48 protein-coding genes and 1 tRNA gene (2 of these 49 running past the window's edge) are annotated in these 57,671 nt (G+C 65.5%); 22 read left to right on the top strand and 27 right to left on the bottom strand.

Annotation, left to right across the window (positions count from 1 at the left end):
- Together mtrB and mtrA are read right to left on the bottom strand one after the other, a co-directional pair.
- On the bottom strand, window positions 1–376 hold the start of the coding sequence (gene mtrB / locus AC3A4M_RS02480; RefSeq protein WP_498733739.1) for an MtrAB system histidine kinase MtrB. 1,328 nt of this gene lie to the left of the window's left edge; 376 of the gene's 1,704 nt are visible here — the first part of the coding sequence; its start codon is at window positions 374–376; its stop codon lies off the left edge, out of view.
- Entirely contained in the window at window positions 377–1,054 is a 678-nt protein-coding gene (gene mtrA, locus AC3A4M_RS02475; protein WP_169994053.1) for an MtrAB system response regulator MtrA, read from the bottom strand.
- A 242-nt stretch (window positions 1,055–1,296) separates the two neighbouring features.
- On the opposite strand from mtrA, the gene AC3A4M_RS02470 reads away from it, so the two are divergent.
- Genes AC3A4M_RS02470 through AC3A4M_RS02445 form a run of 6 tightly spaced genes read left to right on the top strand, consistent with a single transcriptional unit; the run spans window position 1,297 to window position 7,650 of the window.
- The gene (locus AC3A4M_RS02470) at window positions 1,297–2,682 is read left to right on the top strand and encodes a DUF7847 domain-containing protein (protein WP_498733737.1); all 1,386 of its coding nucleotides are present in this window, start codon (window positions 1,297–1,299) and stop codon (window positions 2,680–2,682) included.
- A complete protein-coding gene (locus AC3A4M_RS02465) occupies window positions 2,679–3,383 on the top strand; it encodes a DUF4129 domain-containing protein (protein WP_498733735.1) in 705 nt (234 codons plus the stop codon). The genes AC3A4M_RS02470 and AC3A4M_RS02465 overlap by 4 nt, the downstream gene beginning before the upstream one ends.
- Window positions 3,380–4,618, top strand: a complete 1,239-nt coding sequence (locus tag AC3A4M_RS02460) for a DUF4350 domain-containing protein (RefSeq protein ID WP_498733733.1) — start codon at window positions 3,380–3,382, stop codon at window positions 4,616–4,618. The genes AC3A4M_RS02465 and AC3A4M_RS02460 overlap by 4 nt, the downstream gene beginning before the upstream one ends.
- Window positions 4,615–5,682 (top strand): AAA family ATPase, encoded by a 1,068-nt coding sequence (locus tag AC3A4M_RS02455; protein ID WP_498733731.1) that lies wholly within the window; start codon window positions 4,615–4,617, stop codon window positions 5,680–5,682. Before AC3A4M_RS02460 ends, AC3A4M_RS02455 begins: the two co-directional genes overlap by 4 nt.
- Before the next feature lie 15 nt (window positions 5,683–5,697).
- Entirely contained in the window at window positions 5,698–6,990 is a 1,293-nt protein-coding gene (locus AC3A4M_RS02450; RefSeq protein WP_498733729.1) for a DUF58 domain-containing protein, read from the top strand.
- 9 nt (window positions 6,991–6,999) lie between these two features.
- Window positions 7,000–7,650 carry a DUF4166 domain-containing protein gene (locus tag AC3A4M_RS02445; RefSeq protein ID WP_498733727.1) on the top strand — a complete coding sequence of 217 codons (651 nt, stop codon included), beginning with the start codon at window positions 7,000–7,002 and terminating at the stop codon, window positions 7,648–7,650.
- A gap of 51 nt (window positions 7,651–7,701) precedes the next feature.
- On the opposite strand, the gene AC3A4M_RS02440 is transcribed toward AC3A4M_RS02445, so the two are convergent.
- The 5 genes from AC3A4M_RS02440 to AC3A4M_RS02420 all read right to left on the bottom strand — a co-directional run bounded on the left by AC3A4M_RS02440 (window position 7,702) and on the right by AC3A4M_RS02420 (window position 12,574).
- Window positions 7,702–8,769, bottom strand: coding sequence for a uroporphyrinogen decarboxylase/cobalamine-independent methonine synthase family protein (locus AC3A4M_RS02440; RefSeq protein ID WP_498733725.1), 1,068 nt, complete (start codon window positions 8,767–8,769; stop codon window positions 7,702–7,704).
- Window positions 8,766–9,167, bottom strand: coding sequence for a chorismate mutase (locus AC3A4M_RS02435; RefSeq protein WP_498731303.1), 402 nt, complete (start codon window positions 9,165–9,167; stop codon window positions 8,766–8,768). The genes AC3A4M_RS02440 and AC3A4M_RS02435 overlap by 4 nt, the downstream gene beginning before the upstream one ends.
- A 9-nt stretch (window positions 9,168–9,176) precedes the next feature.
- Window positions 9,177–10,118, bottom strand: a complete 942-nt coding sequence (locus AC3A4M_RS02430; protein WP_498733723.1) for a CPBP family intramembrane glutamic endopeptidase — start codon at window positions 10,116–10,118, stop codon at window positions 9,177–9,179.
- A 17-nt stretch (window positions 10,119–10,135) separates the two neighbouring features.
- On the bottom strand, window positions 10,136–11,272 hold the full coding sequence (gene mnmA / locus AC3A4M_RS02425) for a tRNA 2-thiouridine(34) synthase MnmA (RefSeq protein ID WP_498731301.1): 1,137 nt from the start codon (window positions 11,270–11,272) through the stop codon (window positions 10,136–10,138).
- Window positions 11,273–11,347: 75 nt separating this feature from the next.
- Window positions 11,348–12,574: a cysteine desulfurase family protein gene (locus AC3A4M_RS02420; protein ID WP_498733720.1), complete on the bottom strand. Its 1,227-nt coding sequence runs from the start codon at window positions 12,572–12,574 to the stop codon at window positions 11,348–11,350.
- Window positions 12,575–12,722: 148 nt separating this feature from the next.
- Here AC3A4M_RS02420 and AC3A4M_RS02415 point away from each other — a divergent pair, with 148 nt between their 5' ends.
- From AC3A4M_RS02415 to AC3A4M_RS02390, 6 genes are all read left to right on the top strand, one after another.
- Window positions 12,723–13,946 (top strand): NAD(P)/FAD-dependent oxidoreductase, encoded by a 1,224-nt coding sequence (locus AC3A4M_RS02415; protein ID WP_498733718.1) that lies wholly within the window; start codon window positions 12,723–12,725, stop codon window positions 13,944–13,946.
- Window positions 13,943–14,875: a dihydropteroate synthase gene (gene folP, locus AC3A4M_RS02410; RefSeq protein WP_498733717.1), complete on the top strand. Its 933-nt coding sequence runs from the start codon at window positions 13,943–13,945 to the stop codon at window positions 14,873–14,875. Before AC3A4M_RS02415 ends, folP begins: the two co-directional genes overlap by 4 nt.
- A 16-nt stretch (window positions 14,876–14,891) precedes the next feature.
- The gene (locus AC3A4M_RS02405; protein WP_498733715.1) at window positions 14,892–15,692 is read left to right on the top strand and encodes a pyrimidine reductase family protein; all 801 of its coding nucleotides are present in this window, start codon (window positions 14,892–14,894) and stop codon (window positions 15,690–15,692) included.
- A gap of 137 nt (window positions 15,693–15,829) precedes the next feature.
- Window positions 15,830–16,768 (top strand): J domain-containing protein, encoded by a 939-nt coding sequence (locus AC3A4M_RS02400; protein ID WP_498733713.1) that lies wholly within the window; start codon window positions 15,830–15,832, stop codon window positions 16,766–16,768.
- A gap of 34 nt (window positions 16,769–16,802) precedes the next feature.
- Entirely contained in the window at window positions 16,803–17,270 is a 468-nt protein-coding gene (locus AC3A4M_RS02395; protein WP_498733712.1) for a tRNA (cytidine(34)-2'-O)-methyltransferase, read from the top strand.
- A 60-nt stretch (window positions 17,271–17,330) separates the two neighbouring features.
- The gene (locus AC3A4M_RS02390) at window positions 17,331–17,942 is read left to right on the top strand and encodes an anti-sigma factor (RefSeq protein WP_498733710.1); all 612 of its coding nucleotides are present in this window, start codon (window positions 17,331–17,333) and stop codon (window positions 17,940–17,942) included.
- Between the two features lie 50 nt (window positions 17,943–17,992).
- Here AC3A4M_RS02390 and AC3A4M_RS02385 read toward each other — a convergent pair whose 3' ends face one another.
- Together AC3A4M_RS02385 and AC3A4M_RS02380 are read right to left on the bottom strand one after the other, a co-directional pair.
- Entirely contained in the window at window positions 17,993–18,760 is a 768-nt protein-coding gene (locus tag AC3A4M_RS02385) for a PIG-L deacetylase family protein (protein WP_498733708.1), read from the bottom strand.
- A 204-nt stretch (window positions 18,761–18,964) separates the two neighbouring features.
- A complete protein-coding gene (locus AC3A4M_RS02380) occupies window positions 18,965–20,689 on the bottom strand; it encodes a S1C family serine protease (RefSeq protein ID WP_498733705.1) in 1,725 nt (574 codons plus the stop codon).
- Between the two features lie 304 nt (window positions 20,690–20,993).
- On the opposite strand from AC3A4M_RS02380, the gene AC3A4M_RS02375 reads away from it, so the two are divergent.
- Window positions 20,994–23,042: a TPM domain-containing protein gene (locus AC3A4M_RS02375; RefSeq protein WP_498733703.1), complete on the top strand. Its 2,049-nt coding sequence runs from the start codon at window positions 20,994–20,996 to the stop codon at window positions 23,040–23,042.
- A 69-nt stretch (window positions 23,043–23,111) separates the two neighbouring features.
- On the top strand, window positions 23,112–23,852 hold the full coding sequence (locus tag AC3A4M_RS02370) for a PspA/IM30 family protein (protein WP_074701538.1): 741 nt from the start codon (window positions 23,112–23,114) through the stop codon (window positions 23,850–23,852).
- 160 nt (window positions 23,853–24,012) lie between these two features.
- Here the strand turns inward: AC3A4M_RS02370 and AC3A4M_RS02365 are convergent.
- From AC3A4M_RS02365 to AC3A4M_RS02355, 3 genes are all read right to left on the bottom strand, one after another.
- Window positions 24,013–24,089: transfer RNA gene (locus tag AC3A4M_RS02365), tRNA-Met, on the bottom strand.
- A 55-nt stretch (window positions 24,090–24,144) separates the two neighbouring features.
- Window positions 24,145–27,150 (bottom strand): UPF0182 family membrane protein, encoded by a 3,006-nt coding sequence (locus AC3A4M_RS02360; protein ID WP_498733700.1) that lies wholly within the window; start codon window positions 27,148–27,150, stop codon window positions 24,145–24,147.
- 186 nt (window positions 27,151–27,336) lie between these two features.
- The gene (locus AC3A4M_RS02355) at window positions 27,337–28,434 is read right to left on the bottom strand and encodes a YlbL family protein (RefSeq protein WP_498733698.1); all 1,098 of its coding nucleotides are present in this window, start codon (window positions 28,432–28,434) and stop codon (window positions 27,337–27,339) included.
- A 318-nt stretch (window positions 28,435–28,752) separates the two neighbouring features.
- On the opposite strand from AC3A4M_RS02355, the gene AC3A4M_RS02350 reads away from it, so the two are divergent.
- Window positions 28,753–30,159 carry a zinc-dependent metalloprotease gene (locus AC3A4M_RS02350; RefSeq protein ID WP_498733696.1) on the top strand — a complete coding sequence of 469 codons (1,407 nt, stop codon included), beginning with the start codon at window positions 28,753–28,755 and terminating at the stop codon, window positions 30,157–30,159.
- Here the strand turns inward: AC3A4M_RS02350 and AC3A4M_RS02345 are convergent.
- Window positions 30,156–30,782, bottom strand: coding sequence for a M48 metallopeptidase family protein (locus AC3A4M_RS02345; RefSeq protein ID WP_498733695.1), 627 nt, complete (start codon window positions 30,780–30,782; stop codon window positions 30,156–30,158). The two genes, AC3A4M_RS02350 and AC3A4M_RS02345, sit on opposite strands and share 4 nt — an antisense overlap.
- Before the next feature lie 136 nt (window positions 30,783–30,918).
- On the opposite strand from AC3A4M_RS02345, the gene AC3A4M_RS02340 reads away from it, so the two are divergent.
- Window positions 30,919–31,989, top strand: coding sequence for a TOMM precursor leader peptide-binding protein (locus AC3A4M_RS02340; RefSeq protein ID WP_498733693.1), 1,071 nt, complete (start codon window positions 30,919–30,921; stop codon window positions 31,987–31,989).
- Between the two features lie 20 nt (window positions 31,990–32,009).
- Here the strand turns inward: AC3A4M_RS02340 and AC3A4M_RS02335 are convergent, their stop codons facing one another.
- On the bottom strand, window positions 32,010–34,124 hold the full coding sequence (locus AC3A4M_RS02335) for an ATP-dependent DNA helicase UvrD2 (protein ID WP_498733691.1): 2,115 nt from the start codon (window positions 34,122–34,124) through the stop codon (window positions 32,010–32,012).
- Window positions 34,125–34,138: 14 nt separating this feature from the next.
- Window positions 34,139–35,092 carry an NAD(+) diphosphatase gene (gene nudC, locus AC3A4M_RS02330; RefSeq protein WP_498733689.1) on the bottom strand — a complete coding sequence of 318 codons (954 nt, stop codon included), beginning with the start codon at window positions 35,090–35,092 and terminating at the stop codon, window positions 34,139–34,141.
- A 151-nt stretch (window positions 35,093–35,243) separates the two neighbouring features.
- On the opposite strand from nudC, the gene AC3A4M_RS02325 reads away from it, so the two are divergent.
- Window positions 35,244–36,605 (top strand): macrolide 2'-phosphotransferase, encoded by a 1,362-nt coding sequence (locus AC3A4M_RS02325; protein ID WP_498733687.1) that lies wholly within the window; start codon window positions 35,244–35,246, stop codon window positions 36,603–36,605.
- Here AC3A4M_RS02325 and AC3A4M_RS02320 read toward each other — a convergent pair.
- Genes AC3A4M_RS02320 through AC3A4M_RS02310 form a run of 3 tightly spaced genes read right to left on the bottom strand, consistent with a single transcriptional unit; the run spans window position 36,602 to window position 43,604 of the window.
- The gene (locus AC3A4M_RS02320; RefSeq protein WP_498734085.1) at window positions 36,602–39,919 is read right to left on the bottom strand and encodes an ATP-dependent helicase; all 3,318 of its coding nucleotides are present in this window, start codon (window positions 39,917–39,919) and stop codon (window positions 36,602–36,604) included. The two genes, AC3A4M_RS02325 and AC3A4M_RS02320, sit on opposite strands and share 4 nt — an antisense overlap.
- Window positions 39,920–39,966: 47 nt before the next feature.
- On the bottom strand, window positions 39,967–43,218 hold the full coding sequence (locus AC3A4M_RS02315; RefSeq protein WP_498734084.1) for an ATP-dependent helicase: 3,252 nt from the start codon (window positions 43,216–43,218) through the stop codon (window positions 39,967–39,969).
- An 8-nt stretch (window positions 43,219–43,226) separates the two neighbouring features.
- Entirely contained in the window at window positions 43,227–43,604 is a 378-nt protein-coding gene (locus AC3A4M_RS02310; RefSeq protein ID WP_498733686.1) for an MGMT family protein, read from the bottom strand.
- A 92-nt stretch (window positions 43,605–43,696) separates the two neighbouring features.
- Here AC3A4M_RS02310 and AC3A4M_RS02305 point away from each other — a divergent pair, with 92 nt between their 5' ends.
- The 4 genes from AC3A4M_RS02305 (at window position 43,697) to AC3A4M_RS02290 (ending at window position 47,250) form a co-directional block, all read left to right on the top strand.
- A complete protein-coding gene (locus AC3A4M_RS02305; RefSeq protein ID WP_498733684.1) occupies window positions 43,697–44,425 on the top strand; it encodes a 3'-5' exonuclease in 729 nt (242 codons plus the stop codon).
- A gap of 129 nt (window positions 44,426–44,554) precedes the next feature.
- The gene (locus AC3A4M_RS02300; protein WP_498733682.1) at window positions 44,555–45,547 is read left to right on the top strand and encodes a methionine ABC transporter ATP-binding protein; all 993 of its coding nucleotides are present in this window, start codon (window positions 44,555–44,557) and stop codon (window positions 45,545–45,547) included.
- A complete protein-coding gene (locus AC3A4M_RS02295; protein ID WP_498733680.1) occupies window positions 45,544–46,287 on the top strand; it encodes a methionine ABC transporter permease in 744 nt (247 codons plus the stop codon). Before AC3A4M_RS02300 ends, AC3A4M_RS02295 begins: the two co-directional genes overlap by 4 nt.
- 129 nt (window positions 46,288–46,416) lie before the next feature.
- Complete coding sequence (locus AC3A4M_RS02290) at window positions 46,417–47,250, top strand: MetQ/NlpA family ABC transporter substrate-binding protein (protein ID WP_498733678.1); 834 nt, start codon at window positions 46,417–46,419, stop codon at window positions 47,248–47,250.
- Window positions 47,251–47,358: 108 nt separating this feature from the next.
- Here AC3A4M_RS02290 and AC3A4M_RS02285 read toward each other — a convergent pair whose 3' ends face one another.
- The 9 genes from AC3A4M_RS02285 to hemE form a co-directional block, all read right to left on the bottom strand.
- Complete coding sequence (locus AC3A4M_RS02285) at window positions 47,359–48,486, bottom strand: AI-2E family transporter (RefSeq protein ID WP_498731275.1); 1,128 nt, start codon at window positions 48,484–48,486, stop codon at window positions 47,359–47,361.
- 27 nt (window positions 48,487–48,513) lie between these two features.
- Window positions 48,514–49,839 (bottom strand): glutamate-1-semialdehyde 2,1-aminomutase, encoded by a 1,326-nt coding sequence (hemL, locus tag AC3A4M_RS02280; protein WP_498733675.1) that lies wholly within the window; start codon window positions 49,837–49,839, stop codon window positions 48,514–48,516.
- A gap of 3 nt (window positions 49,840–49,842) precedes the next feature.
- Window positions 49,843–50,826 (bottom strand): porphobilinogen synthase, encoded by a 984-nt coding sequence (gene hemB, locus AC3A4M_RS02275; protein WP_498733673.1) that lies wholly within the window; start codon window positions 50,824–50,826, stop codon window positions 49,843–49,845.
- The gene (locus AC3A4M_RS02270) at window positions 50,813–51,748 is read right to left on the bottom strand and encodes a uroporphyrinogen-III synthase (RefSeq protein ID WP_498733671.1); all 936 of its coding nucleotides are present in this window, start codon (window positions 51,746–51,748) and stop codon (window positions 50,813–50,815) included. Before AC3A4M_RS02270 ends, hemB begins: the two co-directional genes overlap by 14 nt.
- A 2-nt stretch (window positions 51,749–51,750) precedes the next feature.
- Complete coding sequence (gene hemC / locus AC3A4M_RS02265) at window positions 51,751–52,722, bottom strand: hydroxymethylbilane synthase (RefSeq protein WP_498733669.1); 972 nt, start codon at window positions 52,720–52,722, stop codon at window positions 51,751–51,753.
- A complete protein-coding gene (locus tag AC3A4M_RS02260; protein ID WP_498734083.1) occupies window positions 52,719–53,861 on the bottom strand; it encodes a ferrochelatase in 1,143 nt (380 codons plus the stop codon). Before AC3A4M_RS02260 ends, hemC begins: the two co-directional genes overlap by 4 nt.
- Before the next feature lie 53 nt (window positions 53,862–53,914).
- A complete protein-coding gene (gene hemQ, locus AC3A4M_RS02255; protein WP_498733667.1) occupies window positions 53,915–54,622 on the bottom strand; it encodes a hydrogen peroxide-dependent heme synthase in 708 nt (235 codons plus the stop codon).
- A 67-nt stretch (window positions 54,623–54,689) separates the two neighbouring features.
- Complete coding sequence (hemG, locus tag AC3A4M_RS02250; protein ID WP_498733664.1) at window positions 54,690–56,207, bottom strand: protoporphyrinogen oxidase; 1,518 nt, start codon at window positions 56,205–56,207, stop codon at window positions 54,690–54,692.
- 2 nt (window positions 56,208–56,209) lie between these two features.
- Complete coding sequence (hemE, locus tag AC3A4M_RS02245; RefSeq protein ID WP_498733663.1) at window positions 56,210–57,271, bottom strand: uroporphyrinogen decarboxylase; 1,062 nt, start codon at window positions 57,269–57,271, stop codon at window positions 56,210–56,212.
- A gap of 158 nt (window positions 57,272–57,429) precedes the next feature.
- Between hemE and AC3A4M_RS02240 the strand changes: the two genes are divergently transcribed.
- A protein-coding gene (locus AC3A4M_RS02240) for a glutamyl-tRNA reductase (RefSeq protein ID WP_498733661.1) crosses the window boundary here: on the top strand, window positions 57,430–57,671 show its 5' end (the start). The gene runs 1,102 nt beyond the window's last position; only the first 242 of its 1,344 coding nucleotides appear in the window; its start codon is at window positions 57,430–57,432; the stop codon falls past the right edge of the window.

Genomic DNA, 57,671 nt, shown 5'->3' with positions numbered 1-57,671 from the left:
GATAATAGCGCGGCGTGCCCCCGCCGGTGCCCTCGAGCAGCTTCAGGGTGTCCGCCACCATGCTGGTGACTGTGGCCCGGTCGCTGGCCGCGGAGCCTTCGAAAATCCTCTTGACCCGGTTCAGTTCCTGCCGGGACTCCGCCTCCGCCTGCTGCAGCCGGTCCTGGTACAGCCCCGAGGCAATCTGGCTGGAGAGGAATGCGCCCACGCCAAGAAAGGCAAATGCGGTCAGCAGGACGGTTGCCGTTACCGTACGGAACTGCAGCGAGCGCCGCCACCTGGCCGCTATCTTGTCGCGGCCGGCCAGAACGGCGCGCCAGAACGGGGCGGCTGCCGCCTTCAGCCTCGAAAACCACAGCGTGAGCGCGGGATTCAACTAACCTTGGCCAGCCTTGTATCCCACGCCGCGGACGGTCAGGACCACCTCGGGCGCTTCCGGATCCCGTTCGATCTTGGAACGCAGCCGCTGGACATGGACGTTGACCAACCGGGTGTCTGCGGCATGGCGGTAGCCCCAGACCTGTTCCAGGAGAAGTTCGCGGGTAAATACCTGCCACGGTTTACGGGCCAGCGCAACCAGCAGGTCGAATTCCAGCGGCGTCAGCGAGATCTTCTCGTCGCCGCGGTGCACCACATGACCTGCCACATCAATAACGACGTCGGCAATCCGCAGGGTTTCCGGCGCACGTTGGTCTCCGGGCCGCAGGCGGGCACGCACCCGGGCCACGAGTTCGGCAGGCTTGAAGGGCTTGGGCACATAGTCGTCGGCACCGGATTCCAGGCCCCGGACCACATCCGACGTATCGGACTTTGCCGTCAGCATGACAATAGGCACGTCGGACTCGCCGCGGATCAGCCGGCAGACTTCAATGCCGTCCATACCGGGCAGCATGAGGTCCAGGAGCACAAGGTCCGGCTTGGAGCTGCGGAAAACCTCCACCGCCTGGCTGCCGTCCGCGCAGAACACCGGATCGAATCCGTCATTGCGCAGGACAATGCCGATCATTTCGGACAAAGCCTCATCATCGTCTACGACAAGTATGCGTGCCTTCATATCTCCATATTCCCCTATTGGCCCTTGCAATGTCGCGTTGGCCACAGTGCAGTACAGCGCTATGTTCCCTCCCGGTGACCCTTCGGCCGAGTGCTGAGTGAAGTTGGGAGACGGAAACTATAGGCTGTTGTGAGGCTAGCACTTCATACGGCCGGTAAGCCTGCCGGCCGACACGCCACGACGGCGGCACCTCGGCTCTCGCCGGGCGTTCCGGGTGCTCAACGATCAACAAGGGGAACTCCATGGCTCAGGGATCAGACGGCGCCGCGCAGCAGCCGGAGCAGCCGGCTCCCGGTCAGCCCCAGCAGCCCGGCTCCTGGGGACAGGGCCAGCCCGGCCGGCCGGAGTGGGGCCAGCAACCGCAGTGGGGCCAGCAGCCACAGTGGGGCCAGCAGAGTCCTTACGGTGCGGGCAGTCCGCCTTACGGGCAGCCGGCCGGCTGGCAGACTCCGCCGAATCCGTATGGCGGCTACAACGGCTACGTTGCTCCGCCGAAGCCAGGCGTCATTCCGCTGCGCCCCCTCGGCGTGGGCGAGATCCTGGACGGCGCCTTCCAGGCGGCCCGCAAGAACGCGGCCGCTGTCTTCGGCACGGCCGTCCTGTTCCAGATCGGCATCAGCGTCCTGGCCTGGATGGCCGGCAGCCTGATCATTTCCCTGCTGGGCGGGCTCCAGGTCATGACCAATGAAGAGCTATCGGACGAATCAGCCATCGCGCTGGTGCTGTCCCTGGCGACCTCCTCGTTGGTGCTGGGGCTGCTCTCCAGCGTCGGAATCCTGCTGCTGCAAGGCCTGCTGGCCATTCCGACGGCCCGCGCTACCGTCAACCAGAAAACGAGCTTCGGCCTGATGTGGTCACTGGCGCGAGGACGGATCTGGGCTCTCATCGGCATGGGCCTGTTGTACCTGGTCCTGACCGTGGCGGCGCTGGTAGCCGTCATTGCCGGCTCGTTCTTCCTCGCCGACCAGCTCGGAGCCACCTCGGTATGGATCATCGTCGGGATCATTCTGGCGCTGACGTTCCTGAGTATCTGGATCGGCGTCAAGCTGATGCTGGCTCCCGCCGTCGTCGTTATGGAGCGCAAGGGCATCATCGGCGCTTTCGTCCGGTCCTGGCAGCTGACTAACCGCAGCTGGTGGCGGACCTTCGGCATCGTGCTGCTGTGCACCATCATTGTCGGCGTCATCACCTCGGTCATCAGCATGCCGATCTCCTTTCTGATCGGCCTTGCCGGCCCGGCCATGGGAGACCCGTCCGATCCGGAAGCCATGCTCACCGCGATGGGCCCCCTGACGCTGGTGTCCATGCTGGTTTCCTCCCTGTTCTCCGCGATCGGCTACGCCTTCCAGGCCGCGGTCATCGCCCTGGTCTACACCGACCTGCGGATCCGTCGCGAGGGGTTCGACGTTGTCCTGCTCCGCGAACATGAGCAGGCCGCGGGACGCGAAACCCGGACCATCCCGGGCCTCGGTTCCGTCGCCGGAAATGCCGCAAGCTTCGATGCCTCCGGACCGTTCGGCCCCTCGGGCCCGGCTGGTCATTCGGGTCATTCGGGTCATTCGGGTCCGGCAAACCAACCGGGCCAACCCGGCCCGTCCGGGTATCCGGGCAGTCCCGGAGCGCCGTGATCGCCGGCTATTCGGCCGTTCCGCCGGTTTTCGCGCTGCCTCCGGTTCCTGCCGCCGTTCCTCCGGTGTCGCCCGGAGAAGACGAAGCGCGCGAACTGCTCATCCGTGAGCTGGCCAAGGAACCGTACCAGGAGGCTAAGCCGGGACTGCTCGACCGGATACTAACGGCGATCTCCGATTGGTTTACCGATCTCATCGAATCCCTGGAGGGAGTGAGCCCGAACTTGGGGACGGCACTGATCGTCCTGGCGGCAGTCCTGGTCATCGGCGCAGCCATCTGGTTGGTCCGCCCGCGGCTGAACGCCCGCAAGCGCGCCGCGGCCGAGGTCTTCGACGACGCCGTCCAGCTCACTGCCGCCGAACACCGCCGGCGGGCAGCCGCTGCCGCGGCCAGCCAGGAGTGGAACACGGCCGTCGCTGAGGAATTCCGCGGGCTGGTCCGGGCAATGGAGGAACGCGTCATCCTGCAGCCCCAGCCCGGCCAGACGGCCGACGAAGCCGCTGCCAGCATCGCGCCGGCTTTCCCCCGGCACGCTGCCGAAGTCCGGCGCAGCGCCGCCCTGTTCGACGGCGTGCGCTATGGCAACGTCCCGGCATCGGAGCAGGACTACAACACGGTGCTCGGCCTGGGCAACGCCCTCACAGGAACCAGCCCGGTGTTCGGCCCGGGCGCACCGTCGGATCTGGCGGTGCCGCGATGAGCCAAGCAACGGCCGCGCGCGTATCGGCAGACACCGTTGACGGCAGCGGCGAGGAGCAGACAGCGTGGTCGGTGGCGAAGCAGCGGCTGCGCCGGTGGGGTTTCTGGCTGCTGCTGGGCGTGCTGCTGATCGCTGCCGTCCTCGTCCAGCTGTTGCGCTCACCTGCGGCCGACCGCGAGGACCTTTCCCCCGCCAACCCTGCCCCCAATGGCGCCATGGCGGTGGCCGAAGTACTGCGGCAGCAAGGCGTTGAGGTGATTGCCATGGATTCGCTCGACGAGACGCTGGGCGCGTTGGAGGATGGCGGGACATTGCTGTTCCACGACGCCAACAACTACTTGGAACCGGAGCAGCTGACCCGGCTGGCCGACCATGGAGGCCGCACGGTCCTGGTCCGGCCCGGCTTCCAGCACCTGCAGGAACTGGCGCCGGAGATCAGTGCCGCCGGACGTGTTCCGGAGGATGGCGGCCCGTTGGCCGCGGAGTGCCTGACCAACGACGACGGCGCGGGCACGGCGCCGGACGGACAGGATTCCGGGACGCAGCCTGCCGGGAGCATCAGCCGCGGCGGCCTGGGCTACCGCGGCCCGGTCATGTGCTTCACGTTCGAGACCGGGGCCGAGCCGGCAGCTTCCTATGTCACTTCGGCGGACGGCGGAACAATAGTGCTTGGCGCCGGCCATGTCCTGAGCAATGAGGAGATTGTCGAGCGGGGCAATGCCGCCCTGGCCCTGAACACCCTGGGCAGCGCCGACCGGCTCGTCTGGTACCGGCCATCGCTGTCGGACCTCGCCGTACCGGAGGAGCCGCAAAGCCCGCTGGCGCTGTTGCCGGCCTGGGTCGCCCCCGTCACATTGTGGCTGCTGGCCGTGGGGGTGCTGGCCATGCTGTGGAAAGGACGGCGCCTGGGCAAGCTGGTCCAGGAGCCGCTTCCCGTCGTCGTACCCGCCGCGGAAACCGCCGCCGGCCGCGCCCGGCTGTACCAGGACTCCAAGTCCATCCGGCGCGCAGCCGCCAACCTGCGCGCGGCAACCCTGACCCGGCTGGCTGTGAAGCTGCGCCTAGGGGCGGGCATCAGTGCGTCCGCCGTCGTCGATGCCGTAGCCCGGCACAGCAACCGGCCCGTCGTCGAGCTGGACCGGTTGCTGCGGACGTACATTCCCGAAAGCGAATCCCAGCTGGTGGACTGGGCACAGAACCTGCAATCCCTAGAGAAAGAGATCCTGGACCAATGAGCGATTATCCGCAGCACGCCCCCGGTTCCATGGCGGGCACCGCGGCGCAGCGATCCGCCTCGGCAGATGGACCGGCCGCGTCCCATCCCGATCCGGCTGGCCCGGGGACCTCCGACGACCGCCTCCGCCAGGCGCTGCTGGATGTGCGCAGCGAGGTAGCCAAGGCGGTGGTCGGCCAGGACGCCACGGTCACCGGGCTCCTCATCGCCCTGCTCTCCCATGGCCACGTGCTGCTGGAGGGCGTTCCAGGCGTGGCCAAGACACTGTTGATCCGCACCTTGTCCGCCGCGCTGAGCCTGGATACCAAGCGCGTGCAGTTCACCCCGGACCTCATGCCCGGCGACGTAACCGGCTCGCTCATCTACGACGCGCACACTGCGGAATTCACCTTCCGCCACGGTCCGGTCTTCACCAACATCCTGCTGGCCGACGAGATCAACCGGACGCCGCCGAAGACCCAGGCTTCCCTCCTCGAGGCGATGGAAGAGCGCCAGGTGTCAGTGGACGGCGTGGCCCGGAAGCTGCCCGAACCGTTCATTGTCGCCGCAACGCAGAACCCCATCGAGTATGAAGGCACCTATCCGCTGCCTGAGGCCCAGCTTGACCGTTTCCTGCTGAAAATGACGATGAACCTACCGGACCGCGATGCCGAGATCGAGATCATCCGCCGCCACAGCATGGGCTTCGACCCCCGCGATCTGCAGGCCGCCGGCGTACGGCCCGTCGCCTCCGTCGAGGACCTGGCGCAGGCCAGGGCCGCCGTCGCGCGCGTCAGCATCTCCGCGGAGGTGCTCGGCTACATCGTCGACATCACCCGCGCCACCCGTTCCGCCCCGAGCTTCCAGCTGGGAGTTTCGCCGCGCGGCGCTACCGCCTTGCTCAACACGGCCAAAGCCTGGGCCTGGCTCTCCGGCCGCAGCTACGTCACACCCGACGATGTGAAGGCCCTGACCCTGCCGGCCCTGCGGCACCGCGTCGGGCTGCGCCCGGAAGCCCAGATGGACGGGGTCCAGGTCGATGATGTGCTGCACAGCATCCTGGCCACCGTTCCGGTTCCCCGCTGACGTGATGGGGCTCCAATGGCGCTGACCGGACGCTTCATTCTGCTGGCACTGGCCGGCGTTTTCCCGCTGATCCTGTTCCCCGCGGGACAGACGGCCCTGTGGTGGTGCCTGTTTCTGGCCGTGGTGCTGGCAGCCGACCTAGGTTTGGCCGGCTCGCCGCGGAAGATCGGCCTGGAACGCCGGATACCCCCGAGCGTCCGCCTGACGGAAGAATGCACGGCGGAACTGCTGGTGACGAACCATGGGACGCGCCAGCTGAAAGCGGTCCTCCGGGACGGCTGGCAGCCTTCCGCCGGTGCCATAAACCCGGTGCAGCGGATCAGCATCCCTGCGGGCGAGCGGCGGTTGCTTGCGGTCCGGCTCCGTCCCGAGCGCCGCGGCGATCTGCTGGCGCACCATGTGGCCGTCCGGTCGCTGGGGCCGCTGGGCCTGGCCGCCCGGCAGCTCTCCGTTCCGGCCCCTGCCCGGCTGCGTGTACTCCCGCCCTTCCACGCCAAACGGCATCTGCCCTCGAAACTGCGCAAGCTGCGTGAGCTCGACGGTAAGGCCGCAGTCCAGATCCGGGGCGCCGGGACCGAGTTCGATTCCCTGCGCGACTACGTCCGAGGCGACGACGTACGCTCGATCGACTGGCGTGCCACCGCAAGGCGGCAGGCCGTCGTCGTACGCACGTGGCGTCCGGAACGGGACCGCCGAGTGGTGATCGTGCTGGACACTTCGCGCACCGCGGCGGCCAGGATCGACAACGAGCCCAGGCTGGACACGGGCATCGAAGCGTCCCTGCTGCTGGCGGCTCTGGCCGAGCGGGGCGGGGACCGCGTGGATTTCCTCGCCTTCGACCGCCGGGCCCGCGCAACGGTCAGATCGGCTTCCAAAGGGAACCTGCTCAACCAGTTGGTCAATGCGATGGCCACGGTGGAGCCGGAGCTCATCGAAGCGGACTGGTCCCAGATCCCCGCGCAGGTCCACAACATCTCTTCCCACCGTTCCCTGGTGGTGCTGCTGACCTCGCTGGATTCGGGCTCGGCCGAGGAATCGCTGCTGCCGATGCTGGCGCAGCTGACCGCCAAGCATGTGGTGGTGGTTGCCTCCGTCCGGGATCCGCTGCTGGATGAGCTGCGGGCTGAGCGCGGCACCGCCACCGATGTCTTCCGGGCCGCCGCCGCGGAACGGGCGCTCCTGGACCGGGCCGCCATCACCCAGCAGATCAAGCAGCTGGGTGCCGAAGTGGTGGACGCCGATCCGCACCAGCTGCCGCCGCAGCTGGCCGATACCTATATCCGGCTCAAAGCCGCCGGCCGGCTTTAGGGGATCCGGATGGCTTCGGTCTACCAGCTGGCCATGGGCGCGGACTTCGCCCTGCTGCAAACCGAGCTGCAGGAGTATTTCAGCCTGGCCGCGGAAACCGGCCCGGCCGCTGCCGGAGGTGCCGCCGTTGGTCTCGGCACGGGGGTTTTCGACGTCGCCGGCTGTCCGCGTTCGGCGCTCCGTCCGATCCTGCGGCTCGCTGGCCGGGATCATGCGCTCTTCCCCGAATACCAGCGGGACGTGCCGTTCAGCATTGAAAACCGCGCCCATCTGGATGCAACCGGCAGGCCCGCCCTGACCGCCGTCCGGACCATGGATTTCGACGGCGGCCGGCGCACCATGCAGGACACGACGGTGTGGGAGGACGGGGCCGGATTGACAGACGTGCTGGGTCGCAGCGGCACGGTGCGGACAGACCTGGTCTGCTCGGCCGGAGCAGACGGCCGGATGCGGCTGGTCTCCCGCCGCACCAGTTTTAGCGCCGGCCGGTTCCGTCTGGGCCTGCCGCGGCTGCTGGAAGCCGCCGCCTTCACCGAGCAATGGTGGGACCGTTCCGAAGGCCGCTTCCGGATCCGCACCAAGGTGCTGCAACGCCAATTGGGCACCGTGCTTGAGTACCGAGGATCGTTCTCCTACCAGCTGGTGCCCTCCCAGGGCTGACCGGCCGCACCGCGAGACCGTCCGGCCGGATGCCAGCAGTTGGCCGATTGACTATCCTTCGGCGACAACCTGGTTGAGCGCATCCGCGGCTTGGCTCAGCCTCGTCAGGATCCGGCGGGCCGCCTCAGGCGACTGGCCTGCCAGTCCTGTTGAAGGGCTGAGCCGGAGCTGGGGCAGCCTCGACACGGGAAGCCCGAGCTGCCGCCACGGGCGCAGGACGGAATCCACGATGGCGGTAACGCGCGGAGGCTCCTGGACAGGACGGCCGGACTGCACCGCCCCCAGCCAGATGCCCTTGTCCGCTTCGGCCGCTGCTGCCAGCGCCTCCCACTGGCCGGTGGTCAAACCCTCAAGCGGAACGGCGACGCCGTCCATGCCGCCGTCCAGGACCAGATCGAACGGGGCATCCGCCCCGGGCAGCGCCACGACTACTTGCCGTGCTCCGGCAGCGTGCAGCGACTCCACCAGTTCGCGCCACTGCGCACTCACCTCGTGTTCAGGAACGGCCCGGAGGGTGCGGTAGCCGCTGGCCGTCGGAATGGATCCGGCCAGGACCTGCGCAATCTCGGGCTCTTCCACCTGGACGATGATGTCCGCGCCGGGCACCGCCGTGCGGACCCGCTGCAGATGTTCGACGACGCCGGCGGCCAGGGACTCGGCGATGTCGCGTCGCGCGCCGCTGTCCAGCAAGGCCCGTTCGCCGTTGTGCAGATACAGATTGGCCGCCATGGAGAGCGGTCCCCGGCACTGCAGCTTCAACTGCGAACCCGGTTGCTCTTCTGCCCCGGCAACGTCTGCCAGAACGTTCACATCGGTGCTCAGCGCAGACGCCGCCCGGCGGTGGTCCAGCCCCGGACGGTCGACCAGCCGCCAGCCGTGGGGCTGGAGATCTACGGCCAGTTCCAGCAGCATGGCTGCGGTACGGCCCACCGGGTCGGAGCCAATGCCCCGGTCGGGCAGTTCCACCAGATGCGGCAGGTTCGGCTCCCCCAGCTCGCCGCGGATGGTCCGTGCCGCCTCCGTCGGGTCAGTGCCCGGCCAGCTGCCCAGCCCGGTTGCGCTGACGGACAGTGCGGTTTGCTCCGGCGCCGCCGGAGGTGCTTCTCGTGGGCTGGTCATACTCCGGCGGACTCGTCCTGTTCGGCATCGCGGCTGGTACCGCCGTTGTGTTCGTTGGAAATGGCCTGGTGATGCCTGATGACCTCTGAAATGATGAAGTTCAGGAATTTTTCGGCAAAAGCCGGGTCGAGGTGCGCCTCTTCTGCCAGGCGCCGCAGTCTGGTGATCTGGGCTGCCTCCCGGTCCGGGTCCGCCGCCGGCAGCTTGTAGCGTGCTTTGAGATATCCCACCCGCTGCGTCGCCTTGAACCGCTCCGCCAGGAGGTACACGAGCGTCGCATCGATGTTGTCGATACTGCCCCGCACTGACAACAGCTCCGCCATGATCTCAGGGGCAACCTCTCCGGACAAGGAGCTGGCCGACGGATCGAAATCTTCAGCAAAGCGTGGTTCAGTCATGCGTCCAGTCTAGGGTTTCGCCGTCGGGCTTTGCGTCCTCTGGACTCTGTATGAAGCCGCCGGACGGAACTGGCCGGCAAGCCCCAGGCCAATGATCAGCAGCAGCGGCAGGATCCAGCCGGACCAGCCCAGCACGCCGGCGTGGAAAGTGGAGAATCCGGAGCCGGCCATGACGAAGACGAACATCAGTCCGGCGGACGCGTTGAGAGCGCCGTGGGCCAGCGCGGCCGGCCAGACCGAATCCGAGCCCAGCCGCAGCCAGGCGAAGACGCCGCCGAACACCATGCACATGCCGCACATGGCCAGGACGCCCAGCCAGCCGGGGCCGTCCGGGTAGTTGTAGCCGAGCAGGATCAGCGGGGCATGCCACAACCCCCAGACGACGCCGGAAACCACGATCGCCGCCGGCGCGCCGAGCGGCATCAGCCGCGGCAGCAGCCAGCCTCGCCAGCCGAGCTCTTCGCCAAGCGCCGGCACCGTGTTGATGATGGTCCCGATGAAGATGTTAATGAACTGAGCGGCCACCAGGATGCCGATGGGAATGGCCGGCATCGGCGCGCCGACGGCCTCGGTCTGCTCGCGGAGAGCGGCTTCGAATCCGGAGAAGTTCTCGAAGTCAGCCGGATAAACGCCCAGCCAGGCCCCGACGACCAGTGCCCCCATCACAAGGACAACCGGGACCACCAGTCCCAGGCCCGAGTAGAGCAGGAAGCGTCCCACCGGGCGCACCTGGACGAGTCCGAGTTCCCGCGGAATGGAGGCCGGCCGGTCCACGAATCGGCTCACGATCAGCGCGGCGACCGCAGGCGTGAACATCATCAGTACCGCATAAACCCCGAAAAGCGGATCCCGCAGTCCGCCGCCAAGCCACAGCGGCAACGCCGCCAGCCACGCGAGCGCATACGCGAGCACAATGAAGGAAATGACCGGACGCCAGTTAACCGCTGCCATAGGGCCAGCGTAATAGCTTAGGAAACCTGTGCCGGGTCCCAGCTGAGCGAACGTGCCGAATCGATGGTGGCCTGTCCCAGCACGCGGGTGCCCTGGTACAGCACCATGGTCTGCCCCGGCGCCACGCCGCGCATCGGCTCCACCAGCGTTACCACCAGCTCCGGCCGGCCGTCGTCGGCGGGCTGCACCTGCGCGTGGGCTGCAACCGGGTCACCATGGGCGCGTACCTGCACCATGCAGTCGAACTCGGTCTGCGACTCGACCTCGGCGATGGGGACGCCGGCCCAGGAGACCTTGATGCCGCGCATCTGGTCCACGGCCAGCAGCGCTTCGGGGCCAACCACAACCTTGTTTTCCTTCGGTCGGATCTCCAGCACGAAGCGGGGCTTGCCGTCCGCTGCCGGTCGGCCCAGCTTCAGGCCGCGGCGCTGGCCCACGGTGAAGGCGTTGGCGCCGTCGTGCTCCCCGACCACTTCGCCGGTCTGGTCCACGATCTGCCCGGTTTCCATCTCGATCTTCTCGGCCAGCCAGCCGCGCGTATCGCCGTCGGAAATAAAGCAGATATCGTGGCTGTCCGGCTTGTTGGCCACGGAAAGCCCGCGCCGCTCGGCCTCGGCCCGGACCTCGGCCTTGGACGGGGTCTCGGCCAGCGGGAACATGGAATGCTTGAGCTGCTCGTGGGTGAGCACGCCGAGAACGTAGGACTGGTCCTTGGCCCAGTCGGCGGCCCGGTGCAGTTCCCGGTTGCCGTCCGCATCCTCGATCACCTTGGCGTAGTGGCCCGTACAGACGGCGTCGAAGCCCAGCGCGAGCGCCTTCTCCAGCAGCGCGGCAAACTTGATCCGCTCGTTGCAGCGCATGCAGGGGTTCGGCGTGCGGCCGGCAGCATACTCGGCGATGAAGTCATCCACCACGTCTTCCTTGAACCGCTCGGAGAAGTCCCAGACGTAGTACGGAATGCCCAGAATGTCGCAGGCCCGCCAGGCGTCGCGGGAGTCCTCGATGGTGCAGCAGCCGCGGCTGCCGGTACGCAGCGTGCCGGGCATGCGGGACAGCGCCAGATGGACTCCGACCACATCGTGGCCGGCTTCCACCGCGCGCGCTGCTGCCACGGCGGAGTCGACTCCGCCGCTCATCGCTGCCAATACCTTCATGAAAAATCCTTATGTGTTGTGTTCAAATCAGTTGCCCCAAGCCCCGGCGGACTCCAAGGCGCTCCGGCGGCATTGCTATTGCCAGCGCTCGGTGCCGGCCGTGACGATGCTGGACATGTGCCCGGCCATGCCGGCTTTTTTGGCCCGTGCGTAGGCGTCCGGCAGCACCTTCAACAATGCATCAACGTCTTCGGCGGTCGATGTATGCCCGAGGCTGAACCGTTGGGCGCCGCGCGCTTCGTTTTCGTCGAGCCCCATGGCCAGCAGCACGTGCGAGGGCCGCGGCACACCGGCGGTGCAGGCGGAGCCTGTCGAGGACTCCACCCCGGCCAGATCCAGCAGGAACAGCAGGGAGTCGCCTTCGCAGCCGGGGAAGGTGAAATGCGCATTGCCGGGCAGCCGCTTGCCCTCCAGCTGCGGATCCGGCGTGCCGCGCAGCACCGCCTCGGGAACTGCACTAACGACGCCGGCAATCAGCTTCTCGCGTAGTCTCGCCAAACGTTCGCTTTCCTCGCCCAGATTCCCGACGGCGGCCTCCGCCGCCGCGGCAAACGCAGCGATGGCGGGGGTATCCAGGGTGCCGGAGCGGATGTCCCGTTCCTGCCCTCCGCCGTGCTGGACCGGCGTCAGCTTGACGCTGCGCCCCACCAGCAGGGCGCCCACGCCCACCGGTCCGCCGATCTTGTGCCCGCTGATGGCCATGGTGTCCAGTCCGGACTCTTTGAAGGAAACCGGCAGGGAGCCGAAGGCCTGGACCGCGTCGGAATGGACGGGGATCCCATGGGCGTGCGACGCCTCGACAATCCCGGCGATGGGCTGGACCGAGCCCACCTCGTTGTTGGCCCACATGACCGTAACCAGCGCCACGGAGGAGGCATCGGCGTCGAGCTCAGCCTGCAGGGCCGGCAGCGAAACGACTCCGAATTCGTCGACCGGCAGCCACACGATTTCCGCGTCCTCGTGGGCGGCCAGCCATTCAACGGTATCCAGCACCGCGTGGTGCTCAACCGGGGAGCAGATGATCTTCCGGCGGCCGGGGTCCGCGTCGTGCCGGGCCCAGTAGAGGCCCTTGACCGCGAGGTTGTCCGCTTCGGTGCCGCCGGAGGTGAAAATGATCTCGCTCGCATGCGCGCCGGCGGCCGTTGCCAGGGCTTCGCGGGCATCTTCAACCACCCTGCGGGCACGGCGGCCGGAGCCGTGCAGCGAGGAAGGATTGCCGCTGCGGCTGAGTTCAGTGGTGAGTGCGGCCAGGGCCTGCGCCGAAATGGGCGTGGTCGCCGCGTGGTCTAGATACACGGGCACACCAGAATTCTACCGGTCGCACGAAGAGTTCACGAAAATCGGCTCCATTGACTTCCATCAGCACCCTTTCTAAAGTCATAAATACCCGTTTTAGAGCAGAAGCAATCCGGAGCCAGTACCGCACACCACGCAGTCAAGGAGCGCCATCATGGGGACCACATCAATCGTTATTGCGGGTGCGGGCCTGGCCGGCGCCACAGCCGCGGAAACCCTGCGCAGCGAAGGCTTCACCGGCGATATCGCGCTGGTCGGCGCCGAGCCCCACGAACCGTACATCCGGCCGCCGCTGTCCAAGGCCTACCTGGCCGGGAACGAGGACGCTTCCGCCGCCCTGGTCAAGGACCCCGGCTGGTACGCGGAGAACAAGGTTGATCTGCGGCAGCAGACATCAGTGGAGTCCCTCGATCCGGCCGGCCATTCCGTGACTCTGGCCGACGGCACGAATCTCGGCTACGGGCAGTTGCTGCTGGCTACCGGCGCTTCATCCCGCCGGCTGGATATCCCCGGCGCGGACCTGGAAGGCATCCATTACCTGCGCTCCCTCGAAGAGAGCAGCGCGCTGCACTCCGCGCTGGCCAGAGGCGGCAAGAAGCTCGTGGTCATCGGACTTGGCTGGATCGGCATGGAAGTCGGCGCGACGGCCCGGCAGCTGGGCAACGACGTAACGCTCGTCGGGCCCGAGGATGTACCGCTGGGCCATACATTGGGCGCTCTCATCGGCAACCAGTTCGCGGACCGGCACCGGCGGGAAGGCGTCATTATCCGTACCGGCATGACGCCGCTGGAGTTCACCGGCGGGGAGGGCAGAGTGGAGGAAGTAGTCCTTGAGGGCGGCGAGCGCCTGCCCGCGGACCTGGTGCTCGTTGCCATCGGAGCCGTCCCGAACACCGCTCTGGCCAAGGCGGCCGGGCTGGCCGTGACCAACGGTATCGATACCGACCAGAGCCTGCGCACTTCCGCAGCGGACGTGTTCGCCGCCGGGGATGTCGCCAACGCCTATCATCCGGCGCTCGGCCGCCCGTTGCGCAGCGAACACTGGGCCAACGCGATCGCCCAGGGCAAGACGGCGGCGCGGGTGATGCTGGGCCAGGATGCGGTCAACGATGACATTCCCTACTTCTACACCGACCAGTTCGATATCGGCATGGAGTATTCCGGCTACTTCCCCTGGGCCACGGCCGAACCGGTCATCCGCGGCGACCTGGACGCCATGGAGTTCATTGCGTTCTGGTTGCGCGAAGGGCGGGTGGTGGCTGGTATGAATGTAAATGTCTGGGATGTGCAGGACGACATCCAGGACCTGATCCGCTCCGGCCGCCCCGTTGAAGCGGTGGACCTATCCAACACTGCCAAGGAGCTGAAGAGCCTGTGACGGAAACTGCGCTACCCGGCATTTACCTGCCGACCCTCGATCATCCGGTCCACACCTTCGGCGACCGGAAGATCGATTTCAACAGCCGGGTAGCGCTGATGGCCATCATCAACCGCACGCCCGATTCCTTTTACGACGGCGGCCGGACGTTTGAGCTGGAGACGGCGGTGGACGCGTGCCTGGAGGCAGTTAACGACGGCGCCGACTGGGTTGACATCGGCGGCGTTCCGTTTGCGCCGGGGCCGGCTTTGGGTGCAGCCGAAGAGGCCGAGCGGATCGTACCGGTCATTGAGGCCGTCCGTGCGCAGTCCAACGTCATCATTTCGGCCGACACATTCCTGCCCGAGGTAGCAGAGGCCAGCATTAAGGCCGGCGCCAACGTCATCAATGACACCACCGGGCTGCAGAACAAAGACCTCGCCGCCGCCGTAGCCGCCGGCGGCGCCCACCTGGTCATCACGCATTCGCTGGCGGCGCCGCGTACCGTCTATCCGCGTCCCCGCTACAACGACGTCGTCGTTGAAATTGCGGACTTCCTGCGTCGCAAGGTGGACCTTGCCGTGGAGTTGGGCATCGCCCCCGAGAAAATCGTTATCGACCCGGGCCATGACCTGAACAAGAACACCCTGCACTCGCTGGAAATCACCCGCCGCTTCCAGGAAATAGCCGCACTCGGTTTCCCTGCGCTTGCCGCCGTGTCGAACAAGGACTTCATCGGCGAGACGCTGGACCAGCCCAAGCAGGACCGCTTGTCCGGATCCATCGCTGCCGCCGTCATGTGCATTATGAACGGGGCCAGAATCGTCCGGATGCATAACGTCGCCGAAGCCAACGCAGCCGTGCGCTTTACCGAAGCTGCGCTCGGCTGGCGCGAACCGGCATATCTGAAACACAACATGGGCGAGTTCAACGAACCGTCGCAGCCGTGACCGAAGGGAAGAATTTATGACGGACGGCTCAGCGACCCGGACTGCTGCACCGCTTGCCTCCATCAACCGGATCTTTCCGGAGGCAGCCGCGGATGCCACCGACGAGCAGCTGCTGCAGTGGTACGGCGAACTGCCGCACAACGGGCCCTGGGTGCGCTTCAATTTTGTCTCCAGCCTCGACGGTGCCGCCACCCACGAGGGCAGGTCCGGCCCCCTGGGCAATGAGGTGGACCAGCACGTTTTCTCGCTGCTGCGCCGGCTTGCCGACGTCATCCTCATCGGAGCCGGCACCATCCGTGCCGAGGGATACGGCGGAGAACTGCTCTCGGCCGAGAGCCGGCAGTGGCGGATAGAACACGGCATGCCGGCCCGCCCTGCGTTCGCCGTCGTTTCCGGTTCGCTGAACCTGGACCCGGACAGCGAACTGTTTGTCCAGGCACCGGTCCGTCCGCTGCTGCTCACCACGGCCAGGGCTGATGCCGGCCGCCGGCGCGCACTGGAAGACGTTGCGGAGATCGTCGACGCCGGGGACCAGTGGGTGGAACCGGCCAGGATCGTCGAGATCCTGACCTCCAGGGGCCTGACCCAGATACACAGCGAAGGCGGGCCGACCCTCCTTGGCTCCTTCGAAGCCGCCGGGCTGGTCGACGAACTGTGCCTGACCATGAGTCCCATCCTGGCCGGGGGAACCGGCAAACGGGTGGCCGACCATGTGGCCGAACATGCACCGCAGGCCATGAGGCTGGCCCATATCCTCGAGTCGGACTCGATGCTGCTGCTGCGCTACCTCTCCGTGGCTGCCGCTTCCCAGCGTTGAGCCGCTGCCGGAGCAGCAACGCCAGCCGGAACCCGGTCCGCCTCCGGTTCGTTGAAATTCCGACAGAGCGAAGGCCCCGGCGCTAGACTTGCGTTCGGAACAGCGGCGATTTCGGTCGACTACAGGAAAGGCGGCAGGTGACTCCCCCATCCCACTATGAAACCCTGGGGCTGCCTGCCAATGCCACCGCACAGCAGATCAAGGCGGCCTACCGCCGCGCCGCACGTGCCACCCATCCGGACCACGGCGGCGACCCCTCGGCGTTCCGCCAGGTGACTCTCGCCTACGAAGTGCTCAGCAACCCGCAGACCCGGGCCCGGTACGACCGGTCTTATGGGACGGCGTCGGTTCCCAATGCGCCCACGGACAGTGAAGAGGCCTTTGCCGCCGGGTCCAATTTCACCACTGCCCCGCACCGCCGTCCCGGCGAACGGCGCGCGGCCGCCGCAGACCCGGCCGTTTATGTTCCGTCCTATGACTCGACCGAGGCGTCAAGCCTGGTGCCGCTGTCGCTGGCTGGTCAGCAGATCCACGGGGCACCGCGGAAACGCGGCGTCTTCGGCGCGGCATCACGGCTGCAGCGGGAAGCCCGGACGGTCCGGCTGCTGTCCCAGCAGATCCTGCCCGAGATGCCCTCTGCCCGCCTGGTCAACGGCCTCCACTCCCCCGCTGACCGCGGTTTCATCGACCATGCCCTGCTGGCCGGCTACCGGCTGGCCCTGATTGATTCCATGCTGCTGCCCAAAGGGATCTTCCGGTGGGACGGCTACACCCTGCGCAAGGACGGTCGCGTTGTCGAACCGCCCCAGCTGGTGCCCGCGGTCCGGCGCATGCAGGACCTCTTTCCGGAGCTGAATGTGCAGGGCTGGACAGTTATCCATTCGCCGGACGGCAACCTGCACGAACCCGTGGTCGACTACGCGCGCGGCTACGATCCCCACTCGCATGCCCCGGTCCATGTGGTGAACGCCGCCCGGCTGATCCGCGAGCTGAAAAAGTTCCTGGGCAGCGGCCCCGCTCCCAATACCGTGCATGTCCCCTCGCTGGGACGCCTGCTCTCCGGCATGCACAAATAACCCTTGACGCCGCGGCGTGCATAGGATGGAGAGCGTGTTCCGCATTCTCTTCTATACCCCTGAAATCCCGGGCAACACGGGAAACGCCATCCGCCTGGCCGCGATTACCGGCGCCGAACTGCATCTAGTGGAACCGCTCGGCTTCTCCTTCGACGACGCCAAGCTTCGCCGCGCCGGACTGGATTACCACGACCTGGCCGTGGTCCATGTTCACAAGTCGCTGCAGGCTGCCTGGGTCGCTCTACGGCCCGAACGTGTCTACGCATTTACGTCCGACGGCGAACAGGCCTACACGGAGATCGCCTACGCGCCCGGCGACGTGCTGCTTTTCGGCCCCGAATCGGTGGGGCTGCCCGAGGACGTCAAGCACGATCCCCACGTCACCGCCCGCCTGCGCCTGCCCATGCGGCCGACGCTGCGCTCGTTGAACCTCGCCAACTCGGCGTCCATCGCCATCTATGAGGCCTGGCGGCAGCATGGTTTCGCCGGCGCCCAGCTCTAAGACGTCATCCCCATTCACCCCGCCGCCCTTCTGAAGGACGCGGCACTATGCTAAGGACTTATGGAAACGCCACTGCCCCGAGACGACAAGGCCTCTTCATCTACTCCGGATTACGAGCCTGACTACGAACCCGAGCAGAACGCACCGGAAACCGGCGCTTCCGAGGACCCGTCGGTGCTGCACGCAGACCAGCTCACGGCGGAAGACGATATTCCGGCGCGCAGGCCGATGCCGGCCGCGACCAAGTGGATCCTCGTAGCTGTCGCCGTCGTTGTTTTGATTATCGGGGCTATCGCCGCCGTGCAGACTCTGGGCCGCTCGGCCGAGCAGGATGTCCTCGATGCGTCGGACGTAGTCACCGCCACCGTGGAAGGCGACGACGGCGCCAGTGCCGACGTCGCAGTGTCCACCGACAGGAATGCCGCGGTCCTGACGTTCCGGAACTTATCTGCCGCCGGCGACGGCCAGATTTACCAGCTTTGGAAAATCCCGGCGAACGGGTCAGCACCGCAGTCAGTGGGTGCGCTCAGCAGCGAAAACGTCTCCGGCGAGGAACCTGTCATCATCGAAAATGTGATCGGTTTCAATGAGGTTGCCTTGACCTTGGAGGCCCGTGGAGGCGCGCAGTCGCCGACGCCGCCGTTCACGCTGTCCGTCCCGCTGGACCAGTAGCTTTCCGAGGGCCCTTCGCCGCGCGTTGCCTGGCAAGGGCCCTCGGAGCGCTAGAAACCGGCAATCGTGGCCGGGGTATTGATACCGACTACGTGGAACGCCTCGGCACTGCGGCCTTCCTCCAGACCGCCACGGCGCGCGTTGGTACGCAGCATCGAGCGGACCCTGGCATCCATCCGCTCCACGTCCGGGTGCTGGCTCGCGTGGATCCGGATAGCTTGCACCTTGGTGTCGACAAACTCGGTGATATCGACAAAATGGTTCTCCCGCTCGGCTGGCCCACCGAAGAACCAGAGATACGGCACTTTGTAGGCGGGCAGGCCTGCTTCGGCAAGTTCCGGATAGGCAAACGGATTCTCCACCGCGGGATAGACCGCACGGGTAACCGCCTCACCGCACGCCAAGTGGTCCGGATGGCTCTTCTGGATCCGGTCCCAGGCACGTTCCGGGTGCATGGCGAGCACAATATCCGGACGGATTTTGCGCATCAGTTCCACCACCATGCCGACAACCTCGTAGCTCGGCTCCAGAAAACCGTCGCGCTGGTGGAGGAAATGCAGGTCCGACACGCCGCAGATCCGTGCAGCCTCGGCCTGTTCGGCCGCGCGCATCGCCACGATTTCCGGCCGATGCGTCTCGTCGAATCCCCCAGCATCGCCGTCGGTCATGATGCAGTAGCTCACCTGCGTGCCGGCGGCGGTCCAGCGTGCAATGGTTCCGGCGGCGCCGAAATCCAGGTCGTCCGGATGGGCTGCGAAGACCAGGACCCGCTCAGGTGCGGTGACTGGCCCCTCGGCTTCCATGGGCAAAGCTGGCATATGTTTCCTCAACCCTTCCGCTGCGGATTTCCGCGGCTGTCTGCGGTCGCGCAGTGCTCAGCCGGTACAGCTTAGCTAACCATACCGGCGGCGTCCCCCGACTGGCGCCCTGGACCGGACCGGCTCGGAAATGACGTAAAAAGTACCGGCTGCGGAACCCTATGGAGGTTCCGCAGCCGGTCTGGTTCTTTTCTACAGGCCGCTTCAGCTTTCCGGGTTCTCGCCCACTGTTACATCGATGCTCTGCTCTTCGCCCCCGCGCAGCACTTTCAGCGTTACGGTGTCGCCCACGGGCTGCTCGCGGATGGCTGCCGTCAGTGAGAGGCTGTCCTCGATCACCCGTTCCCCGACCCCAGTGATGACATCTCCTTCGCGCAGTCCGGCCTTTTCGGCAGGAGACCCCCCGCTGACGCCGGCGACCTCAGCCCCGACGGAGAACTGGGTGCCCCCGCGCGAAGCCTCCGCAGCCTTGGCTGTGACCGTGACGCCTAGATAGCCGTGCGTTGCTTTGCCGTCGGCAATCAGGTCCTGGGCGATCCGCTCGGCATAGCTGCTCGGGATGGCGAAACCAACACCGATGCTCCCGCTGTCCTGGCTGGCGGATGCGATCGCAACATTTACGCCGATGACTTCCCCGTTGGTATTCACAAGGGCGCCGCCCGAATTGCCATGGTTGATGGCGGCGTCTGTCTGGATGACATTGAGGTAGATGCTGCCTTGTCCGGAGGACTGGTTGCCGGAATCCTCGGGGAACTGGAAGTTCCACTGGTCGCCGGGATTGGGGGCCGCCTCTTCCTCGGGTGCCTCGGGCACTTCCGAGGAAGACACGCTGATGGTCCGGCTCAGCGTCGAGATGATGCCGTCCGTCACCGTACCGCTCAGGCCGAGGGGCGCGCCGATGGCGATGGCGGTGTCCCCGACATTGAGCTCGCTTGAGTCGGCGAAGGAAGCAGGCGTCAGACCTTGCGCTTCAATCTTAATCACGGCCAGATCCGACAGCGGGTCCGTTCCCACGATGCTGGCCCGGTGGACCTTGCCGTCGCTGGTGCGGACCTCCACGTTCGGGTCCGCAGCCTGCCCGCCCAAAGTAACCACGTGCGTGTTGGTGAGGATGTGGCCTTCCTTATCGAGGATGATGCCCGAACCGGAACCGCCCGAATTACCCGAGGCGACGGAAATCGTCACGACGCTCGGGGATGCCTTGGCCGCGGCAGCAGTGATTTCGTTGACCGAGTCGGTGTTGTTAACGATCAGCTGCTCCGCTGAACCGGAGGCAACCGACGACGGCGGGACGTCACCCGCCAGCGACTGCGCGCCCACTGCGACTCCGCCGCCTGCGAGCCCGGCGAGGAGCATGCCGGCTACCAGCGTGCCGCTTCCGAAACGCTTCCTGGCTGCTCCCTTGGGTGTCTGGGTGCCCGTAGATGCAGTCGACGCGTAGTAAGGGGCGGAGCCATGCTGCCCGTAGCCGGCCTCCGATGATGCGTCGTCGGACTGGCCGTAACCGCCGGAATGACCGTAGGCGCTTTGCTGGCCGTAGGGATTGTGCCCGCCGTACTGATGCTGCTGTCCATAGGGGTTCTGCTGGCCGTATGGGCTGGCCTCGCTGTATCCGGTTTGCTGTGAAGCTGCACCGGGCTGCGTCCGGCTGCCGGAGTCCTCGTTGTTCGTTTCGCCGAACGTCCCGGATTGGGCATGGTCCGAACCATCCGGCCGGTGCCAGCCCGTAAGCGGCTCGGTCGGCTGCGATGACTGAGGAAGCGACTGAGTACGCGGATTCTGCTCAGAACCGGCTGGCTCTCCCCTATCCGGTTCGCCGGCTGGGGTGCGGTAATCAGCATTGACGTCCGCTGCAGCCGGTGGCTTCGCCGGCGGCGGCGGGACCTGGCGCCGGAAGGTGGCTTCCGGATCCTGGTTGTGCTCAGTCATAGTTTCCCTTTCCTTGGACTGTTACCACTATGCCTGCTCAATCTGAAACCCGGGCCGATATTCGCTGGAAGAAAACTGGGAATACGCCGAATGCCCCGTGAAGCATGAGTTCCGCTCCGGCTGGCACCACGGAATCAGTCCGGACGGGACATTGCGCTTCCGGCGTACCCGCTTCCGAGACGGTAGATTCGGGTGGACGCTCCCACTACCGCCCCATAGAATCAAAAACGGGGCGGATCAACGGTGCGCTCCGGTATCCGCCACGATATCAACCGGGCTTCCGGACGATACTGAAGGGTTCTACATGCGATCACTGCTCACTCGCTTGGGGGCCGCTGTTGGGCTCTCGGCGGTCTTCATGGCTCCGGCCGCGGCCAACGCCGAACCACCGGTGGAGATTCCGCCCGGCGAGTTTGTGATTGACGAGGCAGGCGTCCTTGGTGCTGAACAGGCCGAAGTGGAGGAAGCCGTTAGCAACCTGCGTGAAGAACATGGCCTGGGCTTGTACGTCGTCTACGTCGACGAGTTCGAGAACCCTTCCGATGCCAGCGCCTGGCTGGCGGAGACCGCAACTCAAAAGGGGTTGGGAAGTTCGGACAGCATGCTCGCCGTCGCAGTGGAATCACGGGTAGCCCACTTCCAGTCCGAGGGAGGGAATCCTGTTGCAGCAAGCGACCAGCAGATCTTCCAGTCGCTGAGCCCCGCGCTCGCTCAGAATGAATGGGCTGAAGCGGGCGTGCTGGCGGCAGAGGCCATTGCTGACGTGGCCTCCGGTGGCAGCGGAGATGTCGGATCTTCCTCCGGCGGCGGCTCGCTGGCGCCGGTGCTCTTGATGGGCGGCGTCGTCGCTGCGGGTGGCGTCGGTACCTATCTGTATGTGAAATCCAAACGGCGCAAGGGTGCAGGCCGCGGAGAACCACAGATCCAGCGTGGGCCGGATGGCAAACCGATTGATCCGCATGACGCGATGAGCGTCGAGGATCTGCGCAAGAAGGCCGGCAGCCTGCTGATTGCCGCCGATGACGCCATCAGGTCCAGCGAGCAGGAAGTCGGCTTTGCCATGGCCCAGTATGGCGAGACAGCCGTCAAGCCGTTCCACGAGGACATCACCGCGGCCAAAGCGCACATGATGGAGTCCTTCAAGCTCCAGCAGCAGCTCGATGACCACATTCCGGATACCGAGGAACAGCAGCGGGCGTGGCTTGGCGACATCATCCGTCGCTGCGAAGCGGTCAGCGCATCGCTCCAGGAACACAAGGAAGATTTCGACGCGCTGCGGGAACTGGAAAAGAACGCCCCCGGAGCCTTGGCCAGCGCCCGTGAAGCTGCCGAGGCAGCGCGTACGAGGTTGGATGCCGGCCGCGCCGACCTTGACCGGCTCCGTGAACGGTACGCGGACTCCGCACTTGAGCAGGTCCGCGACAACATCGATCAGGCGCAGGAACGGCTTGATTTTGTGGACAATGCTGCAACCACCGCGCAGGAGAAGCTCGACGCCGGAGACCGCAGCGCCGCGGTTGTCGCCGTCCGGGCGGCCGAAGAAAGCGTCTACCAAGCCAATGTCCTCCTCGATGCGATCGGCAAAACGTCCAAGGACCTGGACGCCGCGAGATCTGCCATGGAGAGCGCCATATCGGACACCGCGCAGGATCTTGCCCATGCCCGTGCCCTCATCGCCAACGGACAACATCCAGAGCTTGCAGGGCCGGTGGCCGAAGTCGAAACGGCGTTGGAAGGCATCCAACGTGAAATCGCCGGCGGCCGGATCGATCCGATCAGCATTGTCCAGCGCCTTGACGCGGCGAATTCACTGGACCGCTCGCTGACCGGCATCCGCGATGCCCAGGAACGCGCCCGCAGGGCACGCGAGTCGCTCCAACACACCATCATGTCCGCCCAGGCGCAGATCTCCGGAACCTCGGACTACATCCAGGCCAGGCGCGGCGGCGTCGGCAGTGAAGCCCGGACACGGCTGGCTGAAGCCGAACGCAACCTTGCCTACGCTCTGGAGATCGCCGATTCTGATCCCGAGCAAGCCCTCAACTATGCCCAGCAGGCCAATGCTCTAGCGCAGCAGGCCAGCCAGATGGCACAACAGGATGTAGATGGTTTCGGCGGCATGGGTGGTATGGGAGGCTTCGGCGGCGGCGGAATGTTCGGTGGCCGCGGCGGCGGCCTCGGCGGTGCCATCCTTGGCGGAATCCTGATCGACTCCATTCTGCATGGCGGCCATGGCGGCCACGGCGGCTTCGGCGGCGGCGGCGGTGGTGGTGACGTCTTCGGCGGCGGCGGCTTCGGCGGCTTCGGCGGCGGCGGTTTTGGCGACGGCGGAGGTGCCGGCGGCAACTTCTAACTGGATAAGAAACCGGGCAGCCCGAGGGGCTGTAGTCAAGAATCAGATAGCAGGACGAAAGGTATCACAGTGGTTAAGCAGTCAATCTTTGGCCGTATCGCACAGCTGGCAAAGGCGAACATCAACGCAGTTCTGGACCAGGCCGAAGACCCCCAGAAGATGCTGGACCAGATGGTCCGCGACTACTCGAACAACATTGCCGAGGCCGAGAGCGCCGTCGCCCAGACAATCGGGAACCTGCGCATGCTTCAGGACGATCACAACGAAGACATGGAAAACGCACGCAGCTGGGGCAACAAGGCCTTGGCTGCCAGCCGAAAGGCCGACGAGTACCGCGCCGCGGGCAATCCCGCCGATGCAGAAAAGTTCGACAATCTCGCCAAGGTCGCCATCCAGCGCCAGATCAGTGCCGAGAACGAGGCCAAGGGTGTCGAGCCCACCATCGCCTCCCAGAACGAGGTTGTCGAAAAGCTCAAGACCGGACTTAACCAGATGAAGGGCAAGCTGACCGAGCTGCAAAACAAGCGCAACGAGCTCGTCGCGCGCGCCCGTACGGCCGAGGCCCAGACCCAGGTGCACGACGCACTCAAGAGCATCGACATTATGGATCCGACCAGCGAAGTAGGACGGTTCGAGGAAAAGGTCCGGCGGGAAGAGGCGCGCGTCCGCGGCGCTCAGGAACTGGCTTCGTCGAGTCTGGATGCACAGTTTGAGAGTCTCGAGGACCTCGGAGAGCAAACCGAGATCGAAGCACGCTTGGCTGCCCTGAAGTCCGGCTCCAGCTCTGCCTCCATCGAGTCCGGCCAGTAACCAGCTAGCGGCGGCCTCACAGCGGCCGTTCCTGCACGTGGCTGTGGTGTGAAAGATGCGCCGCGGCCACGTATGGGCGGCATCCCGCTAGTGTGGAAAACCAGACTTAGGTCTTAATCCAAGAGGTCCCGACCGGATGTTTCCGGTCGGGACCTCTTCTTGGTTGCGGGGAGAGGATTTGAACCTCTGACCTCTGGGTTATGAGCCCAGCGAGCTACCGAACTGCTCCACCCCGCGGCGCGGTCTTTACTCTACCGGCCGCGGGGTTGCTACGCAAATCGGCGGGGTCAGCCTAGGGTGCAGGGGCCGGCGTTTCCGCCGGGGCCTCTTCGCCGCCCTCGGCTGGAGCCTCACCCGATACAATGCCTTCAGCTTCGAGTGCATCCTGCAGTGCCCGGTTCAGCTTCTCCTGTGCTGCACCGTAAGCCGCGAAGTCGCCTTCTGCCAGAGCCGCCTCGCCCTCACGGATCGCGGCATTCGCCGCTTCGAGTGCCGCCCGCAGATTCGCCTCCGCGTTACCGCCGCCGCCTTCCGCAGGCGGGGCAGCCGGATCGTCCGGTGTCTCGCCGACGTTCCCGGCGTCGCCGGTCGTCGCGCCGGAGTCACCGCCGAAGACCTGGTCAAGGGCTTCGTCCAACGTGGGAGCGAAGCCGACAACTTCGCCGAAGCTGACGAGTACGCGGCGGAGCGTCGGGTAAGCAGAGCTGCCCGAGGACTGGACATATACCGGCTGGACGTACAGCATGCCGCCACCGACAGGCAGGCTAAGCAGGTTGCCCTTGAGCACTTCGGTAGCGCCCTGCTGCAACAGGTTCAGCTCAGTCGATACCGCTGTGTCCGAGTTGAACAGGTTCTGTGCCTGGCCCGGTGCGGGAACCGACAATGATCGTGGAATATCAAGCAGCCTCAGCGTGCCGTATTCCTCGCTCTTGACACCGTCCTCGCCGGTTCCGGCATCACCCTCGGCAGCGAGGAAGCCGTAGAGCACGTTTCGCGCTTCCTCACCGGCAGGAACGAACGGGATGAACGGCGTCGTCAATGAGAAAGCAGCGTTTTCCTGCTCGGGCATCTTCAGGGATAGGTAGAAGGGAGGCTGCTTGACGTCGGAATTTGCGCCCAGCGTCGGATCTGTCGGCACTGCCCAGGCGTCGCTATTGGTGTAGAACTTATCGACATCCGTCACGTGGTAACGGGCCAGGAGTTCACGCTGGACCTTGAAGAGGTCTTCAGGGTAGCGAACGTGGTCCATCAGGCTGGCTGACATTTCGCTGAAGGGCTTGAGCGTCGTCGGGAATACCTTCTGCCAGGCCTTGAGGATCGGATCCTGATCATCCCATGCATACAGGTCCACCGAACCGTCATAGGCATCGACGGTGGCCTTGACCGCATTGCGGATGTAGTTGACCTCTTCGGGCGGCAGAGCCACGCTTTGGCCGCCCGCGGTCGAAGAATCAGCAGTCGCGGACTGGAGCTGTTGCGGGGTCGAGTACGGGAAGTGCTTGCTGGTGGTGTAGCCGTCGACGATCCATTTGACCCGGCCGTCAATAACCGCCGGGTAAACATTTCCATCCACCGTCAGATACGGTGCGACCTTCTCCACCCGTTCCCGCGGATCGCGGTCATACAGGATCTGGGACTCGGAATTCACTTGGTCGGAGAGCATCAGGTCTGTGGACTGGAATTTCAGCGCGTAGACAAGGCGGTTGAAGGCATTGCCTACGCTGGGCCCGCCGTTGCCTTCGAACGTGTTACGGGACTCCGTCTCGGACTCCTCACTCTGCGGACGGTCGATCTCAATGGGACTGTCGCCTTCGGGTGCACCAACGATGGAGTACTCGGGAGATTGCTCGCCGAAGTAGATCCGCGGTTCATAGGCCTCTTCATCTCCCAGCACGCCGGTGGTCGGGATCCCGGACTGGATGAAGGTCGGCTTGCCATCGGGCTCAACGCTGGAACCAGCGGCGGCAACGACGCCGTAACCGTGGGTGTACAGGACATGCTCATTGACCCAGCCTGCAGGCACGCCCGCAGTGTTGAGCTCACGCACAGCGATAACGGTGTCCTGGATCTCGCCGTCGATCTCGTAGCGGTCCACGTTCAGGATTTCCGGGAACTGGTAGTACTGGCGGAACTGCTGCAGCTGGCTGAAGGCGTCCGAGACCAAGTTGGGATCGAGCAAGCGGATGTTCGCCGTTGTTTCGGCGTCCTGCCGCAGAGCACCGGCTTCGGCTTCAACCGTCGCGTTGTAGGTTGAGGTCTGGACCTCGTCGAGCCCGTAGGCCTGTCGTGTCAGGGAAATGTTGTGCTCGATGTATTCCGCTTCACGGCTCAGTTCGGACGGCTCGACCTGGAAGCGCTGAATAACCCAGGGGTATACGCCGCCGGCCAGAATCGCCGTAATGATCAGCATGGCCGTACCGATGATCGGCAGGCGCCAGCGACCCGAGACGACAGCAACGATGAACAGGATGGCCACAATGATGGCAGCCACTGCCAGAATCGCCTTGGTCGGGATGACGGCATTAACATCCGTGTAGAGCGCGCCGGTCCACTTGCCCGAGTCCGACTGCAGAGTGCTGTAGCGGTCCAGCCAGTAGTTCACACCCTGCAGGAGCAGGAACAGGCCGGCGAAGACGGCTACGTGGATACGGGCAGCGTTGGAAGCGAAAAAGCCCTTCTCCTCCAGCCGGATCCCGCCGTAGAGGTAATGGGTTAGCAGACCGGCGATGCCTGCGATCAGTACCACGCTGACCAGGAACCCCGTCAGGAATCCCAGGAAGGGCAGCGTGTTGGTGTAGAAGCTGTAGTCCAGGTTGAACTGGGGATCGGTTTGTCCGAAGGGTACCTGGTTGAAGAACAGCAGCACGGTCTGCCAGGCGGATGCCGCCGCGGTACCGGCGAAGCCGCCGAGCACAATCGGAATACCGATCATCAGCAGCTTGCGTACGGGCTCAAGCTGTTCCTGGTACCGGTTGAGATTATCTTGCAGGGCGCTGTCGGGCGCGTAGACCGGACGCGAACGGTAGGCGAGGCGCAGGCTCAGGTACACCGCGGCAGCCATAATCAGGAAGGCAATCAGGAAGATAGCGATTTTCGTGCCGTTTTCCTTCAGGAATACTTCCAGATAGCCAAGCTGGTTGTACCAAAGGATGTCCGCATAAATCTGCGAGAAGAACACGAACCCGACCACCAGCACGGCCACCACAATGAGGGTGGGTATCAGCGGGGAGCGTTTCCGTGTTAATTGGGTGGGCGCGGTTGGCCGGTCATCACGGGGCCGGTCTTGTCCGAATGTCACTCTTTACCTCATTGTCAGCGTGCGTTGTGCTTGACGGCGGATCCATGCCTATGCATGAGGCCCCTCCGTCTAAACCACGAATGAGCAGTCCGGGAGGTTCCGCTTTCCTTCCATTCTGCCTTGTGGGAACGCCACAACGAAGTCGGGAGCGACCGCGGCCGGCTTCTGACGCACGATTGTGACACGTCAGCCGCAGGCGGGAAGCGCTGACCCATCCTTGCCTTCACCGAGCAGGTTCACGGCTTCCACTGCGTCTTCGAGAGTTGCCACCTTGACCACCTGCATCCCATCGGGCACATTGCCGACAACATCGCCACAATTGGCCTCCGGAGCAAGGAAAACGGTCGCGCCGCGCTGATGCGCGCCATACATTTTCTGTTCAATGCCCCCGATCGGACCGACGTTTCCAGACGAATCGATGGTGCCGGTGCCGGCGACGTGCAGCCCCCCGGTCAGTTCGCCTGGCGTCAACTTGTCCACAATCCCCAAGGCAAACATCATGCCAGCGCTGGGCCCGACGACGTTTTCCAACTGAATTTTGACGTCGTACGGGAACTCGAAGTCGGTCTCCAGCAGGACGCCAAGCTGATAGGCCCCCTGGGCGTTCGCCTCCGGAGCGACCTGAACCGTCTCAGGCTCGCCGTCGCGAAGGACTTTGAGCTCCACGGGCTCGCCACCGCTGGCATTGAGCTCATCACGCAGAACATTGATGTCGGTAACCGCGGTGCCGTTGATGCTTTCGATGACGTCATCCGGCGCCAGCAGGTCTGCCGCAGCTGCACCCTCGGCGAAACCGACAACGGACAGGTCTTCCTCGAAGTCGACGCCCATGTGGCTCAAGGCTGCCGCAACGGACGTTTCCTGCGAAGAGTCCATGGCCGCGGCATTTCGGTTCTGGATCTGCTCGCCGGAGACACCCGGAGGGTACACGAGTTCTTCCGGCGTGACGCTCTTGCGCGGATCCAGCCAGGCGGAGGCTACTTCGAACAAACGCACAGAGCCACTGGGGCCGCCACTCATGTAGACAGTAGTCATATCCAATGCCCCTGAGGTGGGATATGTCTTTTGACCGGGAATCTCGATCAGCGGGACGTCATTTACAGCACCAATCGTGTTGAAAGTAGGACCGGGAGACTCCACGATGTACGGCGATGGCAGAGCCAACGCAAGCAGGCCAAGGACGACGGCGACGACGCCCGCGCCAATCATGACCGGATGCCGTCGGTTTTTTGGCTTGCGCGGCGTCGGCGGCGCTTGCTCCCCGAGGTCGGTCGGCTCAGTCAACTGTGGTTTCCTTCTCTCAGCGTCTCCCGCGGCATACTCCAGGCACAGCAGGAAGGGCACCGGTCAAACCGGAGCCCTGCACCAGACTACGCGCTTTGCCTGAGAGAACGCCCGAAATCCGTAGCGGTCCACTTGGACGCTTCACCGGGCGGCGAGACGGCGCTTCTCATTTGCCTAGAGCGAACCGGGCTCACCAAGCACGACATGGCGTGAAAACTAGCGGTAACGTGTATTCAGAAGCAACAATCCGGCGACGGCCCCAGGCCTTCTTCCAGGCCCGCATGCCCCAGCACACCCTCACAAGGACCGGTGGTATAGATGACCTCCAACCCATCCAACAGCGGCGACGATCCGAAGGATCCCCTGTCCGAAATGTTTGCCAAGCTTTTCGGCGCCGAGGGAGCCGGCATGGATCCCGCAGAAATAGCCAAGGCGGCAGGTCTGCCTTCCGATCCCAACGTCTTGGCGCAGATGATGCAGCAGGTCCAGGCGATGATGAGTGCCGGAAATGAAGGCCCGGTGAATTGGAAGCTTGCCCACGAGAGTGCGCGTAAGGTTGCAGCCTCGGACAGCGACCCCTCGGTTACTCCCGCCCAATCCCGCGAGGTGGACGAGGCCTTGCGACTGGCCGAGATGTGGCTGGATCCGGTTACGGATTTCGCCGGCACCGGGCTCATGGGCAGGGCGTGGTCGCGGGCCGAATGGGTTGAGGCGACACTGCCGACCTGGAAGCGGTTGACCGAACCGGTGGCCAACAGTATTGCTTTCGCGCTTACAAGTGCACTCTCCGAACAGGTGCCGGAGGACATGAAGGCGATGATGGGCGGGGCCCATTCGATGCTGCAGAACATGGGCGGCGCCCTGTTCGGTATGCAACTGGGACAGGCCGTCGGCGCTTTGTCCAAGGAGGTTGTCGGCTCCACGGATATCGGCATTCCCCTGGCAGAAGGCAAGATGGCGTTGTTGCCTGCCAACGTCAGGGCCTTCGGCGAGGGCCTGGACGTTCCCGAGTCGGAGATCCGGCTCTTCCTCGCCGTCCGGGAGGCGGCCCACGCCCGCTTGTTCACCCATGTTCCTTGGCTGGCAGGACACCTTCTGGGAGCAATCGAAGGCTATGCCCGAGGCATCCATATCGACATGTCGCGAATTGAAGAAGTAGCACGGGAAATCGATCCCACCGATCCCGAATCTATGCAGAATGCCCTGTCCCAGGGCGTGTTCATGCCGCAAAGGACACCGGAGCAAGACACGGCCTTGGTGAAGCTGGAGACGACTTTGGCGCTGGTCGAAGGCTGGGTCGATGAACTGACAGCCGCGGCCACGGTAAATCTGCCATCCGCGAGTGCGTTGCGGGAAACCGTGCGCCGACGCCGTGCAACGGGCGGACCTGCCGAGCATGCCTTTTCAGCTTTGGTCGGATTGGAATTGCGTCCCCGGCGGCTACGCGACGCGGCCGCACTCTGGGCGGCCTTGGCCGAGGAACGCGGCCTCGAAGGCCGGGACTCCATCTGGCATCACCCGGACCTGCTGCCGACATCGGAAGATCTGGACGATCCGGCAGGCTTCAGTTCCCGACGCCAATTGCTGGAAGCCTCGGATACGGAGGTCGACGAGGCCCTGCAAAAGCTGCTGGCGGGCGGGTTTGATGAGCCTACCAACGATGCTGATACGGATACCGGAGAGGATGAGAACGGCGACACCAAGGATGGGCGCCAGGACTCCTAGTCGTCCACATCATCGCCCAGTAAATCCCCGCCGCTGTCGCTAAGGCCCCGGCCCATCGCAAACGCTGCCCCATCCAGAAATGCCTTGGCCCGGGCAAGGTCCGGATATGGCTCGAGCACGCTCCAGAAATCCGGCCCGTGTCCGGCAACTACTAGGTGGGCCAGTTCGTGCAGTATCACATAATCGATGACCCATTGCGGCATGCCTTCGATCTTGTCCGAAATCCTGATGGTGCCGCGGGCCGGGGTACAGGATCCCCAGCGACCGTTCTGGTTGGACACCCAGCGGATGCTCTCCGGGCAAGGATTCCCAGAGATGTATCTGCCGGACAGCATGGTGGCCCTGTGCATAAGCGCTTCGTCACTGCGGACCTTTCGCTTGCCGACGTCGGCGTCCGATTTCGCCTCGAGACGGGCGACCATCCTGGCCACCCACTCACGTTCCTGGGCTGCTGTGAAGTGGCCGGGAATGGAAATAATCATTTCACCTTCGCGCCAGCCCGCAGATACCGTGCGCCGTCGCCGGTTGGAGCGCTTGACCACTACAGGTTTACCGTCGCTGGTGGTCAGCGCGGCCGGGCCGTCTCCTGCCCGTAAAGCTGTGCTCTTCTGTCCGTCCCGCATGGCAACGACGTTACCGTGAATGGGCCTGCGTCAGAATCGCACACCCACCGTACCTTCGATTCTGTGGATAACTCCTTTCCCGCCGCTGCCGGCATGCCAGCATGGAATCCCGGAACTTCGAAAAGGAGAGAAAGCTGTGGCGGAGTTGAAGATCAATCCCGGTTTGCGCCTGATCGAGCGCCGGGGCACAGTGCAGATTGGCCTGAGTTCCACCGGTCTGGTGCTCGAAGGCACCGGCCAAGGGGATCTGGAATTTTTGTACCGTCTGCGGACGGGTCTCGACGACACGGAACTGGAGCGCATTGCGGGGAACTGTGCCATCAGCCCGGAAAGGGCGCGGGCGTTGGTGGCGGCGCTGGAAAGTGTGCTGGTCGATCCACCGGCCAAGTCAGAACAACTCAGCGGCCTGCGCCTGGACCGTCTGACGCCCGATCGGGCCCACTGGTCCGCCGTGTACTCCGTCGACTCGTCGGCGCTGCTGGCGAACCGGGCGAGGGCAGCCGTGCATTTGATCGGGCTGGGGAGAACGGGCGGTGCTGTCGCCTGCGCTCTGGCCGCTGCGGGCGTCGGCACACTACTGCTGGAAGACCGGGCCAGTGTGGGGCCCGCCGACGTAGGATCGGGAGCGTTCAGATTGGCCGACGTCGGGCTGAACCGGGCGCAAGCTGTCCGGAAGATGATCCGCAACATTGACCCGACGGTTTCCACACACATCCTGTCCAACAGCATGGACCCGGAAGCCGCCGAGGGCCGCCCACGCTTCCTGAACCTCGTTATCTACACAGACCACGATGTGCCCAACGCACGCATCAGCCACGGCCTCTCCGAAGGGGATAATCCCCACCTGTCGCTGCTGCTTCGCGAGCGGGACGCGTTGATTGGCCCGCTGGTGGTACCCGGGCAATCGGCGTGCCTGGACTGCTTGGACCGGCATCACGCCCAAACAGATCCCGACTGGTATGAGTTGTGCTCGCAGGTACACGGCGCCGGCGCAGAAACCGGCGCCGTCGACGAAGTGGCCCAGTCCGTTGCCGCGGCGGGGCTGGCAAGCCTGCAGTCGCTGCTCTTTCTGGATGGCAGGAACCGCCCGGCAACCTGGTCGGCCGTCCTGCAGCTGCGTTCAGCCGATGGCGCCGTAGGCCGGCACGAGTACCGGCCTCACCCCGAGTGTGCCTGCCAGCTGCAGCCGGCGCTGCAGGACAGCTAGCGGTCCAAGGGACTCTGAGCCTAGTTAGTGGAAAGTATGCGCAGCACGTCTTCGCCATAGCGTTCCAATTTGGCGGGCCCTACACCGGCAAGACGCGAGAGTTCCTGCATGGACTGGGGACGCGCTTCGGCAATAGCCACCAGCGTCGCATCGGTGAACACGACGAAGGCCGGCACCGAAGCCTCCAGGGCGGTATCCTTGCGCCACTGCCGCAAAGCCTCGAAGGTCGATTCCTCATAGGTAGGCGGGCAGTTTTGGCAGCGGCCGACTTTGCGTTCGGCGCCTGAGCTGAGCAGAGTTCCGCACACGCGGCACACCGCGGGTGCCGCTTGCTTGCGGCGGGAAGGTTTGGCGCTTGTCCGGCTTTGCACGGAGGACGATGATTGCGGACGCAGCCCGTCCAGGAAGCGTGAAGGCTTCCGGTTGGCCCGGCCCCCGGGTGTACGCGCCAGGGACCAGGACAGGGCAAGATGCTCGCGTGCCCGCGTGATCCCGACGTAAAGCAGCCTGCGTTCTTCATCCACGGCGTCGTCCGTGTCGGCGAACGAGATCGGCATCAGGCCTTCGCTGAGTCCGACCAGGAACACGGCATCCCATTCCAGGCCCTTGGCCGAATGCAGCGAGGCCAGCGTGACGCCTTGGACAGTCGGCGCGTGCTGGGCTGCAGCACGCTCTTCCAACTCCGTAACGAGATCCTGCAGCGTAAACACACCACCGGCCGCGCTTCCGCGGGCCTTGTCCAATTCATCCGCCAGGGCCACAAGCGCGGCCAGGGACTCCCAGCGTTCGCGGACCGCACCGCCGGATTGAGGAGCCTGCGCGGTATAGCCAAGGTTTGCAAGGATGTCCCTGACCAGCTGCGGCACGGGATCGGTCCCTGCGGCCCGGGCGCCGGCGCGCAGCTGCAGCATCGCATCCCGGACTTCCTTCCGGCGGAAGAACCGCTCGCCGCCGCGCAATTGGTAGCCGATATCCGCCGAGGCCAGGGCCTGCTCGTAGGCTTCCGACTGGCCGTTTGTCCGGTACAGCACGGCGATCTGGCTTGCGGGTACGCCCTCGTTCAGAAGCGTCCGGATCTTTCCGGCTACCTGTGCGGCTTCGGCCTCGTCGTCGGCGCATTCCGTGAACGAAGGCTCCGGACCGGTAGGGCGCTGGGCGATGAGTTCGAGCGGGGCGGGCCAGGGATCGTTGCCGCCGCGCCGCGGCTGCTTGGTGCGCGCTGCAAGCAGCGAGTTGGCCAGGTTGACCACCTGCGGAGTCGATCTGTAGTCCCGCACCAGCTTGACCACTTCAGCCTCGGGGAACCTCTTGGTGAACTCCAGCAGATGCCGGGAAGTAGCACCGGTGAAGGAATAGATGGTCTGGCTGGCATCGCCAACCACGCACAACTCATCCCTGGGACCCAGCCACAGGTCCAGCAGCCGTTGCTGCAGCGGGGACACGTCCTGGTACTCATCCACGACAAAGTGCCGGTATTGGTCCCGCACGGTGGCGGCGACCTTGGCATCTTCCTGCAGGATGCCCACCGTGATCAGCAGGACATCTTCAAAATCGATGATATTGCGGTCGGTCTTGACGTCTTCGTAGGCCTGGAAGAGCCTGGAAATAGTCGTCAGATCGAAGCCTGCCGGTTCGACCCGGCCTGCCGCAGCCTTGAGGTAGGTATCCGGGGTCAGCATGGAAACCTTGGCCCACTCGATCTCCGCGGCCAGGTCGCGAATCGCGGCCCGGTCCGTGGTCAACCGCAGCCGCCGCGCGGATTCGGCAATGACCTGGGCTTTGTGGTCCAGCAATCCCGGCAACGGGCCGCCCACTGCGTGGGGCCAGAAGTACTGCAGCTGACGCAGCGCGGCAGCATGGAATGTTCGTGCCTGCACCCCGCCCACGCCCAGGTCCCGCAGCCGTGTACGCATTTCGGCCGCCGCACGGGCCGTGAAGGTCACGGCGAGCACCTGCTGCGGCTTGTAAACTCCCGAATGCACCCCATAGGCAATGCGGTGGGTGATGGCCCGGGTCTTGCCGGTGCCCGCACCGGCAAGCACGGACATGGGCCCGGTCAGCGTCGACGCAACGTGACGCTGCTCCTCGTCGAGCCCGCCGAGGATTCTGGCTTCGAGATTGTCAGTGACATCCACCGGTAGTTCCAGGCTCACTTCCCGCCCAGCGGTTCCGGCAGCGCGCTGCCATACCAGTGTTCGATCAAGGCGCGGGCGATCGAGATGCCGCCCGCGACCTGGATCTCGCCGGATTCAATTCCCTGGGCGAGTTCGGCCCGCGTAAACCAGCGCACGTCCCTGATTTCCACACCGTCCGGGACCGTTTCGGTTCCCGTTGCGACTGCAGTGAAGCCCAGCATCAGAGAAGAAGGGAAGGGCCACGGCTGCGATCCCAGGTACTGCGGCGAGTGCACCACAATCCCGGATTCTTCCTCGATCTCCCGGATTACGGCCGCTTCGAGGGACTCCCCCGGTTCCACGAAACCGGCCAGCGTTGAGTACCGTCCCACGGGCCAACTGGCCGAGTTGCCCAGCAGCAGCCGGTCCTCTGCGTCCACGACCGAGACAATGATGGCGGGATCCGTGCGGGGATAGTGCTCGCTGCCGTCCGCCGGGCAGCGCCGGACCCAGCCGCCGCTTTCCACGGTGGTCCGTGTCCCGCAGCGCGGGCAATGCGTATGGACAGCGTGCCAATTTGAAATCGCGGCTGCTTCCGCGAACAGGCCGGCGTCCTGGGGCGACAGCGAAGTTGCGACGTCGCGCAATCCCAACCACTCGCCGTCGTTCTTTGCTTCAGCGGTTACGCCTGTCAGGTCTTCCAGGACAATATCCGTCCCCTCGGGAACATCAGCACCCGCCACTGCGCGGCCTAGATAGACAAGATTTTCCGGCATGCGGCGCCCGAGCGAGGGCTGCAGCACAATCTTGTTGTCCCGCACGAGCGTTTTGCCCGCATCCATGAGCATGACCCAGGTGGATTTCAAGCCCCAGATATCGTCGAACAGAACCGGTTGACTGCGGCGCTCACAACCCCGGTCCATGGCGCTGCGGGCAAGGGCCAGGCCGCCCAACGGAGGAAAGCCTGTGGCATGGGTTGTGGTGCTCATGCCTCTACCGTACTAAGCACGGCGGGCCAATTGATATTTGGGCCCGCAATCTGGGGAGAACAGGGGGCCTGCGCTTGGCCTGCGTCACGTTCTAGCGACTCGCCGCGGCATCCGCCATGGCTGGGGCAACATTCCAATTACGGTGGACTACGTGAGAAAGACTCCTATGGAACTGGCCGCCATGGCCAGCGCGGCCGTACCCGGACTGGCGCCTGCCGGCGTTTCCGGAGCTCCCGACGACGCCGCGGACTTCACTTCCGCAGTGGTGATCGACGACGCCGGCAAGCAGTGGCGAGTCCGCTCCCCCCGCCATCCGGAAGCCAGCATGAGGCTCGAAACGGAGTTGCTGGTCCTGCGGTCCTTCTCCCCCGGCATCCGGGCCGAACTGCCGTTCCAGGTGCCGTCCGTGGCAGGTACGGTCCAGCAAGGGGAGCTGCGCACGTTTGTCTACAACCATGTCCCCGGGGCTACTTTGGAACTCGAGACGCTCGTCGCCGAGGGCGGCAGAGTGCCCACCGAAATCGGCCGGGCCATGGCCGGAATCCATGACCTGCCGCAGGCCATGGTGGACCGCGCGGATTTGCCGAGCTACACCGCTGATGAGTTCCGTCAGCGCCGGCTGAACGAACTCGACCAGGCCGCCACGACCGGCAAGATCCCGCCGGCTTTGCTGCGCCGTTGGGAGCATGCGCTGGAGGATGTCACGCTCTGGAAGTTCAACCCGTCAGTGGTCCACGGTGACCTGCACGAGGACAACCTCGTCATCTGGGACGGCGCCGTCAGCGCCGTCACCGGATGGACTGATCTGCGAATCGGCGACCCGGCGGATGATTTTGCCTGGCTTATCGCCGTCCACGAACAGTCTTTCGCCGACGTTGTGCTGGAGTCGTACAACAAGTACCGGAAAGAGCCGGTGGATCCGCACCTGATGCGCCGTGCCGCGTTGGCCGCGGAATTCGCGTTGGCGCAGTGGCTGGTACGCGGTGTCGCTGCCGAGGATGCCGCAATGATTGCCGAAGCCGAAGAGATGCTGCAGGAACTTGAGTCGGATATCCGCGAACACGGCGGCCAGGAGATCAGCAGCGAGAAGCTCCCGGTGCCCGCTGCACCGGCTGGTCCGCCGTCCGCGGCGTTCGAAAGTGAGCGAGCCGGCACGCAGTCGACAGAGCGGCCCGCCGCCGCGCCCCGGATCAGCGAGCGCGTGACGGCGGAGCCGATAGTTCCCGCGGCCCCTTCGGATAAGCCAGCCGCTGAGGCTCGCCCGGTCGACGATGCGGACACCGTGCCTGACGATAAGGAGTCTGGCACGGACAAGGAAGGCGGCGGTGCCGGCCCGAACCCGCCCAAGGAAGACGAGGCGACGGCGGACCGGGCGCCCGCTTCGGCGGACGCGAAACCGAAGACTCCCGCGAAAAAGAACGACGGCGGCGCCTCCGGCACGGGAACCACCGCCGCTGATGATTCACTGACAACCACAGCGATCCCCATCATTGAGCCCCGTTCAGGTTCTTAGCGTTCGGAACCGGCGTACGCCGCGCGCACGATGGCTTCGAGTTCGGCTTCACCGGCCAGATCGTGCGGTCGCACGGTCTTATCCGCCGCCACATAGTAGAACGCGGCTTTGACGTCCGCAGGGTCGATTCCGTGCAACCGGGCCCAGGCCAGCCGGTACACCGCGAGCTGAACGGCACGTACACCCAACTTGTCCGGCGAGGGCGGGGAACCGGTCTTCCAGTCCACCAGGTCCCAGGTTCCGTCCTGGTCCCGGAAAACAGCGTCGATCCGGCCGCGCACTACAACCTCATCCACCCTGGTTTCGACCGGTACCTCGATGGCGGCCGGCGTCTTCTCCGCCCATTCGGAGGCCTTGAACGTGGCTTTCATGGTCTCCAGGTCGTAGGCCTCGTCGACATGGGAGTCCGCGGGCGAGGACAAGTCGTCCAGATCCAGCATGCCGGCGGTGCCGAAGTGCTCCTCCACCCAGCTGTGAAACGCGGTTCCCTTGCGCGCGGCCATGCCGGGCCTGCGCGGCACGGGTCGACGCAAGGACCGCGTGACCTCGGCAGGGTTGTCTTTCAGCTCCACGAGCATGGAGGCGGAGATATGTGCCGGTAGTTCGATCTCGTTGGCTCCGCGGGAGGCATTGTGCTCCTGCAGCAGCAACTCCGTTTCCCTGGCCCACGGTGCCCCCTGCTCAAGCTTCCGGTCCTCTGCAATGGCCAGCAGCACCGCCTGGCTGGCCGCCTCCATGGCAGCACGCCGGCCGGGACGGGCCGGTTCCGGCTCTCCACCGCGGTATACCAGCGGGCCTTCCAATGGGTCGTAGGGCCAGAAGGCCGTCTCGGTTTCCTCGCGGAACGGGTTGGTATCGCCAAGTTCCTCGTCGGAGATCCAGGTACCGACCCGCACTGTCGACGGGACCTGCTGCGCCAGTTCGGCCAGCTCGGTCAGGAATATTGACGGTGCGGAGGGTTTGACCTTGCTGCCTGCCCAGCCCGCGGAGCTGCAGACCAGCAGGTGCTTGGCCCGGGTGTACGCCACGTAGGCCAGGCGCCGCTCCTCCTGTTCGTTGTGGGCCTGGACCTCGCCTTTGTAGACTTCTTCGGCGGTGAACCAGGACAACTGGTCGGGTTGCTCGGTGTCCCACTGCGGCAGGTCCGCCCCGTCACCGCGCAGGGGCCAAGGCAAGGCCTCGTTTCCGCTGCTCCAGCGGTTGTCGGAGCCGCTGGGAAAGGCACCGTCGTTGAGTCCGGGAACAAATACAGCGTCCCATTCCAGTCCCTTGGAAGCGTGGACCGTCAGCAGCTGAACGGCGTCCTTGCTCACGTCGACCTGGACGACGTCCAGTCCGCCTTCTTCTGCCGCGGCGGCTTCGAGCCAGGCCAGGAAAGCCAACAGGTCAACCCGCTGCGCGGTCTGCATGAACGTCGCGGCCGCGTCATGGAAGGCATCCAGATGCCGTCGTGCCTGGTGGATGGTAACGCCGGGTTTGGAAGCCACTTCGATGTCGAGCAGCATGGCCCGTTCGACTTCGCCCAGCAGCAGGGGAAGCTCGTCCCCCACGAAAGTCCGCAACCGCCGGACCTCCGCCGACAGCCGCCCCATGCGTGCCAGCGCCTCGGGAGACAGCGAGCGTCCGTTGCGCGATGTCCAGCCGGGTTTGGGCAACCGGTCCAGGGCTTCCACCAATGAGGCCGCCTCGGCCAGATCCTGCTGGACGACCTGGGGAGATGCCTGTTCGTCGGCATCCAGATCCACCGTCTGCCTGTCCTCGGCCGCCCGGCGCCGCTGCGACTCCAGAAAGCGGGACCAATCGGCAAACGCCATTAGGTCCGCGGGCCCTATGCGCCAGCGGGCACCAGCCAGCAGGCGCATGAGGGAGTCGGAACGGCCGGGATCGGCCAGGACGCGGAGCGTGGCGACGAGGTCGATTATCTCCGGTTGACTCAGCAGCCCTGCCAGCCCAACGATCTCATAGGGAATGCCCTTGTCCGCGAGTGCTTTCGCGACACCGGCGATCTGCGCGCGCCGGCGGCACAACACGGCCGTGGTGACAGGTTCAGCCCTGCCGGTTTCCGGATCGCGCTCGAATACGGTCCGGCGCGCCCTTGCCACGCCGGCAGCCACCTGTTCCGCCTCCTCGGACTCGCTGCGGTAACGGGCGAGGACAACGGTTCCCTCGACCGCGTTCGGACGCGGCGTGAGTGGAGGCACCTCGAGCCGGCCCGGCTTCGGCCGGTTCGGGTCTACCCTGTTCAGCGGCGACGAAATCGTGTTGGCCATGGCGAGCACGTTGACGGCATTGCGCCAAGCCACGGTCAGGAAGCTGGCGGGGGCGACGCTGCGCTGCCCGTCCTCGTCGACGAGCGGGAAATGCTGGCGGAAGGCGAAAAGCTGTCCGGCCGAGGCTCCCCGGAATCCATAAATTGACTGGTTCGGGTCCCCTACTGCGGTAACGGGATGGCCGTCGCCGAAAAGCTTGGAGAACAGCACCATTTGCGCATGCGAGGTGTCTTGGAATTCGTCCAGCAGCACCACTTTGTACCGCAGACGTTCCAGCTCGCGGGCCTGTGGTACGTCCTTGGCGATCGCTGCTGCCAGTGAGACGAGATCGCCGTAGTCCAGCACCCCGCGCTCACGCTTGACCTTGCCGTATTGTGCGGCGAGTTCGGCAACGGTGATCCTGGTCCGCAAACGGTTCAACAAAGATACGACGGCGGCTTTTGGCTGCCGTGTGCTGCCCTCAACGTAGGGCAGCGAACTGATCCTCTCAACGTCGGCCTGCAGGAGACCGATGGCCTCTTGCGGCGTTGCCAGATGCTCCGAGCACTCCGAGGCGAACTGCATGACTGCCGTGACCAGAGTGGACTTGGCGGCCGTCAGATGTCCGATATCCCCGTCATAAGCCTCCACCACCTGGCTGGCAAGCTGCCATGACTGCGCGCTGCCCAGCAGCACGACGTCGCGTTCGATGCCAAGCCGGAGCCCGTAGTCGGACACCAGACCGTTGGCGTACGAGTGGTACGTGGACACCTTGGGCTCCAGCAGTCCGGCCGCGTCATCCGCGTCATCCGGCAGCAGCCCGTGGCGGGCGAGCTTGTTCAGCTGGACGCGGATCCGCGCCGCCAGCTCGCCGGCCGCCTTCCGGGTGAAAGTCACACCGAGGATCTCCTCCGGCCGGACCATCCCGTTGGCTACCAGCCACACCACGCGGTCCGCCATTGTGGCCGTTTTGCCCGAACCCGCGCCGGCAATGATGAGCAGCGGCTGCAGCGGCGAACTGATGATGTCCGCCTGCTCGGGGGTGGGCAGATGCTGGCCCAGCATCCGGGCAAGTTCATCCGGGGCGTAGGTTGTGAGGACCTGTCCGACGCTCACTCGGTTACCTGCTTTCCTTCGGCGCACAGCGGGCAGAGTTCGGGGACACGGCACCCGTGCGAACCGCCGCGCGCTTTCTGCGGATCGTGGCGGGCTTCAAACTGATTAGCGGACATCAGTCCGGCCGCCTCATGGATCATCGGAGTAGCCCAGTCTTCGGCGGTGTCCAGTCCGTCCTGGTGCTGGACCTTGACGTTTTTCAAGTCTTTGCCGAGCTGGACCAGCGCGGCTCCGCCGGGCTGGCGGACGACGTTTGGTTCCCGGTTTCCGGCCTCGTTAAAGGCCCCGGCCTTGACCGCGGCCTGGTAGCTGCCCAGCTGCGGATGCCGGTCCAGGTCTGCCGCGTTCGGCGCCGATTTGCCGGTCTTCAGGTCTATGATCACCAGCCTGCCTTCGCGGTCCAGTTCCAGCCTGTCAACCTGTCCCCTCAGTCTGGCGATGCGTTCAGGGCCTTCGATGTCAACGGAAAAGTCCTGTTCAACGCCTAACAGGCTCCGCCCCTCGGACCGCATGTGGAGTACGTACTGGGCCAGGCGGCGCACCATGCCCTCGGCCCGCTGGAAGTCCAGGCGGCCTTCCCAGTTTTCCTTCATGCCCAGCGCCGGCCACCGCCGGGTGAGCTCCTGGACGTATTCATTTCCGGTCGCATCCGGCATGTCCTGGGCGATGGCGTGAACCAGGTTGCCCAGGCTCCGGGCAAAGTCCGTGGCGGCCTCGCCTCCGGCCGCCTGAACAAACCAGTCCATCGGTGAGGCGTGCACCGCTTCCACCCGGGACGGCGACACCGGCACCGCCTGGTCCGGCGGCACGATCGGTGCATCGGTGGTCAATGGCAGCAGTCCCCACCATTGCGATGGATGTGCCCCCGGTACCGGAACGGGGCTTGAGGCCAGCATGGCAAGTCCCGCCGCTGCCTGGGCAGCGCGTTCTGGTTCCTTGGCTCCTTGCTGTGCCCACTGCCGCAATTCGGCGGCTAACGCGCGTACCGTCCGCGGCCGCATGACCGTAGTCACCGGCCGCGCCACTTCCTCGTCCAGCCACGGATCCACCACGTCGAGGAACCCGGAAGGCTGGGCGTCCTCCGACTGCACGGCAATGCAGATCAGTCTGCGCTCGGCACGAGAGACAGCCGTTGAAAAGCTCCGGAGCTCGTCGTAACGCGTCTCCCGAAGCCTGGATACGACGTCGATTTGTCCCGCCTGCTCAATGCCGTGCTCGAGGACATCCACGAACTGCGTACTGCCCAGCAGCTCTCCACGTAACCGGGTGTTGGGCCAGATGCCCTCCTGGACACCTGCCACGATGACCATCGGCCAGCCGCGTCCCGCTGCACTGGCCGGAGTCATCAGTTCCACGGCTTCACGCAACTGCGCGCGGGGAGCGAGGTTGTCCATCGGGAGTTCCTGGTTCAGCAGGTAGTCAAGGAACTGGGCGGGGTTGGAGCCTGGCAGCTGGTCAACATACCGCTCCGCCGTTTGGAACAGGGCCATGAGAGCATCCAGATCCCGGTCCGCCCGGACACCCGCCGGACCACCCTGAAGCGCTTGTGCGGACCACCTGTCGGCAAGGCCCGCGGCGGACCACAAGGCCCACAGCACCGTCTCCGCGTTGGCGCCGGGCTCCTGCGCCGCCTGGGTTCCGGCACTGAGCATCGCCGCGATCCGCTTGGCCGGCCCCGCTTCGCGGCCCAGAGTCTGGAGGGTGGCCGGATTCCGCAGCGCCTCCACCAGCAGGGCATCGCTGGATCGGCCGCCGCCGCCGAGCCGTTCTTCACGTCGCAGCGACTGGCGGAGCCTGCGCAGGTCAATGGCGGTCGCGCCGCCTATCCGCGAGGTCAACAGTTGGACTGCCGTTTCTGCGTCCAGCCGGTCCGGCTCCAACACCATGGCCAAAGCGTCCAGCAGCGGCCGGACGGCGGCTTCGTCGCGGACCGCCGTTTCCGCCACCGGAATCTTCACGGCGATCCCCTGCCCGGAGAGGTAACGTGCCAGTTGCGAAAGCTGGCCGCCGGTGCGGACGATGACTGCCATGTCACTGAGCTTGATGCCGTCAAAGAGCCGGGCTTCAAGAATCCGCTGGGCAACGTAGCGCTGCTCGTGGACCGGTGAATCAACCAGATGGGAACTGGCCTCCGAAGCCAGCCCTGAATGCGCCGGCTCCGTTTGCCGCCCGTCAGGCTCCGGAAGCGTCAGTTCGCGTGCCTTTTGTGCGCCCGCGACCAAGGAAATCCGCGAGGCAACCCGTTGCCAAGCTGCTGAAACAATTGGCCCCATGCGGTGGGAACCGGTCAAGGCCATCGTCCGAAAAGGTCCTCCGCCGGATGCCAACAGCTCGGACAGGCGCGCCAGCAGATCCGGCCGCGCTCCACGGAAGCCCTGGACAACGGTGTCCGGCGAGGCCGTGACAATGGTGTCCTTACCCTCGGCGAGGACGGCCAGCAATTCGTAGACGGCAGGATTGGCCTCCTGCAGGTCATCGACCAGGATCAGCCCGAGCCGCTGCCGTTCGCGGTCCAGGAAATCTTCATCATCCATGAGCAGTTGCCGCGCCGCAGTGATAATACCGGCCGGGTCGAAGGCTTCCGGCATGCGCAGATCGATCAGGTCACGGTACTCCCGGAACAGACTCGCCGCCGATTGCCAGTCTTCACGCCCGCTGGCGACCCCCATCGCCTCCAACTGTTCGGCGGTGCTGCCGTATTCAATAACGCGGTCGAATAGCTGCCGGACCTCGTGCCGGAATCCTCGGGTTCCGAGCGCTTCGTCAAGATCGCTGGGCCACCTGACGGCACCGCTATGCCCGGTACGGTGTCCCTGCAGCAGTTCGGCAATGATCTGATCCTGCTCCGGGCCGGACATCAGACGCGGGGCCCGTTCCAGCAGCGGCAGCCGACCCTCGGCCCGGGCACGCCGGATCAAGTCGAAGGCGTAGGCAGCCCAGGTCCGCGCCGGCGTTGTACTGAGGCTTCGGTTCAGCCGCGCCGTGAGCTTATCCCGCAGGCGCGCAGCGGCCAGACGCGACGGAGCCAGCATCAGGATCCGCGCAGGATCCAGTCCGGTTTGTTCGACCCGGTGGACGGCGTGTTCGACCAGCACCGTGGATTTGCCGGTCCCCGGAGCACCGTAAACGAGCACCGGCCCACAGCCTTCGGGCAGCGAGATGACGGCATTCTGGTCCGGGCGTTCGGCCGGCTGCTCCGCCCGGGACCGGTTCGGCCGCACCAGTTTAAGTTCCGGTGCTTGCTGCATTGGTTTGATCACGGTTCCATTCCATCAGCCGGCAGTGACATTTTTTGGCGGATATCTTCAATGCGATCAAAGTCATCGTCATCCGGAAACCAGCGGGCCAACTGCATCTGGACCTTCGGCTCGCTTCCGGCCTCCCGATTTATGAGCGGTGTGAGCTCCCGTCGATAGCGCCGCACCGCCCGGCCCATCAGCTCATTGGGCAGCGTCCCGTCCGCTCGGATGACCCGCCACCATGCCACCGCCCCGCCATGCAGCGACATCACGCGGCCAACCTGGCGGGCACCACCGGAGCCAAGCAGCTCCGCTATGTCCCCATAGGAGAGGACTCGACCGGCCGGTATGAGTGCCGCCACTTCCAGAACGGCATCAACAAACTCCCGGCGCATGCGATCTACTCTAAATGGCAGCCGATGTGTTTTTATCCACAGGCGGCGGGCCCGCCGCGGAAATGTCGGTGCCGGCAGGTAGCGTTGCCGGCATGAGCAGCTGGCATGAACTTCCCCGGGCAGCATTCGATGTCGAAACGACCGGACGGGATCCGCACGAAGCACGGATCGTCACCGCATCCATCGTCCTTGTCAATGGGCTGGGGCAACCACTGCAACAGCTGGAATGGCTGGTCAACCCCGGTGTCTCCATCCCGGCCGAAGCCTCTGCCATTCACGGCATCACCAACGACAAAGCCCTCAGCGAGGGCTTGGACGCCGCCCAGGCTGCAGCCGAAATCGCCCAGACCCTCGGCAGCTATTTCGACGCCGGTATCCCGGTTATGGCGTTCAACGCTCCCTACGATTTCACGGTCCTGGCCGAGGAATGCGGACGCTATGGCATGGAAATGCCAGAGCCCGCACCCGTTATCGATCCCTTTGTGCTGGACAAGCAGATGGACCGGTACCGGCGCGGCAAACGGACCTTGGTCGCCCTGAGTGAGTTTTACCAAGTGCCGCTGGAGAACGCGCATACTTCCGCCGCAGACGCGCTGGCCACCATCGGCGTTGCCGATGCGCTGGCAAGGAAATATCCAGAACTTCAGGTCGATCCCTCTGAGCTCCACGCATCGCAAGTGGAGTGGTGCGCCAAACAGGCGACGAATTTTCAGGAGTGGTTGCGCCGGACCAAACCGGACGCGGTGGTCGATGGCGTGTGGCCGTTGCGGGAAGGCGTTATGCATGCGCGGCCCACAGCGGCGGCAGGGCAGTCAATTTAGGGTCTAAATATTACGAATCTTTTCCTGGGTTCGGGAGCGCGGCCAGTCCTGTCATAATTTAAGCTGTTCGCTGCCCGGGTGCTGGCCGCCGCAGACCAGGACCCCGTCCCCAATCAGCCGAGGATTCATGTGATCACTGTTTCTGACCTGCGCAAGGTCTATCGCCAAGGCAACCGTGAAATTGTTGCCCTTGACGGAGTCAGCCTTGAGGTTCCCAGGGGATCAATTCACGGCATCGTGGGACATTCCGGGGCGGGCAAATCAACTTTGGTCCGCTGCCTGACCCTGTTGGACTCCCCCACCTCGGGGTCGGTGAGCATCAATGGGGCCGAACTGAGCTCGGCCCGAGATGCAGACCTGCGCAGCGCACGCCGGCGCATCGGCATGATCTTCCAGCATGCCAACTTGATGGATTCGCGAACCACCGCGCAGAACGTCGCGCATCCGTTGGAAATCGTCAACACGTCCAAGGACGCCATCAGCACCAAGGTGAATGAACTGTTGAAGCTGGTGGGACTGGAAGGCTTCGAAAACGCTTATCCTTCCCAGCTCTCCGGCGGCCAGCGCCAGCGCGTAGGCATTGCCCGCGCCCTCGCTTCCGATCCGGATGTCCTTCTCTGCGACGAGCCCACGTCTGCTTTGGACCCGAAAACCACCGAAGAGATCCTTGTCCTGATCAAGGACCTCACTGAGCGCCTGCAGCTGACGGTGCTGATCATCACGCACGAAATGCACGTGGTCAAGCGCGTCTGCGACTCGGTGTCCTTACTGGCCGCCGGCCGCATCGTCGAACACGGCCCGTTGCGTGAGGTGGCGGCCCGTCTGGGCAGCGAGCTGTCCCGCACGTTGCTGCCGCTGCCCTCAGCGGAGCCGCTGGGCACCGGCGTCGTTCTTGAAATCCTTTTCTCCGGGGACACCGCCTCCGAACCGGTTTTGACCGCCGCTGCCCGCCGGTTCAATCTGGACCTCAACGTACTCGCAGGCAGTGTCGAAACTTTGGCGGGCACGCAATTCGGCCATCTGCGCATCCAGTTGCCGGCAGGCACCGAGGCGGGGCCGGTCGTTGAATATCTGCACAGCCAGGGAGTCTCGGTGCGTACCGCAGGAAAGGACGCCGCATGAACCTATTCGAGGACTTGTTCTCCAATCCGGCCATCACGAAGGCATTGCCGGAAGCCATCGGCGAAACACTGCTCATGGTGGGAATTTCGGGTCTCTTCACCGTGCTGATCGGGTTGCCGCTCGGCATCTTCCTCTACACCAGTGCTCCCGGAGGGTTGCGCCCGCTCCCGGTCACCAACCGCATCGTCTCAGACATCGTAGTTAACATCACCCGGTCCATTCCCTTCGCGATTCTCATGATTTCGCTGATCCCGCTCGCGCGGATCATCACCGGAACCTCCATCGGAGCCATGGCCGCCACGGTATCCCTGACTATCGGCACCGTCCCGTTCTTTGCCCGTCTCGTCGAGACGTCGCTGCGCGATATCAGCTCCGGCAAAATCGACGCTGCCCTGGTCATGGGCTCCACGAGGATGCAGATTGTCCGGAAGGTTTTGGTACCGGAGGCCCTGCCGGGCCTCGTCGCGGCGCTGACGACGACGATGGTTACGCTGGTTGGCTACTCCGCGATGGCGGGCCTGACCGGCGGCGGCGGTTTGGGGCAGCTGGCCTACAACTACGGTTACCAGCGGTTCGATACAACCGTCATGATCGTCACCATCGTGCTCATTGTCATCCTGGTCCAAGCCATCCAATGGATCGGGGACGCGGTCGCCCGCCGGGTCGATCACCGCAGCGCTGCCACAGCCGGTTCGAAGAAATCCCGTCGGCATGAACCGGCCACAGTGGTCGGCGTCTAAAGCCGCCCCTGCCAGCTTCCCGCCCCGCCCTAAAGGTACGGCGGAAGAATGCAGCCAGTAGCCGCTAGCTGCACCACGTCCGGAGAGGTCGAACACCGGCTCCGGGTTATTCGAAAGGAACGCACGCAGATGCGTAAAGCACTTACCCTCGTGGGCACCGGCCTTGCCGCGGCCCTGGCGTTGACGGCTTGCGGTGGATCGGATTCTGCCTCCAACGCTACTCCCGACCCGGCCAATCCTGTGACCGTCACGGTCGGCGCTGGCCCTGTTCCGCACGCACGGATCCTCGAGTTTGTAGACCAGAACCTGGCCAAGGACGCAGGCATCGATCTGGAAATCGAAGAGATGACCGATTACCAGACGCCCAATATCGCCTTGAGCGACGGTTCGATCGACGCCAACTACTTCCAGCACCTTGCTTTCCTTGAACAGCAGATCGAGGACAAGGGCTACGACTTCGAGCACGGCGCCGGAATCCACATCGAGCCGTACGCGGGTTTCTCCTCCAAGCATGACGACATCTCGAACATCCCGGATGGTGGCACGATCGCCATTACCAATGACCCCGCCAACCAGCCCCGCGCCCTGAAGATGCTTGAAGAGGCCGGCCTGCTCAGCGGTATCGAGGCAGACTCCGCAGCCCTGACTCTGACGGAAGAGCAGAATCCCAAGGGACTGAAGTTCGAGGAAAACCAGCCGGAGATCCTGCTTCCCCTCATTGACGATCCCAAGGTGGACCTGGCGATCATCAACGGCAACTTCATCCTGGAAGCCGGCATGAGCACGGATGACGCCCTGGTGGTTGAGTCCGTTGAAGACAATCCGTACGCCAACTTCCTCACCTGGCGCGCGGGCGAAAAGACGGAAGCCATCACCGTCCTCGAGGAGCTCCTGCACTCCCCCGAGGTCAAGGACTACATCGTGGAGACCTGGCCGAACGGTGACGTCACCCCGGCGTTCTAACCTTCCCGGCCAGCAAGGCCGCACCAGCAACGCTTAACCACAAGGGAGCCGGCAGCACACGCTGCCGGCTCCCTTGTCAGTTCCGCCCTGGCTTGTTCGTTCGCCCGGTCAGGACACCGTCGCCACGGCCTTCTCCTCCAGCCGCACCCGCCGGCCTGACGCTTCCGGCTTGGTATCGCCGGTCCAGACCTGGATGACGGCCCAGGCCACCGCCGCCACCGGCACAGCAAGAATGGCGCCGACAATACCGCCAAGGATGGTGCCTGCCGTCAAGGCGAGGAGAATGACCAGGGAATGGAGGCTGACGGAACGGCCCATCACGACAGGTTGCAGGAAGTTCCCTTCCAGCTGGTTCACCAGGACCACAACACCGATCACCACCAGCGCGGCCACAGGGCCGTTGGCCACCAGGGCCACGAGGGCGGCCAGCACCCCGGCGACCGTGGCGCCGACGATCGGCACGAAACCGCCGATGAAGATGAGCACGGCCAGCGGCAGCGCCAGCGGCACCTGCAGGATAAACAAGGCAAGACCGATAAAGATGGCGTCGACCGCCGCCACGATGGCGGTGCCCCGAACGTAATTGCCCAGGACATCGACGGCGCGCGAACCGGCCAGCGCCATCTTCGCCCGACGTCGGTAGGGGAACCAGCGCAGCAGGAACGTCCAGATCCGCTCGCCGTCCTTGAGGAAGTAAAACAGCACCACGGCCATCAGGACCGCGCCGGTGATGAACTGCGTGGCCGTGGACAGGCCGCTCAGCGCGCTGCGGCCGACGGCGGCGCTGGTCAGGAAGTCCAGAATCCCGGCCAGCGCCTCGTCGATCTGCGCCTGGTCGACCGGGAGCGGGAAATCGGCCAGGAATCCCTGTAGCTGCGCCCAGCCTTCGGTAGCCGAACTGATGAGTTCATCCAGCTCGTTCCGGACGGCGACGACGATGCCGGTAATGACTCCGCCGAGCACCACAAGGATGCCCAGGAACGCCGTCGCGGTGGCCAGGGCACTGGACCAGCCCCAGCGCCTCAGGACGTTGACCACCGGATAGACCGCGGCTGCCAAGATGAGGGCAATCAGCACCGGGATGACCAGCAACTGCAGTTGCAGCATCACGTATACGCTGACCGAGAGCAGCGTCAGGATCAGCAGCAGCTGTGCGGAGCGCGTGCCCACCCGGCCGATACCATCGGTCCACAGATTTTGTTCCTGAACTTGGTCCCGCCGGGCAAACAACGCCATTAACATGCTCCTTGAAGTGGTTGGAAATCAGGCTCCAGATGAGGCAGCGGCCGCCGCCTTGGCTGCGGCCGGAAGGGCAGCGTAAATCCGGTCCATGGCCTTGTCGTCATGCGCCGCGGAGAGGAACCACGCTTCGAAGACCGACGGCGGCAGGTAGACGCCGGAATCCAGCATGGAATGGAAGAACGGAGCGTACCGGAAGGCTTCCTGTCCCTGGGCGTCCTCGTAGTTGTGGACTCCGTTGGCCGAGGTTCCGAAGGCGACGCTGAAGAGATTCCCGGCACGCTGGATGCTGTGGTCCACACCTGCCTCGCCCAGCGCGGCGGAGACGGCACCGGACAACTCCAGGGACCGCTTGTCGATCCCGGCGTAGACCTCGGGTGTGGCCGCGGTCAGCGTGGCCACACCGGCCGCCATCGCGATCGGATTTCCCGACAGTGTGCCGGCCTGGTAGACCGGACCCACCGGAGCAAGGTAATCCATTACCTCGGCCCGGCCGCCCAGTGCTGCCACGGGCATGCCGCCGCCGATGACTTTGCCGAAGGTCAGCAGGTCCGGCGTGAACGGAGCGTCCGTTCCCTCTGCTCCTCCGGTCAGGCCCCAGTAGCCGGCATAACCGGTCCGGAAGCCGGTCAGGACCTCGTCCAGAATGAGCAGGGCGCCGTGCTGTGTGGTGATCCGGGAAAGCGCTGCGTTGAAGCCTGCGCCTGGTTCCACGACACCCATATTGGCCGGTGCAGCTTCGGTGATCACCGCGGCGATGTTGGGGCCGTGGGTTTCGAACGCTGCTTCAACCGCTGCCACGTCGTTGTAAGGCAGGACCAGAGTCTCAGCCGCCGTTGCCTCGGTGACACCGGCAGAGCCGGGCAGCGCCAGCGTGGCAAGACCCGATCCGGCGGCCGCCAGCAGTCCGTCCAGATGACCGTGATAGCAGCCGGCGAACTTGATGATCAGGTTGCGGCCGGTAAAGCCGCGGGCCAGCCGCACGGCCGTCATGGTGGCCTCGGTTCCCGTGGATACCATACGCAGCCGCTCGACGGCGGAAACCCGCTCCATCACGATGGCCGCCAGTTCGGCTTCGGCGGGCGTGGACGCGCCGAAGGACAAGCCGCGGTCCACGGCAGCGTGGACGGCTGCCAGCACGTCGGGATGGGCGTGGCCCACCAGTGCCGGGCCCCAGGAGCAGACCAGGTCAACGTACTCGCGGCCATCGGCGTCGGTGAGGTAGGGCCCCTTGGCGGAGACCATGAAGCGCGGGGTCCCGCCTACCGACCCGAAGGCCCGCACGGGCGAGTTCACTCCCCCGGGCATCAGATGGCGCGCGCGTTCGAACAGTTCTTCAGAGCTAGTCATTGCTTAGTTGCTTTCCTTCAGCCAGCGGGCAATCTCGGCAGCCCAGTATGTCAACACCATATCCGCCCCGGCCCGCCGGATGCCCAGCACGGACTCGAGGATGGCAGGCTTGCGGTCGATCCAGCCGTTGGCCGCCGCCGCCTCGATCATCGCGTATTCGCCGGAAATCTGGTAGGCGGCCACCGGTACCGGAGACATGGCCGCCACATCGGCCACGATGTCCAGGTAGCTCATGGCGGGCTTGACCATCACCATGTCCGCCCCCTCTTCGAGATCCAGCTCTACCTCCAGCATGGCCTCCCGGCGGTTGGCCGGATCCATCTGGTACGTCTTCCGGTCACCGCTCAACTGCGAATCGACTGCCTCGCGGAAAGGACCATAGAAGGCGGACGTGTACTTGGCCGCGTAAGCCAGCACCGCGGTGTCCTTCAGGCCTGCCTCGTCGAGGGCCTGGCGGATCACGGCAACCTGGCCGTCCATCATGCCGGACGGGCCCAGGACGTCCGCGCCGGACTGTGCCTGGATCACGGCCATCCGCGCGTAGATCTCCAGCGTGGCGTCATTATCCACCGCCCCATCCGGGGTGAGGACACCGCAGTGGCCGTGGTCCGTGAACTCGTCGAGGCAAACATCGCTCATGACGACCAGATCGTTGCCTACTTCGGCCTTCACATCCGCGATGGCCTTGTTCAGGACACCGTCCGGGTCCACGCCCGCGCTGCCGGTGGCGTCGCGGTTGGCTGGCACGCCGAAGAGCATGATGCCGCCGAGGCCAAGTTCCACCGCTTCGAACGCCGCCCGTTTGAGGGAATCGGTGGTGTGCTGGACGACGCCGGGCATGGACTGCAGCGGCGCCGGCTCGGAGATGCCCTCGCGGATAAACGCCGGCAGAATCAGCTGCGAGTTCTCGATCCGCACTTCAGCGGTGAGTTTGCGCAGGGCTGCGGTGGCGCGGAGTCGGCGCGGTCGGTGGCTAGGAAAGCTCATCATCATCCTTCGGCTTTGGTGCGGTGCGGGTCTTGAGGGCCTCGGCAAGCGCGTCCGCAATCCCGGCCGGCGTCGGCGCGGTGGCGGTCGCGGCGATATCCAGGCCAAGCGTTCCGGCTTCCCTCGCGGTGCTGTTGCCGATCGCCACCAGCAGTACGTGCGGCGGCAGGTCGGGCGAGAGTTGATGCAGCCGGCGGGCCACGCTCGGAGACGTAAGAACGACGGCGTCAATCGCCTTTTCGGCGACGCCGCGGTTGAATTCTTCCACCGTAATCGGTTCCAGTTCGGCTCCGATCGACCCCGGAGAGGCGGACTCCAGCACAGCGCTCAGGCGCCGCTCCGCCCGGGCCGGATGGTCCACCGTGTGGTAGGCGACCACAGGCAGCACCTGCCAGCCCTTGTCCATCAGGCCCTCGAAAATGGTGTCAGCCGCGATGTCCGCCTGCGGCAGGAAGACGTTGGTGCGCAGGGCCGTTTCCGGGCGGGGTTCGCCGGGCGGCGGCCAGTCCGCCACCAGTCCGACGGCGTCCATGGTGCCCTCGGGAACAAGATCAACGTGCAGGCCCTCGGCTTCCAGGACCGTGGCCGTACCCGACCCGACGGCGGCGATCTTGGTGTCGCCGGAGAGTGCCTTCAGCGTAGTGCCGAGTGCGGCAGCGCGCTGCTTCAGCGCCCGCACGGTGGTGATGCTGGTGATGACCATCCACTCGAAGCGGCCCTGGCCAAGCATGCGCAGCGCTTCGTCCAGCTCATGGCTGGACTCTGGTTCCTCGAAGTCGATCAGCGGCATCAGCTTCGGTTCGGCGCCCCTGCCAGCCAGCTCGGCCACCATGGCACCTGCCCGGTCAGCACTGCGCGGCAGCACGACTACCAGCCCGGCGAGCGGACTCCCGGGGTTGCCTCGCGGCCGCAGCAGGGGCATGCTCAGCTGCCTGCCAAGGGGGTCAGTTCTCCGGCTCCCTGGGCCAGCAGGTCTTCGGCCAGCCGGGATCCCAGGCCCGCCGCGCCCTCCATGTCCGGGCTGCTGGTCTCCAGGCTGCTGCGCAGCAGACGGGTTCCGTCCGGCCGGCACACTACCGCTTCGAGCCGGAGCACATCCCCGGCCAGCGTTGCCAGCGCACCGATGGGTGCACTGCAGCCGGCCTCGAGCCGGGCCAGCAGCGCACGTTCGGCGGTCACCGAGAGGCGGGTGGCCTCGTCGTCGTAATCCTGCATGGCCTTGGCCAGCGCACTCCCGTCCGCGGCGTCGGCCGTCCGGCATTCCACGGCCAGCGAGCCCTGCCCCGGGGCCGGCAGCATGACGGCCGGGTCCAGCAGCTCGGTGATGGTCTCGGTCCGGCCCAGGCGGCTCAGACCGGCGGCCGCAAGAACCACGCCGTCAAGGTCGCCCTGCTTGCCCTCGATGACCTCGGGGCCGTGCATCCCCCGGACGCGGCCGAGCCGGGTCTCCACGTTGCCGCGGATGTCGATGACCTCCAGGTCCGGCCGGGCGGCGCGGAGCTGGGCCGCGCGGCGCGGGGAACCGGTGCCGACCTTCGCACCTGCGGGCAGCTCGGACAGCGTGAGTCCGTCCCGGGCACACAGTGCGTCCCGGACATCGACGCGTGCCGGGTACGCCGCGATCCGGAGCCCCTCGGCCACGCCGGTGGGCAGGTCCTTGAGTGAATGCACGGCCACATCGCAGCGGTCATCGAGCAGGGCCTCGCGCAGGGCCGCAACGAACACGCCGGTGCCGCCGATCTGGGCCAGTGATCCCTTCAGGATGTCGCCCTCGGTCTTGATCCGGACCAGCTCGTAGTCCACCCCGCCGGCGGCGGCGAGGGCTTCGGCCACGGTGGTGGTCTGGGTGACGGCCAGGGCGCTGCCCCGGGTTCCGATGCGGACGGTGCTTGTCACGGTGCGGGTACTCCTACGGTGGAATCCATGCCGGCAACCGTGGGTTTTTCACCGCGGCGGTTGGCACAGCAGTTGGGGAAACATACGTCCATCCACGGCCCCAGCTGGGTGGTGGCGGCGCGTTCGGCAATGTTGTGCTCGGCGGTCCGTTCGCAGATCAGGTCGACCAGGCCGGCAACGAACTTCTGGTGCACGCCCGGCGTCGGTACCCGGGCGGCGGCGAGGCCGAGCTTGCCGCAGGTCTCCAGCGCCTCGGTGTCCAGGTCCCAGATCACTTCCATGTGGTCGCTGACAAAGCCCAGCGGGACGATGACAACACCCTTGACGCCCCGCGTGGCCAGCTCCTCGAGGGCGTCGTTGATGTCCGGTTCCAGCCACGGCACATGCGGCGCCCCGGAGCGGGACTGGTAGACCAGCGAATGCGCGACGCCGGCAGCCTCCGGAATCCGGTCCAGCACGGCCTGCCCGGTAGCCAGGTGCTGCGCCACGTAGGCGCTGCCGCCGTCGTACTCGGCGCCGTCCGCCAGGCGCGGCCCGGCTGCCTCGGCGTCTCCCATGGGAATGGAGTGGGTGGCGAACATGATGTGCACGGGTGCATCGGCCTCGCCCTTGGCGGCAAGGTCCGCCCGGATGCCGGCCAGGCCTTCGCGCACGCCCTCGACGAACGGCTCCACGAAGCCCGGGTGGTCGAAGTACTGACGGACCTTGTCCACTTCCAGCTTGCCTTCCAGCCCGGTCTCCACCAGCGCCACGCCGAAGTCCTCGCGGTACTGGCGGCAGCTGGAATAGCAGGAGTAGGCACTGGTGGTGACGGCCAGCACGCGGCGGTGGCCGGCGTCGTACGCTTCGCGGAAGGTGTCCGCGATAAAGGGCGCCCAGTTGCGGTTGCCCCAGAGCACCGGCAGGTCGATCCCGCGGCTGGCCAGTTCGGCCTCCATTGCCGCCTTGAGGGCCCGGTTCTGCGCGTTGATCGGGCTGATGCCGCCGTTGGCGCGGTAGTGGTGGGACACCTCTTCGAGCCGCTCATCGGGGATGCCGCGCCCGCGCGTGACATTGCGCAGGAACGGGATGACGTCTTCCTGGCCCTCGGGTCCGCCGAAGGACGCCAGGATGATGGCATCGTAGTCCTTCGGCGCCATCCTGCCGTTTTCGTCCACGCCCGCACGCGGATCGAAGTTTGTTTCAGCGGTGGTCACCGCAGTACCTCGGCAATCTCGGCGGGGCTGATGCGGCGGCCGGTGTAGAACGGGATTTCCTCACGGACGTGGTTGCGGGCATCGGTGTAGCGCAGGTGGCGCATCAGGTCGACCAGGTCGATCAGTTCCGGTGCTTCCAGGCCCAGGATCCATTCCCAGTCGCCCAGTGCGAAGGAGGCCACGGTGTTGGCGAGCACCTGCGGGAAATCGCGGCCGAGCATGCCGTGGTCGCGCAGCATCTTGCCGCGCTCCTCGGCCGGGAGCAGGTACCACTCGTAGGAGCGCACAAACGGGTAGACGCAGAGCCAGGCTTCCGGTTCCTTGCCCAGCGCGAAGGACGGCGAGTGGTTCTTGGTGAACTCGGCGTCGCGGTGGACACCCATGGCGGACCAGACGATGTCCGTCTCTTCGAACAGGGCGGTTCGGCGGATAGTGCGCACGGCCGCCTGCAGCTCATCCGGCTTGGGTCCGTGGAGCCAGATCATGACATCGGCGTCTTCGCGCATGGCCGAGACGTCGTAGGCGCCGCGCAGGGTCACACCGGCATCGCCGAGGCGGGCGACGGCGGATTCAAAGTCGGCAACGGCGGAGTCCGCAATGTCAGCACCGGACCGCTTGAACACGGTCCAAAGGGTGTAGAACAACTCTTCTTCGCCCGCGGTTTCGACGGCGTTGGCGGATCCGGACGTGGACGTTTCACTCATGCTTACAGTCTGCCTTCTTCAGTAGTTATTAGTCGAAAACGGATCTTCTACCCATTGTAGAAGAAATTCAGGACGACGACGGCGCCGCGGCCTTCAGTTCAGCTGCAAGCTGGCGTGCGCGGGTCCGGCTGTCGGCGACCACGGCCACCAGTCCTGTTCCCGCCAGCCAGGCACCGGTCAGCTGCAGGTGGTTCCCCTCGGCAGCGAGCTCGCGCACCCGGGCCACCCTGTCCCGATGTCCCACGGTGGCCGACGGCAGCGCGCCCACCCACCGGACCACCTTCCAGCCCAGCACGTCCGGTTCGGTGACCGAGGTGCCCATCAGCGCCGAGGCGTCGCTGAGCGCCTGGCGGTACAGCTTCTCGTCGGGCCAGCCGGTGAAGTCCTCCTGCTTTGCGGTACCCGATTGTCCTACCGCCCTGCCATAGGACAGGCGCAGCACGTGGCTGCCCGGGCCGGTTTCGTCCGCCAGCCAGTGCCACTTGGCCGTGGCGTGCGTGAGCGCCTTCGCCGCAATGCCTTCGACCCCCGGCGCTACCAGCAGTCCGGTGCCGCGCGGCTTGGCATCCAGCTCCGGCTGGTCCACCACCAGCGTCACCAATGCCACCGAGGGCCCGGCTGCCGGCTTCAGGTCGGCGATTCCGGGGATGCTCTCCTGCAGCAGCGTCACGGCGGAAACACCGTCCGCCGCCATCACCAGCCCGGCAGCGTCAAAGGTGCCGTCCGCCGTAGCGACCCGCCAGCCGCCGTCGTGCTTTGCAATTGTTTTCACCGGCGAGGAGGCGTGCAGCTGGACTTTGCGCCGCTTCAGATCCGCCAGTAAGGCCTCGGTCAGCCGGCCCATGCCGCCCGCTATTCCGGCCACCGCGGAACCCGCCGGGGCCGCTTTGCGCATGGCGCCCACCGCGGCCTGCAGCGAACCGTGGGTTGCCACGGAAGCACGCAGGCCCGGAGCCACCGAGTCCACATCCAGCACATCGGGATCGGCGGAATAGACGCCGGCTACTACCGGGGTCACCAGCCGCTCGAGCACGGTGCTGCCCATCCGGGTGCGGACCAGCTCACCCAGGCTCAGCTGGTCTTTGCCCAGCAGGTTCCCCAGCGGCAGCACGCGGTCCGCCGCGGCGCGCAGGGAAGCCTTGCGTCCAATGGCCGCCACGATCAGCGGATCGGCGGGGTCCGCCGGAATGCCCAGCAGCCCGGTCTTGGGCAGCCGCTGGGCCGAGCTGGGCAGCTGTACCCAGGCACCGGCCGGGTCAGGAGCCACGATGCTCTCCCCCAGCCCGAGCTCCCCGGCCAGCCCCGAGACGGCCTGCGACCGTGTTGCGAAGGACTCCGCGCCGGCGTCGAGCGTAAATCCCGCCACCTCGTGGCGCGCCACGCAGCCGCCGAAGTCCGCGGACGCTTCCAGCACGGTAACCTGCACGCCCTGCATGGCAAGTTCGCGCGCGGCGACCAGCCCGGCAATCCCGCCGCCAACAACGACGGCGGTGGGAGCCTTGAGTGCCGGAAGGCGGCCCGTCCAGGCGTTGCTGCGGGAGGCAGCGCGGTCCGGATGTCCGGCGTCGGGACGCTGGTGCGGCATGGCTACAGGTCCACCGAATGGATCAGCTTGACCACGCGGGTCAGCACTTCCGGATCCGTTTCCGGCGGGACCCCATGCCCCAGATTGACCACGTGGCCCGGAGCCGACGCCCCAGCGGCGAGTACTTCGCGGACGTGCTGTTCCAGTACTTCCCACGGGGCAGACAGCAACGCCGGATCGATGTTGCCCTGCAGCGGGGTCTTGCCGCCCAGCCTGCGGTTGGCCTCATCCAGCGGCAGACGGTAGTCCACGCCGATCACGTCGACGCCGACATCGCGCATGGCGACCAGCAGTTCGGAAGTCCCGGTGCCGAAGTGGACCAGCGGAACACCAAGGTCCCGGACGTGGTCCAGGGCGCGGGAGGAAGCCGGCGCCACGTGGCGGCGGTAGTCCTCCAGGCCAAGCGAGCCGGCCCAGGAGTCAAAGAGCTGGCCGGCGCTGGCCCCGGCTTCGAGCTGGGCGCGCAGGAACTTTCCGGAGGCGTCCGCCGCCCAGTCGGTGAGGGCCCGCCACGCTTCCGGTTCCGCGTGCATCATGGTCCGCGGGCCCAGATGGTCACGCGACGGCTTGCCCTCCACCATGTAGGCCGCGAGGGTGAAGGGCGCACCGGCGAAGCCGATCAACGGCTTCTTACCCAGTTCATTGACCGTGAGCCGCACGGCTTCACGGATGGGCTCCAGCGCTTCATCGGTCAGGGTGGGCAGGTTCGCGACGTCCGCGGCGGTCCGCACCGGGCTGCCCAGCACCGGGCCGACACCGGGAACGATGTCAACGTCCACCCCCGCCAGCTTCAGCGGAATAACGATGTCGGAGAAGAAAATTGCGGCGTCCACATCGTGCCGCCGCACGGGCTGCAGCGTAATTTCGGCGGCCAGCTCCGGGTTCAGGCAGGAATCGAGCATCGCAATCCCCTGCCTCAGCTCGCGGTACTCCGGCAGCGAGCGGCCGGCCTGCCGCATGAACCATACCGGCCGCCGGTCGGGCTTCCCGCCGCGGTAAGCGGTAATCAGGGCAGAATCCGAGGTCCGGCCATCCATCAAGGGGTGGGAAGCATTCAACGTCATGCTTATAGATTCTGCTCCACCCGCGCGCTCAAGGCCAACGCGGCCGTCTCAGGACAGTGATGGTGGCAAAAGTCACCGGGCCAAATTGGGTAAACCCAAGGTAAACAGGCAATCCTAAGAAGAACCTGAAGTCCCTACGGGCTAAGATATGAGGCGTTGTGGTTTTACTATCCTTGGTTGCGACCCATTCCGATCTTGATCTGGAAACGGTAGCCCGCCTGAGTGCCGGCTCCTCCCAGGTCGCTTCCAGCGTGCTCAAGGACGGAAGCCCCATCTCCGGCGCCGTGGTCCTTGCCACCTGCAACCGCGTCGAGATCTACTGCGAAACCGGCTCCGAAGGCGACGTCGATGCCGCACGCACGGCCGTGATCTCCGAGATCAGCGACCGTTCCGGGCTGGA

The organism is Arthrobacter sp. Soil_C_60 (assembly GCF_057656375.1).
The sequence above is the reverse complement of the archived record's forward strand: the minus strand, read 5'-3'. Positions and strand labels throughout refer to the sequence as shown.

Bases quoted from the DNA above. Each gene is read 5' to 3' on its own strand.
- mtrA (WP_169994053.1), bottom strand. From the start codon at position 1,054: ATGAAGGCACGCATACTTGTCGTAGACGATGATGAGGCTTTGTCCGAA.
- AC3A4M_RS02470 (WP_498733737.1), top strand. From the start codon at position 1,297: ATGGCTCAGGGATCAGACGGCGCCGCGCAGCAGCCGGAGCAGCCGGCT.
- AC3A4M_RS02460 (WP_498733733.1), top strand. From the start codon at position 3,380: ATGAGCCAAGCAACGGCCGCGCGCGTATCGGCAGACACCGTTGACGGC.
- AC3A4M_RS02455 (WP_498733731.1), top strand. From the start codon at position 4,615: ATGAGCGATTATCCGCAGCACGCCCCCGGTTCCATGGCGGGCACCGCG.
- AC3A4M_RS02450 (WP_498733729.1), top strand. From the start codon at position 5,698: ATGGCGCTGACCGGACGCTTCATTCTGCTGGCACTGGCCGGCGTTTTC.
- AC3A4M_RS02445 (WP_498733727.1), top strand. From the start codon at position 7,000: ATGGCTTCGGTCTACCAGCTGGCCATGGGCGCGGACTTCGCCCTGCTG.
- AC3A4M_RS02440 (WP_498733725.1), bottom strand. From the start codon at position 8,769: ATGACCAGCCCACGAGAAGCACCTCCGGCGGCGCCGGAGCAAACCGCA.
- AC3A4M_RS02435 (WP_498731303.1), bottom strand. From the start codon at position 9,167: ATGACTGAACCACGCTTTGCTGAAGATTTCGATCCGTCGGCCAGCTCC.
- AC3A4M_RS02430 (WP_498733723.1), bottom strand. From the start codon at position 10,118: ATGGCAGCGGTTAACTGGCGTCCGGTCATTTCCTTCATTGTGCTCGCG.
- mnmA (WP_498731301.1), bottom strand. From the start codon at position 11,272: ATGAAGGTATTGGCAGCGATGAGCGGCGGAGTCGACTCCGCCGTGGCA.
- AC3A4M_RS02415 (WP_498733718.1), top strand. From the start codon at position 12,723: ATGGGGACCACATCAATCGTTATTGCGGGTGCGGGCCTGGCCGGCGCC.
- AC3A4M_RS02405 (WP_498733715.1), top strand. From the start codon at position 14,892: ATGACGGACGGCTCAGCGACCCGGACTGCTGCACCGCTTGCCTCCATC.
- AC3A4M_RS02390 (WP_498733710.1), top strand. From the start codon at position 17,331: ATGGAAACGCCACTGCCCCGAGACGACAAGGCCTCTTCATCTACTCCG.
- AC3A4M_RS02385 (WP_498733708.1), bottom strand. From the start codon at position 18,760: ATGCCAGCTTTGCCCATGGAAGCCGAGGGGCCAGTCACCGCACCTGAG.
- AC3A4M_RS02380 (WP_498733705.1), bottom strand. From the start codon at position 20,689: ATGACTGAGCACAACCAGGATCCGGAAGCCACCTTCCGGCGCCAGGTC.
- AC3A4M_RS02375 (WP_498733703.1), top strand. From the start codon at position 20,994: ATGCGATCACTGCTCACTCGCTTGGGGGCCGCTGTTGGGCTCTCGGCG.
- AC3A4M_RS02350 (WP_498733696.1), top strand. From the start codon at position 28,753: ATGACCTCCAACCCATCCAACAGCGGCGACGATCCGAAGGATCCCCTG.
- AC3A4M_RS02345 (WP_498733695.1), bottom strand. From the start codon at position 30,782: ATGCGGGACGGACAGAAGAGCACAGCTTTACGGGCAGGAGACGGCCCG.
- nudC (WP_498733689.1), bottom strand. From the start codon at position 35,092: ATGAGCACCACAACCCATGCCACAGGCTTTCCTCCGTTGGGCGGCCTG.
- AC3A4M_RS02320 (WP_498734085.1), bottom strand. From the start codon at position 39,919: ATGCTGGGCCAGCATCTGCCCACCCCCGAGCAGGCGGACATCATCAGT.
- AC3A4M_RS02315 (WP_498734084.1), bottom strand. From the start codon at position 43,218: ATGCAGCAAGCACCGGAACTTAAACTGGTGCGGCCGAACCGGTCCCGG.
- AC3A4M_RS02310 (WP_498733686.1), bottom strand. From the start codon at position 43,604: ATGCGCCGGGAGTTTGTTGATGCCGTTCTGGAAGTGGCGGCACTCATA.
- AC3A4M_RS02305 (WP_498733684.1), top strand. From the start codon at position 43,697: ATGAGCAGCTGGCATGAACTTCCCCGGGCAGCATTCGATGTCGAAACG.
- AC3A4M_RS02295 (WP_498733680.1), top strand. From the start codon at position 45,544: ATGAACCTATTCGAGGACTTGTTCTCCAATCCGGCCATCACGAAGGCA.
- AC3A4M_RS02290 (WP_498733678.1), top strand. From the start codon at position 46,417: ATGCGTAAAGCACTTACCCTCGTGGGCACCGGCCTTGCCGCGGCCCTG.
- AC3A4M_RS02285 (WP_498731275.1), bottom strand. From the start codon at position 48,486: ATGGCGTTGTTTGCCCGGCGGGACCAAGTTCAGGAACAAAATCTGTGG.
- hemL (WP_498733675.1), bottom strand. From the start codon at position 49,839: ATGACTAGCTCTGAAGAACTGTTCGAACGCGCGCGCCATCTGATGCCC.
- hemB (WP_498733673.1), bottom strand. From the start codon at position 50,826: ATGAGCTTTCCTAGCCACCGACCGCGCCGACTCCGCGCCACCGCAGCC.
- AC3A4M_RS02270 (WP_498733671.1), bottom strand. From the start codon at position 51,748: ATGCCCCTGCTGCGGCCGCGAGGCAACCCCGGGAGTCCGCTCGCCGGG.
- AC3A4M_RS02260 (WP_498734083.1), bottom strand. From the start codon at position 53,861: ATGGCGCCGAAGGACTACGATGCCATCATCCTGGCGTCCTTCGGCGGA.
- hemQ (WP_498733667.1), bottom strand. From the start codon at position 54,622: ATGAGTGAAACGTCCACGTCCGGATCCGCCAACGCCGTCGAAACCGCG.
- hemG (WP_498733664.1), bottom strand. From the start codon at position 56,207: ATGCCGCACCAGCGTCCCGACGCCGGACATCCGGACCGCGCTGCCTCC.
- hemE (WP_498733663.1), bottom strand. From the start codon at position 57,271: ATGACGTTGAATGCTTCCCACCCCTTGATGGATGGCCGGACCTCGGAT.